Source organism: Kribbella pittospori (assembly GCF_004331465.1).
Lineage (GTDB): Bacteria > Actinomycetota > Actinomycetes > Propionibacteriales > Kribbellaceae > Kribbella > Kribbella pittospori.
On sequence record NZ_SJKB01000011.1, the window covers coordinates 227,277 to 268,456 of the forward strand.

The following is a 41,180-nucleotide window of genomic DNA, read 5'->3' on the forward strand; positions in this document are numbered from 1 at the left end:
ACCGGCTGCTCGTTGAAGACCAGGTTCTTCTTGTAGTGCGCGTACGCCTGGACGTCCCAGTAGTAGATGTCGAACGGCTTCTTCGCGGCGTACTGCAACTGCACCTTCTGCCAGTACTGGTCGTACGGCAGGAAGTTGATCTTCGCGGTGTACTTGCCGGTGAACTCCTTGTTGAACAGCGCGACCCGCTTGCGGAAGTTCGCGTCGATCGTCGGGCCGTTCGTCCAGGCGTAGATCTCCAGATTGGTCTTGCCGACCAGTTCGGTCCCGGTGGGTGCCGGCGCAGCGGCCGGACCGCCGCTGCCGTTGCCGGAGCAGCCGACCAGGCCTGCCGCTCCGGCGGCGGTCAGACCGCCGAGCAGGATCCGGCGGCTCACTGTGTTGTTCGACATGGATCGTCTCCTTCGACGTGACGGTCGGGCTACTTGTTCACGCCGCTGACGGCGATGCCCCGGATGAAGTAGCGCTGGGCCAGCAGGAAGACCAGGATCGACGGGAGCGCGGCGATGGTGGTCGCGGCCATGGTGAGGTGCATCTGCGGCCCGATCCGGGGCGAACCGCTGAAGTACGACAGGGCGACGGCGATGGTGTACTTCGACTCGTCGGACAGGTAGATCACCGGACCGAAGAAGTCGTTGTAGGTGGCAATGAAGGTGAAGACGGTGACGGTGGCGATCACCGGCCAGCTGAGCGGCAGGAAGATCGTCCACCAGATCCGCAGGTAGCCGGCGCCGTCGATCCGGGCCGCCTCCTCCAGCTCGCGGGGGATGCCCATGAAGAACTGCCGGAACAGGAAGATGAAGAACGCCGAGCCGAAGAAGGCCGGCAGGATCAGCGGCTTGAAGGTGTTCAGCCAGCCGATGTTGTTGAACACGATGTACGTCGGCACCAGGGTGACCGTGGTCGGCAGCATCAGAGTCGCCATCAGCGCCAGGAAGATCGTGTTCCGGCCGGGGGCCCGGAGCCGGGCGAACCCGTAGGCGCTGAACGAGCAGCTGAGCAGTGTGCCCAGTACGACGAACCCGACAATCGTCGCGGTGTTCAGGATGTACCGCTGGAACGGCACCAGCTGGAACACCTCGACATAGTTGTGCCACTGCGGGGTGAACTTCCAGATCGGCGGCGTCACGAACACCTGGGTCGGCGCCTTGAGCGAGGTGAGCACCATCCAGACCACCGGCATCAGCACCGCGAAACAGCCGACGGACAAGACGATCAGCCGGATCCAGGTCCTGAGCGGCAGGCCCTTGCGCGTCATCGGTCGTCCTCCGTCTCGGTGTGGACCCACATCGGCATCGAGCGGAAGACCAGGAGGGTGAGCACCATGATGATCGCGAAGGCAACCCAGGCGATCGCCGAGGCGTAGCCCATCTTCAGGTACTGGAACGCGTTCTGGTACAGGTACACCGACAGCAGCAGGGTCGAGTTGTTCGGCCCGCCCTGGGTCAGCACGAAGGGTTCGGCGAACACCTGCAGGCTGTTGATGATGCCCATGATCAGGTTGAAGAACGTGACCGACGACAGCATCGGCACGGTCACGTGCAGGTGCTGGCGGAACGTCGTGGCGCCGTCGACCTTCGCTGCTTCGTACAGCTCCTTCGGCACGCCCTGGAGGCCGGCCAGGTAGATCAGCATGGTGCCGCCGAATCCCCACAGGCTCATGAAGATCAGTGCGCGCAACGCCCACTGCTCGTCGGTCAGCCAGGACGGACCGTCGATGCCGATCTTGGCGAGCCCGGCGTTGATCAGGCCGTACTCGCCGTTGAACATCCACTTCCACACCATCGCGACGGCGACACCGCTGATCACGCTGGGCAGGTAGTAGGCGGAGCGGAAGAACTTCAGCGCGGGCAGCTTGCTGTTCAGCAGGATCGCCAGCACGAGCGCGAGGATCATCGTGACCGGAACACTCACCACGCCGTAGATCAGCATCACGCTCAGGGACTTGCGGAAGACCGGGTCGGCGAACAGGGCGCTGTAGTTGTCCCCACCCGTCCACACCGGGTTCGTCAGCATGTCGTACGACGTGAAGCTCAAGCCCAGCGACGCGAGCATCGGCCCGATCGAGAACAGCAGCAGGCCGAGGACGGCGGGTGCGATGAAGACGTAGCACCACAACGCCTGGCGCCGGGTCATGGTCAGGCCGCGGCGGGGCGGCGTACTCGCCACCGGTTCCTCGGCCGCCGGGCGGACTGCAAGACGTTGTGCCATAACTCCCTCGTTCCAATTATCGGAACGCTGTTCCTATCAGCGGGACCTCTTGGCATAGTAGGAGCAAAGATGAGGGTGGCGTCAACCGTTTGGACGAAAGCAGGGGGCTGATGGAAACAGATGGGAAGCGTCCTGTAGAGGCAAGCGCCCTGACCGGTTCGGCACGCGTGCTCGCGGTGCTGCGCCACCTGGCAGAGCACCCTGCCGGGACACGAGTGGGCGAAGTGGCAGCGGCTCTCGACGCGCCGAAGTCCAGCGCCCATCGTGCTCTCGGTTCGCTGGTCCAAGCCGGATTCGCCCGGCAGGACGCCCAGGGTGTCTACCACCTCGGCTTCGACCTGCTCCGGCTCGTCTTCGGGTACCACGAGGCGCGGGCGCCGAGTCTCACCGTCGGCCCGCTACTGCGCCGGCTCGCGGACGAGACCGGCGAGACGACCCACTACGGAGTCCTTGTCGACGGCAACATCGTCTACCAGGCGAAGGTTTCGCCCAGCCGGCAGACGTTCCAGATGAGCTCGGTGATCGGTGGCTCGAATCCGGCGTACCGGACGGGTCTGGGCAAGGCGCTGCTGATGCACGAGCTCACCGACCGGACAGAGGTCGATCAGTACGTCGCCGAGTACGGACCGCTCGAGGCCCGGACACCGCACACGCTGCGTACGCCGGAAGCTTTGCACGACGCCCTCGCGGAAGGCCGCAGCAACGGCTACATGCTCGACATGCAGGAGAACGACCTCGGCATCATCTGTGTCGCGCTGCCGCTGTTCCTGGACTCGCCGACCCGCCCGACCGGCGCGATCAGCATCAGTGCGGTGGTCAGCCGGACGACACCGCAAGACCTCGTCAGCTGGCTGCCGCGGATCCGCGAGATCGTCACCGAGGAACTCGGCGACGCGGTCCTGCACGTTCCCGAGCCCGTCACCGGAGGCTGAATGTCCACCACAGCAACGAATCTGACCATCACCGACGTCGAGGCCGTCCACCTCCGGTTGTCCGCGGTCGACGCGGACCGCTGCGACGGGACGCAGGACACCCTGCTGATTTTCGTCACCGCCAGCGACGGCACCGTGGGGGTCGGCGAGGTCGATTCGGCTCCGCTGGTCGCGAAGGCAGTCGTCGAGGCCGAGCCGTCGCACCTGATCGCCCGAGGTCTTCGCTCGATCCTGCTCGGTCGCAACCCGCTCGACATCGAGGTCGCCTGGCACGCAATGGTGGAGGGCAGTCGCTACTTCTCCGGTGGCGCGACGATGCATGCGATCAGCGGCGTCGACATCGCGCTGTGGGACCTGGCCGGCAAGGTCCTCGGAGTGCCGGTGGCGCGGTTGCTCGGGGGACCACGCAGTGACCGGCTCACGGCGTACGCGAGTCTGCTCATGCCGGACACGCCTCTGCTGGCCGCGAAGGCGGCGGCGGACCACGCCGAGCAGGGATATCGGGCGATGAAGTTCGGGTGGGGGCCGATCGGGCAGGACCGGGACTTCAACGAGGAACTGGTCAAGGAGATCCGGCGGGCCGTGGGTGACGACATCGACGTGATGATCGACGCCGGCCAGGTCTGGGACACCAAGACCGCGTTGCGGATGGCCGCGATGTACGAGGACTACGGCATCGCCTGGCTCGAGGAACCCGTTGCCCCCGACAACATCACCGGCTACCGCGAACTCTCCCGCCGTACGTCGCTCACGATCGCGGGAGGTGAGCAGGAGAGCAGCTATGCCGCCTTCGAGACCCTGATCGACGAGGGTGAGCTCGATCTGATCCAGCCGGACCTGGCCCGCTGCGGTGGCCTGACCGCCGGGCGTCGCCTGGCGTGGCTGGCGCACACCCGGCATCGGCGGCTGGTTCCGCACGCCTTCAAGAGTGGCGTGCTGGTGGCGGCCTCGACCCACTTCGCGGCCTCGATCCCGAACGGCGGGTTGATCGAGCACACCGTGTCGACCTCGCCGATCGCGCGCGACCTGGTCCGGCGCGAGATCGCGTTCGCCGACGGCACGGTCAAGGTCCCCCTCGACCAACCGGGGCTCGGAGTTGAGGTGGATGCCGACGTGATGGAGCAGCTTCGTGTCGACTAGCCCACGCCTGTCGACCGAATGGTCGCTGGCTGGTCAGCAAGCGGTGATCCTCGAGAACGCGGAGACCCGGATCGTCGTGCTCCCCGGACTCGGCGGCAAGGTCATGAGCATCGTCGACAAGCGCGTCGACTCCGAACTGCTCTGGCGCAACGACCGTGTCCCGATCCGGCCCGCCGCTTTCGGGTCCGGGTACGACGACCAGTTCCTCGGCGGCTGGGACGAGTTGTACCCGAACGACGAGCCCGAGGACTTGGCGGGCGAACCGGTCCCTGACCACGGCGAACTCTGGGCAGTGCCGTGGCACTGGAGCACTGGCTCGGACCCCGGTCAGGTGTGGCTCGAGCTGAGCGTCCGTGGTGCCGTGACGGGGACCGAGGTGACGAAGCGGCTCACGCTTGGCGCGGGTCCGGATCTGATTGTCGACTATCGGATTGCGAACACCGGCCGGATCGACCAGCCGTTCCTGTGGAAGTCCCATGTGGCCGTCGGGCTGCGTCCGGACACGGCGATCGATCTCGCGGCCGGCGACGTACTGATGCACGAGTTCGGTGATCCGCGGGTCCGCCCGGACGGTAGCAGCTTCACCTGGCCGTGGGCTTCGGGCCACGATCTCCGCACCCTTCCCGACACCACCGCCCGCGGCGTCTCGGAGTTCCTCATCGCCACCACGCTCGAACGCGGCGAGTGCGGCGTACGGCATCCCTCCGCCGGCACCGGCCTCCAGCTGTCGTGGGACCGCGCCGACCTACCGTCCTGCTGGCTGTTCGCCTCGTACGGCGGACGCTGGCGCGGCCTCGACGTCCTCGTCCTGGAGCCCTGCACCGGCTACCCCCTCTCCGTCAACGACGGCGTCGCGGCCGGCACCCATCAGATCCTCCCGGCAGGCACCACCAAGTCCTGGCAACTCACGGCCCACCTGATCCGCTGACTCAGAGGTCGTGCGCGAACTGGCGCAGGGCCGGGGCCAGCACCGGCGGCTCGGCGTTGTGGTTCTCGCCGGTGACCGGGAGCAGGCGCGCGGTCGGCAGCCGCTTGGCGACAGCCTCGGCGCCGGCGATCAGCCACGGCGCGGTGGCGTCGCCGTGCATGACCAGGACCGGGACGTCGACGGCGGCCCAGCGCTCGGCCGGCAGCGGGTTGCCCGACATGGTCATGCCCATGATGCGTCCGTCGTACGCGATCGTGTGCGCGATGTCCTCGACCGGAGCCCAGTACGGGCTCTGCCGGATGCCGGCGACGAACTCGGGCGGCATGTTGGCGGCGGCGGTCATGAACAACTCAGCCGCAGCGCCGCGATCCCCGGCCGCGACGTACGCCTCGAGCTGCTCGACATAGTCGGACGGCAGCGGCGGGCGCGCGTCGTCGATCACCACGGGCGGCTCGAAGAGCGCCAAAGCCGTGATCGGGAGTCCGGCGGCCGCAGCGTCAAGCGCCAGCAGTGAGCCGGACGACCAGCCGAACACGATCGCCGGCCGCCCGGCGTCCTCGATCAGCGCGGCGAGATCCTCGATCTCCCGCTGGATCGCGTACGGCTTGGTGTCGGTGCTCTCGCCGCGCCCGCGCCGGTCGTAGGCGTAGACCCGGAACTCGTCGCTCAGCAGCTTCGCGACCTCGGCGTTCGACGGGTTGACCGCGCGGTGCGCGGTGGCGCCGTCGATCATGATCAGCGGCTGCCCGGATCCCCAGGCCTCGAAGGCGATCGTCGTCCCGTCGGCGGACCTCACTGTGCTCATCGTCGTACTCCTTCTGGTGTCGTTTCTGGTGTCGTTGGGAACTAGACCGTACAGTACTCAGAGAAGAACTGGACTGTCTAGTATGATTTTCGGGAACACTTGAGGAGGAACCGCGTGGAGTACCGACAACGCGCTGGTGTCTGGCAGCCCGGACAGCCCGTCGAGATCGAGGGCGAGGGCCGTACGCCGCGGAAACGCCGGGCGATCCTGGCCGCGGCGACCGAGGTCTTCCTGCAGCACGGCTACCTCGGCGCGAGTATGGACGAGGTCGCCGCGAAGGCGGGCGTGTCCAAACAGACCGTCTACAAGCAGTTCGAGAACAAGGAACGCCTGTTCGCCGAGATCGTCCTCGGCACCAGCGATCAGCTGATGGACGGCCTGGCCCATGCGTACGCCGACACGCTCGAAGGAGCCACTGACGCCCGCGAAGCGCTTCGGGCGTTGGCCCGCCGGCTCCTGGACAGCCTCACCGCCGGGAGCGTCCTCCAGCTACGCCGGCTCGTCATCGCCGAGGCGGACCGGTTCCCGGAGGTCTGCGGGGCCTGGTTCAACACCGGTTTCGAGAAGTCCCTGGAGGCGCTGGGTGAGGCGCTCACCGGGTTGACCGAGCGCGGTCTGCTGCGTGAGCTCGAGGACCCGACGTTGGCGGCGTACCAATTCGCCGGACTGGTCATGTACAAGCCGATGAACCGGGCGATGTTCGCCGGCACCCATGCGGGACCGGTCGCCGGTGAGCTCGACCAGCTCGCCGATCAGGCGGTCGACGTCTTCCTCGCCGCGTACGGCGCCTAGCCGCTACTCGTCGTCCGCGGTGGCAGGGGGCTCGGACGCCTTGTTCTTCGACGGACGGGTGATGTGCAGGTGGATCCGCCAGCCCGTCCACGCCAGCAGGCCCACCGGGATCGGCAGCCAGAAGGAGATGAGCCGATACAGGAGCGTCCCGATGAGTGCGGTGTCGGCACTGATGCCGATCACGACCAGCAGCGCGGTGAGACCGGCGTCGACGAAGCCGAGGCCACCCGGTGTGATCGGGATCAGGGTGAGGGCCTGAGCAACGACGTACGCGAGGAGCACCTCGGAAGGGCGGGCGTGTGCGTTGAGCGCGGCCAGCGCGACCACGAGTGCGGCGTAGTCGAACATGCGGTTCGCCGCCGCCGCGATGACCGCCTTCCACCAGTGACCCTCGAAGGCAGCGGCAACCCGGTCTCGCTGCGCTACCAGTGTCGCGGAGCAGGTGTCCGCGGTCGTGCTGCGCTTGACGAGGTGGATGACGCGACCGGCCGCGCGACCGATCAGCACCACGAACCGGGTCCAGGTCAGCGCGGTGACCCCGAGACCGACGATGACTATCGCCAGGATCAGCGAGACCAGGAGGCCGAGCTCCAGTTGCTTCGCCGGCGGTGGACCGACCAGCAGAGCGGGCACCGTGAGGATGGGCAGCAGCAACAGGACGCCGGTCGTGATCAGGCCGATCGCGGTCAGCGCCGAGGCGACGACCGCCGCCGGCTGCCCGGTTTGGATCAAGAGCCTGGCCTGGAGGACCCCGCCGGCGGCCGGGCCGCCGGGGACGACCTTGCTGGCAGCGTTCCCGGCCAGTTGCGCCGTCGCGATCGTGCCCCAGCCCGATTGGACGGGTGGTGGCTCCCCGTCCCCCGCGCGCTGGGCCAGGGCCAGTCTGGCGAGCCACCACAGTGCGGCGAAGCTGAAGGTCTCCAGTACGACGAGCGCCGGGAACCACCAGGGTTCTATGTCCGCCAGGCGTGGCCAGCTTCCGAAGAGGGACAGCATGCTCGGCGCCACGATGTACAGACCGACACCGGTGACGGCCAAGCCGACAGCGCGGCCGCCCCAACGCCGCACCAAAGCCCCGCCGGCGACGCGCATGTCTCACCCCGCTCACTGGACGAGTCGCCTCGCCACGATAGCGCGACCAGCGGTGTCGATCGGTGGAGCGAGCCTCAGAGGGTGCCGCGGGTCGAGGTCCGGACGACGAGCTCCGGGGTGAACGTGACCCGCTGGTGCTCGTGGTCCGGGTTCGACGACTCGTCCAGCAGCAGCTCGGCGGCGGTCCGGCCGAGGAGTTGCCGCGGCTGACGCACCGACGTCAGCGGTACGGCAGCCGCCTCGGCGAACTCGATGTCGTCGTACCCGACGATGGCTAGGTCCTCGGGCACGCGCAGGCCGAGACTCACGCACTGTTGCAGCAGGCCCAGCGCCAGCAGGTCGTTCGCGCAGAACGCGGCGGTCGGCCGGCGGGCTGCCGGGAGGCCGGCGAGTCGTTGCCCCGCGCCCCTTCCCTCGGCGACGGTGAGGGCACCGGTGGTGAGCTCGATCAGGTTCTCCGGGGGTTTCCCGGCCTTGCGCAGCGCGCGCCGGGCGCCGTCGCGCCGGTCGACGACCTGGCCGATCGTGTTCGGGCCGCCGACGTACGCGATCCGCTCGTGGCCGAGTTCGAGCAGGTGGGCGATGGCGAGTTCGCCGCCGAGGATGTCGTTGACCGCGACCGAGCAGTGTTCGCCGTCGTCGATGTTGCGGTCCACCACGACGACCGGCGTACCGCGGGACGGGAGCTTGCGCAGACGGGAGGAGTTCTGGTCGATCGGGGTGATCAGCACGCCCTGGACGCGTTGCTGCTCGAGCAGGTCGAGGTAGTCGGCCTCGCGGTCCGCGTCCTCGTTGCTGTTGCACAGGAAGACCGAGAGGCCGGCCGCCTGGGCCGCCTCCTCGACACCCTTGGCCACGTCGGTGAAGAACGGGTTGCCGGCGTCGAGCATCAGGTAGGCGAGGATCCGGCTGCTGCCCGCGCGCAGTTGCCGCGCCGACTCGTTGCGCACGAACCCCAGCGAGACCATCGCCGCCTCGACCTTGGCCCGGGTCAGCGGGCTGACCACCTCCGGCCGGTTCAGCACATTCGACACGGTCCCCAGAGACACTCCGGCTGCCGCCGCAACCGCCTTCACCCCAGCGGTATGGCGCTTGGCGGCCTTCCGCCGCTTCCCGCCTCCTGAAGGCAAGGTTTCGGGCGCGCTCTCCGACACGCGCGACCTCCCTGCGTCGTGGTCCTGGGATGGACCGGTTTGAAACGTCTTAGCGGATGGAGCGTACCTGTTCGGGCCGCAGGATCCGCAGCATTCGTCCGGGTCCGGCCGCCGGAGGGCGGCCGAAAGGCGGGCGAGGTCTTGACGCCTCCAGCCGTGCACGCTTACGTTCATGCAATCGTCTTGAAACCTTTCAGCAACTCCACTGCGCCGAGTTGGAGGTGACCATGCCCGACGGCCGCCCGCTGCTCAGCGTGCGCGAGGTGTCGAAGTCCTTCGGCGCGGTCGCCGGCCTCTGGCTCGTTTCGAAACCATTCAACCTGTGAGAGCCGCCTCATGAATCGGTACTGCTTCTGTCTCCAGGTTCGGCCCGACCGGCTGGACGACTACGTCGAGCGCCACCGCAACGTCTGGCCGGACATGCAGGCCGCGCTGCGGGACTCCGGCTGGCACAACTACTCGCTCTTCCTCCGCGACGACGGCCTGCTGATCGGGTACGTCGAGTCCGAGGACCTGGAGGCGGCGCAGAAGGCGATGGCGGTGACCGAGGTGAACACCCGCTGGCAGGCCCAGATGACCGAATTCTTTACCGGCATAGACGGCCGGCCGCCGGACGAGTCGTTCGTGCTGCTGCCCGAGATCTTCCATCTACAAGAGGACTGACACCATGACGACCGACGCTGTGAAGACCGCCCTCAGCCGCCAGGAGATCGAGCTGCCCTCATGGGCGTTCGGGAACTCCGGGACGCGGTTCAAGGTGTTCAGCCAGCCCGGTGTGCCGCGCTCGCCGGAGGAGAAGATCGCCGACGCCGCCGTGGTGCACAAGTACACCGGCGTCGCGCCGAGCGTCGCCCTGCACATCCCCTGGGACAAGGTCGACGACTACGCCGCACTGGCGGCGTACGCGAAGGGGCAGGGCGTCCGGCTGGGTGCGATCAACAGCAACGTGTTCCAGGACGACGACTACAAGCTCGGCAGCGTCACCAACCCGGACCCGCGGGTACGGCGGAAGGCGACCGACCACCTGCTCGAGTGCGTCGACATCATGGACGCGACCGGGTCCCAGGACCTGAAGCTGTGGTTCTCCGACGGCACCAACTACCCGGGCCAGGACGACATCCAGGACCGGCAGGACCGGCTCGCGGCCGCGCTGAAGGAGGTGTACGACCGGCTCGGTGACGACCAGCGGATGCTGCTGGAGTACAAGCTGTTCGAACCGGCCTTCTACACCACCGACGTGCCGGACTGGGGTACGTCGTACGCGCACTGCCTGGAACTGGGACCGAAAGCAACGGTCTGCATCGACACCGGGCACCACGCGCCGGGGACCAACATCGAGTTCATCGTCGCGTTCCTGCTCCGGACCAAGAAGCTCGGCGCGTTCGACTTCAACAGCCGGTTCTACGCCGACGACGACCTGATGGTCGGCGCGGCCGACCCGTTCCAGCTGTTCCGGATCATGAACGAGATCGTCCGCGGCGACGCGCTCGACCCGGACCGCGGGATCGCCTTCATGCTCGACCAGTGCCACAACATCGAGGTGAAGATCCCGGCCATCATCCGGTCGGTGATGAACGTCCAGGAGGCGACCGCGAAGGCGCTGCTGGTCGACCGGGACGCGCTCCGCGCGGCCCAGGCCTCAGGTGACGTGCTGGAGGCGAACGCAGCGCTGATGGATGCCTACAACACCGACGTCCGGCCGATGCTCGCCGAACTGCGCGAGTCGCAGGGCCTGGACCCGAACCCGGTCGCGGCGTACCAGCGCAGCGGCTACTTCGAACAGATCGTGAAAGACCGAGCCGACGGCCAGCAGGCCGGATGGGGAGCCTGAGTACAGATGAGCAGTTCCAATTCCTCCCCCACCCCACCGCCCCGGTCAGGGACATCAGCCGAGCTCGTTGCGCGTAGCAACCGGCTGGGTGCCGATCCGCGCAACACCAACTACGCCGGCGGGAACACGTCGGCGAAGGGTACGGCGACCGACCCGGTCACGCAGCAGCCCGTCGACCTGCTCTGGGTGAAGGGGTCCGGCGGCGACCTCGGCACGCTGACCCAGGCCGGCCTCGCCGTACTGCGGCTCGACCGGTTGAACTCGCTCGTCGACGTGTACCCGGGTGTCGACCGCGAGGACGAGATGGTCGCGGCGTTCGACTACTGCCTGCACGGCAAAGGTGGCGCTGCGCCGTCGATCGACACGGCGATGCACGGCCTGGTGGATTCGCCGCATGTCGACCATCTGCACCCGGACTCCGGGATCGCGCTGGCGACCGCGGCCGACGGCGAGAAGCTGACCGCGGAATGCTTCGGCGATCGGGTGGTGTGGGTGCCGTGGCGGCGGCCCGGGTTCCAGCTCGGTCTCGACATCGCGGCCGTCAAGCGGGAGAACCCGGAGGCGATCGGCTGCGTCCTCGGCGGCCACGGCATCACCGCGTGGGGGAACACCTCGGCCGAGTGCGAGGCCAACTCCCTGGAGATCATCCGTACAGCGGAGCGCTTCCTGGCCGAGCGTGGTGTGGACGAACCCTTCGGTGCAGTGGTGCCCGGCTTCGAGGCGTTGCCTTCCGAGGAACGACGGTTGCGGGCAGCTGCCCTGGCGCCGGTGATCCGTGGCCTCGCGTCGACCGACAAGCCGCAGGTCGGGCACTTCACCGACTCCGAGGTGGTGCTCGAGTTCCTGTCCCGGGAGAAGCTGGCTCCGCTGGCGGCGCTCGGCACCTCGTGCCCCGACCACTTCCTCCGGACCAAGGTGCGCCCGTTGGTGCTGGACCTGCCTGCGTCGGCCTCGGTGGAAGAGGCAGTCGCGCGGCTGCAGGAACTGCATGTCGCCTATCGCGAGGAGTACGCCGCGTACTACAACCGGCATGCCGAGCCGGACAGCCCGGCGATGCGGGGTGCGGATCCGGCGATCGTGCTGGTCCCGGGGGTCGGCATGTTCAGCTTCGGCAAGGACAAGCAGACCGCTCGGGTCGCCGGCGAGTTCTACGTGAACGCGATCAACGTGATGCGTGGCGCCGAGGCGGTGTCGACGTACGCGCCGATCGACGAGCGGGAGAAGTTCCGGATCGAGTACTGGGCGCTGGAGGAGGCCAAGCTGCAGCGGATGCCCAAGCCGAAGCCGCTGGCGACTCGAGTCGCCTTCGTCACCGGTGGTGGTTCCGGGATCGGCAAGGCGATCGCGCAGCGGCTGGCTGCGGAGGGCGCGTGTGTGGTGGTGGCCGACCTGGATCTGGCCGCGGCCGAAGCCGTGGCCAAGGAGATCGGGTCGTCCGACGTCGCGGTTGCCGTCGGCGCTGACGTGTCGTCGGCCGAGGCGGTCGAGGAGGCGCTGCGTGCGGCCGTGCTGGCCTTCGGCGGCGTCGATCTGATTGTCAACAATGCCGGATTGTCCATCTCCAAGTCGTTGCTGGAGACGACGGAGAAGGACTGGGACCTGCAGCACGACGTGATGGCGAAGGGATCGTTCCTGGTCTCGCGCGCCGCGGCGAAGGTCCTGATCGACCAGGGTCTCGGCGGCGACATCGTCTACATCTCCAGCAAGAACGCGGTCTTCGCCGGACCGAACAACGTCGCGTACGGCGCGGCCAAGGCCGACCAGGCCCACCAGGTCCGGCTGCTCGCCGCGGAGCTCGGTGAGTACGGCATCCGCGTCAACGGTGTGAACCCGGACGGCGTCGTCCGTGGATCCGGCATCTTCGCCAAGGGCTGGGGTGCACAGCGGGCCGCGGTGTACGGCGTACCCGAGTCGGAGCTGGGCGCGTACTACGCGCAGCGGACGCTGCTGAAGCGCGAGGTGCTGCCGGAGAACGTCGCGGCTGCGGTCTTCGCGCTGACCGGTGGGGACCTGACCCACACGACCGGTCTGCATGTTCCTGTCGATGCCGGCGTCGCTGCGGCGTTCCTACGTTAGTTCGGGGAGATTGCTATGTGGACCACTGACCCGAGCCGGTCTGTCGACGGCAACGGAGTACTGCCGTGGGTCGAGCCGCGCAAGACCCGGATCGGACTGGTGGCCGGTGGGCTCGGCGCCTACTGGCCGCAGTTCCCCAACCTGCTGCCGCAGTTGCAGGCGTCCGCGCGGCGGGTGTCCGAGCGGTTCTCGGAGCTGGACTGCGAGGTGATCGATGTCGGGTTCATCTCCGACGCGCAGGAGGGCGCTGCGGCGGCCGAGAAGCTGCGGCTGGCGGACTGCGATCTGATTGTCGGCTTTCTGACGACGTACATGACCGCGTCGATGCTGGTCCCGGTCGCACAGCGGAGCGGGGCGCCGGTGCTGCTGCTGAACCTGCAGCCGACCGAGGCGATGGACCACGCGACGTTCGACACCGGGGCGTGGCTCGCGTACTGCGGTGCGTGTCCGCTGCCGGAGATGGCGAACGCGTTCGAGCGGTGTGGGGTCGACTTCCGGTCGGTGTCCGGGTACCTGGAGGACGAGCGTGCGTGGGCTCGGATCAACAGGTGGATCCTGGCAGCCGGCGTACGCGCAGCCTTCCGGCACGGACGGCACGGCCTGCTTGGGCACCTGTACCCGGGGATGATGGACGTGATCACCGACCCGACGCTGGTGTCCGCGCAGCTCGGCGGGCATGTCGAGATCCTGGAGATCGACGATCTGCGCGTCCGGGTCGAGAAGGTCAGTGCCGCGGAGACCGAGGAGCGGATGAAGGTCGCGCGGGAGATCTTCACGCTGGACGATTCGGTGGACGAGGACGACTTCCGGTGGGGTGCGACCGTCTCGGTCGCCCTCGATCGGCTGGTCGAGGACTTCTCCCTGACCTCGCTGGCCTATTACCACCGTGGACTCGACGGCGAGATGCACGAGCGGGTCGCGGCCGGGATGATCCTGGGTGCCTCGTTGCTGACGGCAAGAGGTGTGCCGGCGGCCGGTGAGTACGAGCTGCGTACGTCGCTGGCGATGCTGGTGATGGACAAGCTCGGTGCTGGTGGGTCGTTCACGGAACTGCAGGCGTTGAACTTCAAGGACAATGTGGTCGAGATGGGCCACGACGGGCCGGCTCACTTGGCAATCTCTGCGCGGAAGCCGTTGCTGCGGGGCCTTGGGGTGTACCACGGCAAGCGGGGATGGGGCGTGTCGGTCGAGTTCGACGTGAAGCATGGGCCGGTGACTGCTTGTGGGCTGGGGCAGCGGCGGGACGGTACGTTCAAGTTGATCGCGTCCGAGGGGACCGTCGTACCTGGGCCGTTGCTGCAGATCGGGAACACGACGTCGCGGGTCGACTTCGGATGCGACCCGGGTGAGTGGACCGACGCATGGTCGGCGTCCGGGGTCGCACACCACTGGGCGCTCGGGACCGGTCACAAGGCGAAGGACCTGGCCGCGGTCGCCGACCTCCTTCACCTCGACCTGACCGTCGTTTCCCCATGAAGCGAGTCGCAGCGGTGGATCTGGGCGCGTCCAGCGGCCGCGTTATGCTCGGCGTGGTCGGCTCCTCGCAGCTGGAGCTGACCGAGATCAACCGCTTCTGGAACGGCCCGGTCGGCGTCGGCGGCACCCTGTACTGGGACGTCCTCCACCTCTACCGCTCCATGCTCGACGGCCTCCGCGCGGCCGGTCCCGTCGACGGCATAGGCATAGACTCCTGGGCCGTCGACTACGGCCTGCTCGACTCCTCAGGCCGCCTGCTCAGTAACCCGGTGCACTACCGAGACGCCCGCACAGACGGCGTAATCGACCAGGTCCTAGCTCGCGTCTCCGCCACCGAGCTGTACGAAATCACAGGCCTCCAGCAACTACCGTTCAACACCATCTACCAACTCGCCGCCGAGTCCGGCGGGGTCGGCTCGGCCGGGGTCTCCCCTTCCCTGCCCGCGCGCGCCGTAGGCGCGGGCGGGTTGCTGGGGCAGGCGGCGACTCTGCTGATGATTCCGGACTTGTTGGGCTATTGGTTGACGGGGAGCATCGGGGCTGAGCGGACGAACGCCTCGACTACGCAGTTGTACGACGTACGGGCTCGGGCGTGGAGTGAAGTGTTGGCGGCGCGGGTTGGGGTGCCGTTGGGGTTGCTTCCGGAGTTGCGGGAGCCTGGGGATCTTGTTGGGACTGTGTGGCCCGAGACCGGGCTGGCAGCGGGTACGCCGGTTGTTGCGGTGGGGTCTCATGACACTGCTTCTTCGGTGGTGGCTGTGCCGGCGGGGGATGAGCGGTTCGCGTACATCTCGTCGGGGACCTGGTCGTTGGTGGGGCTCGAGTTGGAGGAGCCGGTGCTGACGGACGAGGCGCGCGCGGCGAACTTCACCAACGAGGGTGGGGTCGACGGGCGGATCCGGTTCCTGCGCAACGTGATGGGGCTGTGGATCCTGCAGGAGTGCCAGCGGGTTTGGGAAGACGACGACCTCGAGGGACTGCTGCGGGATGCGGCCGGCGCACCGGCGTTCGCCGTACTGATCGATCCGGACGCTCCGGAGTTCCTTGCTCCAGGCAACATGCCGGCCCGGATCGACGAACACTGCCGGGCGACCGGGCAGGAGCCGCCGCGTTCGCGCGCCGCCGCGGTCCGGTGTGTGCTGGAGAGTCTCGCGCTCGCCTACCGCCGTACGTTGCGGGAAGCGCAGACGATCGCGGACCGGCCGGTCGACGTACTGCACGTCATCGGCGGCGGCTCGCAGAACGAGTTGCTCTGTCAGCTGACCGCTGACGCTTGTGGGTTGCCTGTGCTCGCCGGGCCGGTCGAGGCGTCGGCGCTGGGCAACGTTCTGGTTCAGGCTCGCGCACTGGGCGAGCCGTTGCCGGACCTGGGTGCGATGCGCGCCCTGGTCCGTTCCACCCATCGTCTGCGGCGCTACGAGCCGCAGGGAAAACCGGCCGACTGGGACGCCGCCGAGTCCCGGCTATTCGGAGCTAGGTGATCCGTATGACCGTCCTCCCTCAGGAACTCCGCCCTCTCACTCGCCGCGTGCCACCGCGCGAGATCAGTCACGACGACCTGCAACTCCTTCGCCTGCTCGCCACCGGCCTCCCGGTCGACTCCGTGGCGCGCCGGCTCGATCTGTCCGAACGAACGGTCCGCCGCCGTACTCGAACCGTCTGCGACCGGCTCGGCTTCGGCACCGCGATCGAGGCGATCGTCTGGGCCGCTCGCCGCGGTCTGGTCTGAGCTCGACCCGGACCTGTGCCACTCACCAAGCACGCACGTTCTGCCCGCCTGACGCTCGGCTGCCCTCCCGGGTCGAGCGTTCGCGGCGCTTGGTGAGTGGCGCAGGTCCGTCGCACGTTAGGCGCGGGAAGGTCGGGGTACCGGGGGTCCGAATATCGAGCCGAGGAGGAGCGATGGACGGAATGACCATTGTCTGGATCGTCGTCGCGCTGGCCGCTCTGGTCATCGTCGTCGCCGTGATCGCCGGAGCAACCCGAACCTCGTCGAAGCGCCGGGCCGAGCGGCGACAGCAGGAAGCCTACGAGCACGAGAAGCAGGCCAGAACGTCGGCCGCCCACGCGGAACGCCAGCAAGCAGCCGCCGACGAGGTCGAAGCCCGCGCCCGCAAAGCCCAAGCCATAGCCGACGAAAAGTCAGCCGAAGCCCGCCGCCTCTCCGCCGGCGCCACCGAACGCCGCGAAGCAGCCCAAGAGGCGCGCACCGAATCCACCCACCACCAGTCCCAAGCCCAAAACCTCTGGCCAGAACCCGACCGAGGCGAGTCGCCCGACCAGAATCACTGGGCGGACGGCACCCACCCCCACGACCCCCGAAACCCCAACCACACAAAGCACTAGCCCCAAGGGCCCGGCCAAACGCCGGGCCCACCCCACTCCTGCCGCCCGATTCCCGACTACGCCAGTCGCCAGGCGCCCGGCCCGCACGCTAGCCGGCCGCCTCAGCCACCGGTCCCGGTCAACCGCCAACCTGATCCCCAACTGCTGACGTTTGGTGCTTCTCACCCGTGAGACAACGGATGAGAAGCCACAACCCGCACAAGGGTGAGAAGGACCAAACGGCAGCTACCCGCACCTACCCACCAACGCAGCGGCAGCACATCAACCGCACGGCGAACGGTCGTACGGCGTCCACAGCCGGCGGACCAGTACGCCGGTCAACGGTTGTCCCGAGTGACCACGAGCTGGCGACCCCGCATCAGGTAGTCGGTCCGCGGGCGATCGCCCGCCTTTAAGACGAGGCAGATGCCTGGGTTGCCGCAGTTTGTACGGCGTGCGCAGTCGGCGGATCGGCACGCCGGTCGAGGACGGCTCAGGTGACCACGAGCCCGCGACTCCACATCAGGTAGTCGGTCCGGGCGATAGCCCCGCCTTCAAGGCTGGGCGGGTGGGAGCGTCCGCGAGCACGCGACGCAGGAGCGCGCTTAGCGGATGCGTGGGTACGACTCAGATCAAATACCGGAACTCCGGTGAGTTCGGGTTGATGCGTTCGATCTCGAGTGGGGCGGCATCCATCCGCGCCAGCAACCCGTCGAGGTCCGTCGGGCGGCTGATTTCGATGCCTACCAACGCCACACCCGTCTCGCGGTTGTTGCGCTTCACGTATTCGAAGAGCGTGATGTCATCATCAGCCCCCAACGCCTCATCCAGGAACTGACGCAAAGCACCCGGCTCCTGTGGAAACGTCACCAGGAAGTAGTGCTTCAACCCATCATGCACCAACGACCGCTCAAGAATCTCCCCATACCGGCTGACGTCGTTGTTCCCACCCGACAGCAAACAAACAACCGTCTCACCCGGCCGGACGGAAAGACCGTTGCCCAAGGCACCCGTCGACAGCGCCCCAGCAGGCTCCGCGATCAACCCGTCGGTCTGATACAGCTCGAGCATCTCCGAGCACACAAGACCTTCCGGGACCGACATCATCTCGACCCCAGCAGCCGCGACCAACGGCAGCGTCACGTCCCCCACTCGACGTACGGCGGCCCCGTCCACAAAGCTGTCCAGATGCGGCAACGTCACCGGCTCACCAGCCGCAAGCGCCGCCGCCATACTCGCCGCCCCAGCCGGCTCCACACCAACGATCCGTACGCCGGGATGCCGCTCGGTCAGCCAGGTCGCAACCCCAGCAACCAACCCACCACCACCGACTGGCACAACCAACACGTCAGGCGCCTGACCGAGCTGCTCGATCAGCTCGACAGCCACAGTCCCCTGCCCCGCAACGGTTCGCGGATCATCGAACGCCGGGACCATAGTCGCCCCAGTAGCCTCGCCCTCAGCAAGCGCCGCAGCGGCAGCATCGTCGTATGTGTCACCAGTGATGATCACCTGGATCTGCTTGCCGCCGAGCGCCGCGATCCGGTCCCGCTTCTGGCGCGGCGTCGTACGCGGAACATAGACCTTGCCCTGCACACCGAGCGTGTGGCACGTATACGCCAAGCCCTGTCCATGGTTGCCCGCACTGGCGCAGACCACACCCGCCGACTTGGCCTCGTCGTCGAGCTGGGCGACCAGGTTGTACGCACCGCGGAGCTTGTACGACCGGCCGATCTGCAGATCCTCCCGCTTCAGCCAGACCTGCGCGCCGGTGCGTTCGGAGAGCCGGAGATTGCGCTGCAACGGCGTACGCACCGCGACACCGTCGATTCGCCGTACGGCGGCCTCGATCGTTGCCGCGTCAACGGCCCCACCGGCGTTCGATCGAGCGACTGAACTACTGCCCTGCATGACGTTCCTTCCCGTGCATTTGCACGATCTTCGCCGATTCGCTCGCTGCACAAGACAATTGGCGTCCACAGTACGGACGACTGGGACACCATTGGGGAACAGACCCTTGCCCCAGGCGTGAAACGGCTCTTCACTGGGCAGTCTAGTTTTCATACGCTCACTCGGTGTAACGGCCAGGGTCCTGGACGGGATGAGCCGAGTAAAGCCGGTCAAGTGGACTGGAGGGCACGGATGGAACTGATTCCGTTCAGTCTGTGGGGAGACGCCCTGTGGTGTGGTCAGGAGGTCGTGCGGGAGGCTCCGCACGAGCAGGCGATCCGAAGCCTGTTTCCCGACCCCATCCCAGCGCGTGGCGCAGACTTGGACACCGACGCGGACCTGGTCCCGGAACCGCACAACCGTTTCGACCCCCGATCGATCGCCGTACGGGTGCAGGGGAAGGTTGTCGGCTACCTGCCGAGGGACGATGCGCACCGGTACCACCCGGTGTTGTCAGAACTGGTGGCGCAAGGCCTGCAACCGCAGGTGCCGTGCCACCTGTGGGTCAGTGAGTGGGAACCGGCGGACTGGGACGGCAAGGGCGACCAGGGCACCGAGTTCCATGCCAGTGTGGCGGTGGCCCTCGGCCAGCCGCACATGCTGGTTCCGGTGAATCTGCCTCCGCCGGGCAGCTTTCACCTGTTGCCGCCCGGCAGCGGCATCGTCGTACCGGGCAGTGAGGTGCATCCCGACGTACTCGCACCGTTCTTCCGTGCGGAAGGCGAGTGCTGGGCGTACGGCACCATGCACGCGATCGAGGAGGAGGACAGCTTCAACGACCGGCACCGGATCGTGGTCGAGGTGCGGCTGGACGACGAACCGGTCGGACGGCTGAGCCCACGGCTGAGCGCGGAGTTCCTGCCGGCCATCCACTACCTCACCGACATGCGTGCCGAGACAGCTGCCCGTGTCGCCGTCCGCGGCGACCGCATCGCATCGGAGGTGATCCTGTACGCGGCGCGGAGTCACGACCTCCCGGCAACCTGGCCGGACGGCCTGACCCGCTCCCCAGCCGCGTCCCCAGAGTGGCACTACTGGGCTACCAAGGAAGCCAACTAGGCGGCTGCGCAGTACTCACCACGCCCCTGGGTGGGTACTGCGGAGCTACTTGATCGCCGCCGCGCTCGGACGGCACCAGTTCAGCGGTTGAGGGTGGTTTCTTCTTCGAGGTGGGACAACTTCTGCGGGTTGCGGACCACGTAGAGGCCGGAGATGAGGCCGTCGTCGAGGCGTACGGCGACGATCTGCTCGATCTCGCCGTCCTGACGGAGGAGTAGGGCCGGGGAGCCGTTGACCTGGATCGGCTCGACAGTGAAATCGCCGACGACCTTGGGCAGGCCGGCCGCCAGCAACCGCGCCACGCGATCGGCTCCGACAATCGGACGCAGGAGGGCCTGCTTGACGCCACCACCGTCACCGAGGAGTACGACGTCCGGCGCCAGCATGTCGACCAGCCGTTGCAGATCGCCGGTTTCCACCGCCCAACGGAAGGCCTCGAGGGCGCCGCGGGACTCGGCCGGGGACACGGACCCGCGCGGTCGGCGCTCTGCGACGTGAGCCCGGGCCCGATGTGCGATCTGGCGGACCGCGGCCGGGGTCTTGTCCACGGCTTCCGCGATCTCGTCGTACTCGAGGGCGAAGACCTCACGCAGTACGAACACCGCCCGCTCGGTCGGCTTGAGCGTCTCCAGCACGAGCAGCATCGCCATCGAGACGTTGTCGGCGAGCTCGACGTCGTCGGCCACGTCGGGCGCGGTGAGCAGCGGTTCGGGCAGCCACGGGCCGACGTACGACTCCTTGCGCCGACCGAGCGTCCGCAGCCGGCTCAGCGCCTGCCGACTGGCGATCCGGACCAGGTAGGCCCGCTGGTCCCGCACCGAGTCGAGGTCCACGCCCACCCAGCGCAACCAGGTCTCCTGCAGCACGTCCTCCGCGTCCGCTGCCGAGCCCAGCAGCTCGTAGGCGACGGTGAACAGCAGGTTGCGGTGGGCAACGAACGCCTCGGTGGCTGGATCCGGGCCGGCCATGGGTGGCTCCTCTGCGCAGGCAACGGTGTTTTCCATCAGACACCGGAGCCGGCCGTTCTGTGACAGTTCTGGTGGGGTGGCCTGCGTCACTTCACCGTGCTGTCACGCGGATCGGCCCGTCGGCATCTTGTGTTCGTCACGACCACAACATCAGACCGAAGGACGACACTATGAACGCCCGATTCAACATGATGGAGAACGAGTGGGCCGCCAAGCTCGGCAAGCGCTTCGCCGGCCTGGCGCTGCTGCTCGAGCAGTCGACGCTGCCGAAGACCGTCCAGTTCCTGGTCCAGATCCGGGCCAGCCAGATCAACGGTTGCGGCTTCTGCATCGACATGCACACCAAGGACGCCACCGCGGCCGGTGAGACCCCGACGCGGCTCAACCTGATCGCCGCGTGGCGTGAGTCCACGGTCTTCACCGAGGCCGAGCGCGTCGCGCTCGCGTTCACCGAGGAGGGCACCCGGATGGCCGACACCCACCAGGGCGTCTCCGACGAGACCTGGGCGCACGCCCGCAAGCACTACGACGACGACCAGCTCGCCGCGCTGATCTCCCTGGTCGCCATCATCAACGCGGCCAACCGGATGAACGTCATCCCGCGCACCCCCGGCGGCTCCTACGAGCCCGGCATGTTCGCCGATTTCATCAAGAACTGAGTAGCAAGCAGAGCCCGGCTCCGGACCACCTGATCCGGAGCCGGGCCTGTGCAACCGGCGACTACCCCTATCGCCGATCCGAACCCGCCGACGGCGGGATGTTCTGGTTGAGCCGGAACAGGTTGGTCGGGTCGTAGGCGTCCTTCACCGCGACGAGCCGCTCGTACGTCGCCGGCGGGTACGACGCCCGGACGATGTCCGCGTTCGTCTCACCGGTGAAGTTCACGTACGACGCCGCGTCCGGTCCGAGTGCGGCGCCCGCGGCGCGGGCCCACTGAACCGCGGTGTCGAAGCCATCGGCGTCCGGAGTCCGCGCGACCACATTGAGGATGTACTCGTGGTCCCGCGTACCGAACGCGGTGGCATCCGCCGGAACCCGGCCCATCGCCCCACCGAGATGGTGAACGTGGAGCTCGGACACGCCGTTCGGCACCTGACTGTGCGATGAGACCAGCGCGTCGACGGTCGCCGGCCCGAGGTCGTGGAAGAACGCCGACCGGAAGTAGTTCCGCATACCGCGCGGGAACAGCGGATCGAGCAGCGTCTGCATCGCGTTGTACGGCATCGGACCGAACAGATCGGCCACCACAGGCGCGAGCTCGCGGAACGGCCGGGTCGCTGCGTCACCATCCTCCGCCTGCCCGGACCACATGCCGAGTACGGCGACGATCGGCTTCCCGTGCACCTCCTCGGGCAGGAACGGCAACGGCGGTGCGGTGGTGAGGTTGATTGCCAGCGACAACTCGTCCGGTGCCGAGGCCGCTGCCGCGCCGAATCCCCGCAGTACGTCGGCCGCCTTGTCGCCGGGGTAGAAGACGAGACCGGCGAAGACCGTCGGACCGACCTCGTACGCCTTGAACTCGAACGACGTGACGACGCCGAAGTTGCCGCCACCGCCACGCAACGCCCAGAGCAGCTCCGGGTTCTCGTCCTCGCTCGTGTGCAGGTACCGGCCGTCCGCCGTGACGATGTCGGCCCCGACCAGGTTGTCGCAGGCCAGACCGGCCCGGCGCACCAGCCAGCCGATCCCGCCGCCGAGCGTGAACCCGGCGACACCGGTCGTGGACACCAAACCCCCTGTTACAGCCAGGCCGAACGCCTGTGCCTCGGCGTCCACATCTCCCCAGGTGCATCCGCCCTGCGCCACGATGCGGCGCCGGTCAGGGTCGATCCGTACTGCGTTCATCGGGGACAGGTCGATCACCAGTCCACCGTCCGTGGTCGAGAAGCCGGGGATGCTGTGGCCGCCGCCCCGGACGGCCAGTGTGAGCCCCTCGCTCCGGGCGAACTCGACGGCCCGGATGACGTCGGCCACCCCGCGGCACCGCACGATGAGTGCGGGTCTCTTGTCGTGCGCGGCGTTCCAGATCGACCGTGCCTCGTCGTACGTAGGGTCGGTCGGGCGGACCAGCTCGCCACGAAGTCCCTCGGCGAGCTCGCCGAGCGTGGCCTCCCCGAGCGTGTCCTGCCGCGCTTGCGTCGTTGTCATCGCTACTCCTGATTCGTCCTGCCCAGGAGGTTTTCCTGGACAACACGACGCTAGGAAGACGGCCTTCGCAGTGGCTTAGCGTGCCTTAGCGCGCCGTGAGCGGACGCAGCGGGAGGGCGGCCGCACGCGCCGTACCGATGTGGCAGCCCAGCCGGGCGAACAGTTCGGACGCTGCCCGGCCGTGTCTGGCCAGTGTCTCGGTGTCACCGTCCTCTTGGGCGAGTTCGGCGGCGAGGAGCCGTATCCACGCCTCGAGGCGCAGATACCCCTGCGGATGGAAGGCCTCGATCACCTGTTCCGCGACAAGCCGGGCGGCGTTCCGTTCGCCGGCGAAGAGTTCGACGATGACGAGGTTCAGCAGCGCGCCGGCCGCGCCGGATACGTCGTCGACGGCCTCGCCGCGATCGACGGCGATGCGGGTGAGACGTCGTCCGGCTGAGGCGTCACCGGCCGCTGCGGACAGCAGCCCGAGGTTGGCCAGACTGAGGTTCTCCGCGCGGCGATCTCCCAGTTGCTCGCGGATCCGCAGCGCTTCGCGGAGATGCTCCTCGGCCGGTTCGAACAGTCCCTGGTCGCGCTCGATGCACCCCAGATGGTTGAGAGCGTGGCCGAGCCCGGCCGCGTCGTCGATGCCGGCGAACGTGTCGACCGACCGTCGTACGGCGTCCAGCGCGGCGTCCAGGTCGCCTGCCAGCCGATGGGCGTCAGCGAAGGCGGACAGAGCGTAGCCGCGGCCCTGTACGGCGCCGACCCGTCGGCCGAGCAGGAAGGTCTCCTCGAACACCGGCACCAGCGATCCGTCGACGGGCGCGAGCGGCATACACATCGTGACGGCGGGGAAGAACGGGACAGCGGTCACGTCGATGAGACTCAGCCGCCGCAGACACTCGGCAAACCGTTCCTGCGCGGGTACGACGTCCTCCCGGAACAACGCGGCCATCGCGGCCAGCCCGCGGGCGGCAGCGGCCACGGGTGCCGCCGCCAGGAAGTCGGCCCGGACCAGCCCGTTTGCGGCGATCTGCTCGATTTCATTGAGGTCTCCGCTACCGAGCAGCAGAGTGCCGCGCAGTACCTGGGCGGACACGACGGCGGCAGGGTCGTCGGACTGCGCGGCGACCGCGACCGCCTCGTCTCCGAGACCGGGGAGTCGGTCGCTCAGACCTCTCCGGGCATCGAGGGTCGCCAGCGCGAAGTACGCCCGCTCCCGCTCCGGGGACGGTGGGGCGGGCGCCTCGAGAATGCGCTCGAGCCAGCCGGCTCCTTCGGCGAAGTGACCGCGTGCCAGCCAGTACTGCGACAGGCTCACTCCGAGCAGCAGGGCTCGTTCGTGATCGTGGTGGAGGGCCCAGGCGAGTGCGGCGCGAAGGTTGTCGTGGTCGGCGTCCAGCAACTGCGGGCGTTCGACGACAACACCGGCTCGTTCGGGGTCCTGGTCGGATGCCAGTTCCAGGAAGTGCCGGCAGTGAGCGGCCTCCAGCGGTCCGATCTCCCGGGCGGCGACGAGCCGCTCCCGCGCGAACTGCCGGATGGTGTCCAGCAGGCGGTAGCGGGAGCGAGGGCCGTCGTGGTCGACCACCAGCAGGGACTTGTCGACCAGGCGGCCGAGGTAGTCCAGCACCGTCGGACCGGGGATCCGCTCGTCCGCGCACACCTGCTCGGCGGACGGGAGGGAGAAGCTGCCTGCGAACACCGCGAGCCGGCGGAACAGCACCTGCTCGTCGTCCGACAGCAAGGCGTGGCTCCATTCGAGCGCCGCACGCAACGTCGCATGGCGGGTGATCTCGCCGTGCCGGCTCAGCAGGGGGAGCGCTTCACCGAGGCGCTCTGCGATCTCCGCCGGCTCGAGGTGCGAGGCGCGCGCGGCGGCGAGCTCGAGTGCGAGCGGGATGCCGTCGAGACAGCGGCAGATCTCGACGACGGCGCTGGCGTTGTCCGCGTCGAGGACGAAGCCGGGCCGGACGTCCTGGGCGCGCTCGACGAAGAGGCGTACGGATGCCAGGGTCCCGAGTCGGTCGAGATCATCGGTATCCGCTGGCTCCGGGAGCTCGAGTGAAGGGACGCGGAAGGTCACCTCGCCTGGAGCGTGCAGTGGCTCTCGGCTCGTTGCGAGGACGGTGACGCCGGGGCAACCTCGCAGTACTGCGCTGACGAGTCCGGCGCAGGCGGGGAGCAGGTGCTCGCAGTTGTCGAGCACGAGGAGGAGGTTCCGGGGAGCCAGGCGGGTGATCAGTGTGCGCAGGGAATCCGAGCCTGCTGCGGGGTCCAGCCCGAGTGCGGCCGCGACGGTGTCCGCGACGAGGTGCGGATCCGCCACTGGTACGAGGTCGGCGATCCAGACTCCGTCGGCGTACTCATGCAGTCGGCGAGCGGCCTCCTCGGCGAGCCTGGTCTTGCCGGCACCGCCCACGCCGGTGAGCGTGACCAGCCGGCCTCGCTCCAGCAGGCGGTGTACGTCGGCGATCTCGCGCTCGCGGCCGACGAAGCTCGTCAACGCCGGCGCGAGGTTGTGCCGGACCGTCGTCGGTGGGTCGTCGACTGTGACGCTGCCGGTCAGCAGGTCGCGGTACACCCGCTGCGTCTCAGGGTCCGGATCGGTGCCGTACGTCGTACGCAGTTCGCCACGCAACCGCTCGTACTGTGCGAGCGCCTCGGACAGCCGGCCCATCGTCGTATGGCGTCGCATCAGGCTGCGGACGGCGCGTTCGTGCAGCGGGTCGATGGCGAGCGCGCGCTGCAGGGCATCGAGAGCCTCCACGTCCTCTCCGGCCTCGGCAGCCGCGTCCGCTAGGTCGACGAGGAGGTCGCAGTAGGTTGCCCGGAGTTCCTCGCGCGGCCGCGCGGCCCAGTCCTCGAAGCGATCCTCGGGGAGGAGGTCGCCGCCGTACGCCGCGACCGCGGCGCGCAGGTCAGCGAGAGCGCCGCTCTCACGAGAGAGCGCCGCTAACTTTTCGAACGTCCGGACGTCGACCTCGACGGTGCGGTTGGCCCGCAGTACTACGAAGTCGTCGCGCAGCTCGAGCAGGCCGTCGCTCGACCCGTCGCCGGCGAGCACCCGGCGGGCGACGTACAACGCCTGATGGAGATTGTTGACCGCGGACGTCGGCGCTCGATCCGGCCACAAGGCCTCGAGCAGCACGTCCCGGTGCAGCCGCTGATCCCGCGTCAGCGCCAGCATCTTGACCAGCGTCCGCGCCTTCCGCAGACGCCAAGCCCGGCCATCGACGGGCAACTGCCCGCGATCGACCCCAAAGCCCCCAAGCAGCCGGATCCGCACCTCACCCTCCCCGAAAGAGCGTAAACACGAAACTGCCCCCGAGCACCTGTGGTTTTCTGGGCGACGTGACTGACGAGGCTCATTTCACCGCGAAGTTCCCGACCAAACGGATGGCGGCCGACTGCCTGTTCACGGACCAGGCAGGGCGGTTGCTGGTGCTCGATCCGCCGTACAAGCCGACCTGGGACCTGCCTGGTGGTGCGGTCGAACAGGACGAGTCGCCACGGCGGGCTGCCCAGCGCGAGGTGGAGGAGGAGATCGGGCTCGTGGTGGAACCTGGGGCGCTGCTCGCTGTGGATTGGGTGCCGCAGTTCGGGGACTTCACTGAGGTGGTCGCGTTCATCTTCGATGGCGGCGTACTCACGCCGTCCGAGATTGACCGCATCGCTCTCGACCCCACCGAAGCGAGTGCGATTCGTTTCGTGCAGTTGGCTGAGGCCGAGCAACTGCTCGACTCCAACCAGTACGCCCGGGTCGCAGCCGCGCTGGATTCCCTTGCCTTGTCTACGACCGCCTACCTGGAGAACGGGTCGGCGCCTCTGTGAGTTCGGGAGAATGGTCGTGTGTCGGCTGCGTGGTGGTCTGTGGTGGCGGGTGTTGTTGGTGGCGTGCTGCTGCTCTGGCTCGCGCTGATCGCCGCGCTGTGGATCGGCCGGCCGGACGAACTGCGCGTCCGTGAAGCTCTGCGTCTGCTGCCCGATCTGGTCCGGCTCCTGCGTCGCCTCGCCGCTGATCCGACGCTGCCTCGTGGGGTGCGGGTCCGGCTTTGGCTCTTGCTCGCGTACCTCGCGCTGCCGTTCGACCTGGTGCCCGACTTCATCCCGGTGATCGGGTACGCCGACGACGCGGTGATCGTCGCGTTCGCCCTCCGCTCAGTCACCCGCCGGGCAGGCACCGAGGCCCTCGACCGCCACTGGCCCGGATCCCCCAACGCCCTAGCCGCCATCCGCCGCCTCGCCCGACTCCCCTGACGTCCGTCCGCCGCCTCGCCGGGATCCTCTGAGGCGTGGCCGCCATCCGCCACCTCGCCCCGATCCTCCGACGGCGTGGCCGCTGTCCGAGGCCTCGCCAGGTTCCGACTGTCGGTGGTGGCGGTTAGTGTGCCGGGTCGTGATGGATGCTTCGTTTGCTGCCGCCCTGCGGGACTCGTACGACGCTCTTGCTTCCGAGCACGCCGACGTCGTGGCGTCCGATCTGGATGACAGGCCCCTCGACCGTGCGCTGTTCGCCGCCTTCGCGGAGCTGGTACGGGCCGGCGGCAACGATCTTGTCGCCGATGTTGGCTGTGGACCGGGCCGGGTGACGATCCTGCTGTCGGAGTTGGGGCTGGATGCGTTCGGCATCGACGTGTCGCCCGGGATGCTGGCGTTGGCTCGTCGTACCCACCCGCACCTCCGGTTCGAGGAGGGTTCGATGCTGGCGATGGACCTTCCGGATGCAGCCCTCGGCGGACTGCTCGCCTACTACTCGATCATCCACATCCCGTGGGACCAGCGCCCACAACTCTTCGCCGAATTCCACCGAGTCCTCGCACCAGGCGGCGTACTCATGCTCGCCTTCCAGATCGGCACCGAACACAACCACCGCACCGAATTCTTAAGCACCCCCATCTCCATCACCTGGTACCGCCAACAACCCACCGACCTGGCCACCCTCCTACAAGCCGCCGGCTTCACCCCCTGGACCACCACAATCCGCGAACCCCAGGACACGGAGACCACACCCCACGGCTACCTCATCGCCCGCAAACCCATTTAGTCGGGCTGCTTGATCAAATCGGTGTGTGTCGGGACGGGGTGTTGCCGGATGATGCTGTCGTGAGCGAGGACCAGGGTCGGGTAGTCCCGGAGCAGCGGCTGTTTGATGCGGTCGCGCGGTGGAACACGAAAACCGGCTTCGGCACGGACGATCTGATCGACACCGCATGTGCCGCTCTCGCGGATGGACTCGACTCGCCTGCACTGCGTGAACTCGCGGGAGCCTCGCCGCGAGACCGCTTGGGTGACCTTCAGACGCTGGTCGACACCACGTTCGAAGAGCTCGGTATTCCCCTGCCGGGAACTCTCCGGGTGGGCCAGGCCGTTGCTGCCGGAGGTGGGACCGTACGTCGCCCCGGCGTCGACGCGATCCGGTTCGAGGTGGCCGACGTACCCGATGAGTCCGGCGGTGGATTCCAGGTGCTTGTCTACGTCAACGATGTCGAGATGACGGCGGTCGGGGCCGGGCTCGGGATGGATCCGTACGACGTACTCGTCCCCGACAACCGTCTCGTCGCCACCGCGGAGGCGCATACGATCCCGATCGCGCGGTGCGAGTGCGGCGTGTACGGCTGCGGTTCGACCGACGTCACGATCGTGAGGGATGACGATCTCGTCCATTGGGACTGGCTGTACGAAGTCCCCATCAATCGCGGAGTCACCTTCGCTGCGGCGGAGTACGACGTTCAGGTCGATCGCCTGGCGACCAACTACGACTGGGAAACGTCCGACCGGACCGCGGGGCGACTCATCCTGCGCGACCTCGACCAGCAGGCACTTCTCACCCACGGCTTGAAGCCGAGTTGGGTCGCCAACGACTACCGAAACTCAGCCGTGTTCCGGGTAGCACTCCAGCTCAGCAACACCTATCAGATCTTCGTCGACTTCCCGTGGACAAACCACACCCCGGCCGAGCTCGCACACACTGTGTGCCAGACCCTCACGCAGCACCCCCAAACCTGGGACGCAACCTGGCACGCAATCCAGCCCTCGCTAACCCACCCACCCAACATCGCAGGCCGCACGTGGCACCACGCCAACCTCTGAAACACTGCTGAGCATGAGGTCAGTCCAGGTCTTCCCGAACATGGAGCTGCCTCAGCTGACGTCCCTCCTCGACAGCTTCGGCGAACGCGCAGGATCAGAATGGTTCGAAGCCGAACACCGGCTCGAGGTCACCCTGACCCGCCACGAATCAGCCCAAGACCTGATCCAAGCGCTGGAGGACGAGGGCTCATTCTCTGCACCCGAGCTGGATGCCCTGCGGCAGGTGAGTGATGAACTCGCGGGCGCTTGGGTCGAGGTTCGTGTTTCCGGTCGCGGGGACTACCAAGCCGAAATGCGTGACCTTGTCGAGCGTCTCCTGGCCGAGGGCGGGTACGCATTCGACGACTGCTCGGACAACCTTTGGTCACTCGACCAGATCCGGCATGGCGGCTCGAACGGCCAGCGCTTCCGGGCCTGATCGAACTGGCTGACAGACGCACTACCCGCCGGCGCTCAGATGGCCCATGTTGTTGACTTAGGCAACGGAAGCCTCATACTGCAGATGAGATCTCCGCCCATGGTTTGACCGCGTTGTCAGACAGGGGGACGGGCATGGTCATGCAACGGGTTGGTGCGCGGCTCGCGGGAGCGGCTGTCGCAGCTGGAGCGTTGACGGTTCTGATCGGGGCGGGGGTGCTGATCTCCAGGCCCACCGATGCTTCCTGGCCGGCCGGTGCCGCGTTGGCCGCTCCGCCGGGGAACAACGGCACGATCAAGATCGACGGCGTGGACATCGACGGCGGTCCGCCCGACAACAATCCGCATCAGGGTTGCACGTTCGCGATCGAGTTCTACAACTACGACGAGGGTCCGTACTCCGCGCAGGTGATCTTCCAGGACCAGGCTCCCACCGCGGACGGCGGACTGCAGGTGGTGTCGGGCAACCTGGACCCGTTCATCGGCGGGGACCCGGCCGGCGGCGGTACGGACCTGGACGCCAGGGAGATCTACACGCTGGCGTTCACCGGGCAACCGCAACCGCAGCAGGGCTACCACGTGAAGGTCACCGTGACCGCACCTGGGTCGCAAGGCAACGACAGCAAATCAAAGGTCTTCTGGGTCGAGGGCTGCGACGCCCCACCAACCACGCCGCCCACCACACCTCCCACCACGCCACCGACGACGCCACCGACCACGCCGCCCACGACGCCGCCGACCACTCCTCCCACGACGCCTCCGACCACACCTCCCACCACGCCTCCGACCACGCCGCCCACGACATCTCCGACCACGCCGCCCACGACACCTCCGACCACGCCGCCCACGACACCTCCGACGACGCCGCCAACGACGCCTCCGACGACGCCGCCAACGACGCCTCCGACCACTCCTCCCACCACGCCACCGACCACACCTCCTGGCTCGACGCCGCCCACTACACCTCCGACGACGCCTCCGACGACGCCCCCAACCACGCCGCCGACGACACCGCCGACCACGCCTCCGAGCAGTCCGTCTTCAGGGACGTCGTCCAGTGCCCCTTCGGGCAGTTCGTCGGGTGCGCCATCGGGCACACCGCCGGCGACCCACCACACTGAACGTCCGCACTCGCCGGGTGTGCCGACGGCGGTGAATGCTGGACTCGCCGGTCCGCCGACCCGGTCCGCGGCCACGGCGGCGACCGACGACCACTCCGATGAAGCAGGCGGAATCCTGATGACGATCGGCGGCATGCTGCTCGCCGGCGGCTCGATCACCGCGCTCCGCCGTACCGGCCGTCACTCCGGCTGACGGCTCGACGACGACGTACCGGTGGCCCTTGTCATCGGCAACGTTCCGGCGACGCGCCGGTGAACACGAGGTTCGCCGGCGCGGGCCGAGATGCAGTTGTACACAGGGGCTGTGGACAACTTCCTTCACTGCGTGGCCAATCGTTACCGAACCACCTTGACTGCTGTGATGGGACCGAAATACTTCTCCTGGACCATTCCCTGCACCGTTCGAGGACAGACATGACCCCCGTGGGTACCCGTTCCCGTGCCGCGAGCATCTTCGCCGCCGCCGGCGCGTTGTCACTGCTGCTCGGCGGGGCAGCTCTCCTGGTAGCGCCGTCGGCCAACGCCGACCAGTCGGCTGCCGCCAACGGCCATGGCAACCCGCCAGGCAACAACGGCACGGTCAAGATCGAGGACGACGAGCTCCAGAGCGACCAACCGGACAACAACCCCCACCAGGGCTGCACGTTCGTGGTCGAGTTCTACAACTACGACAAGGACGCGTCGTTCAACGCCACGGTGACCTTCGAGGACCAGGCGCCGACCGCGGATGCCGGCCTCCAGGTGGTGTCCGGCAATCTGCACCCGTTCATCGGTGAGGATGCGGCCGGTGGCGGTACCGACCTCGACGCCAGGGAGACGTACACGCTGAAGTTCACCGGTCAGCCGCATCCCCAGCAGGGCTACCACGTGAAGCTCACCGTCAACGCCCCCGGCTCGAAGGGCCACGACGTCAAGCACAAGGTCTTCTGGGTCGAGGGCTGCAACACCACCACCCCGCCCACCAGCCCGCCGACGACGCCTCCGACCACGCCGCCCACCACGCCGGAGACGACTCCGCCGACCACGCCTCCGACGACGCCTGAGACGACCCCACCGACGACGCCTCCGACCACACCGGAGACGACCCCGTCGGAGTCTCCGTCGACCCCGCCGTCGGAGTCCCCGTCGACTCCGCCCACCGCGACCTCGTCGACTCCGGCCTCCGACGTACCGGGTGGCTCGGAATCGCCCACTCCCGGTGTGCCGACCGAGGTCGACGCCGGTCTCGGTGGCGGCTCGACCGGTTCGCTTGCCGGTAGCAACAGCCCGTTCAGCCTGGCAGGTGGTCTTCTGCTCGCGGCCGGTGGCCTGATGCTTGCCGGTGGAGTGGTTGTCGGTCTCCGGCGACGCGGAAGGCACAGCGCCTGATATGAGTTCTGCCCGCCGTCGCGGCCGTCGCGCCCCACTCCGGTGGAGCGGGGCGGTCGCGATTGTCGGCGCGGGCGTGCTCGCGGCTGGTGCGTACCTGCAGTTCAATGACGACGACGCTGGTACGTCGCCGTCACCGACGGGCTCTGCTTCGCCGGCAGCAGCGGTTGCGGGACGCTCGAACGAGGCGGTCGCGGAACCACCCCGGGCAGTTTCGTCCGCTGCTGCCACGACCTCATCGACCGGCCGTGTCCCGGCGGCTCGCGCTGGACGGCCGACCAGCCTCACCATTGCGCAACTCGACGTCAAAGCTCCAGTCGTCGCCATCAAGGCCGCACACGGTGCGCTGACACCGCCATCAGATCCGTCGACGGTCGGTTGGTGGTCAGGAGGCGCACAGCCCGGCGGCGCGCGTGGTTCCGCGGTCATCACCGGGCACACGGTGCACAACGGCGGTGGGGCCTTCGACAAGCTCGACCGGCTGGTCCCCGGGTCCGTCGTCGTCGTGTCGACGGCACGTGGTCAGTTGCGTTACCGGGTCGCGACGGTGACGACGTACCGGAAAGCCGCACTCGCGAAGCGGGCGACGCAACTGTTCGACCAAAGTGTTCGTGCTCGGCTGGTGCTCGTGACTTGTGAGGACTGGAACGGCAAGGTCTACCTCAGCAACGTCGTCGTGCTCGCGCTGCCGATCACGTAGCTCCTCGGTCGTGACGGCCCATGGGTTGAGCGGTCTGTTCGGCGCCGATGTGGATCGGGCGGTTTCGTAGGTAAAGGTCGCGGAGCAGGCAGATTTCGGCGCCGTGGTGGAAGACTTCCAGGCTCGTGTACAGGACGAGCCTTGCTATTGGTGCGTCTGCGAATTCGGGTGGGGCTGTCGGGCCTTGCGGTTGGGCGAGGCCTGCTGCGCCGAGGCTCCGGACGCCCTTGACCCACAGGTCGTGGGCGTCATCGAGTTGACGGAGCGCTTCTTTGGCTGTGCCCGCATAGTTGAAGGTCGCGATGTACGTCGGCGGGCCGTCAAAGTGGGTCCCGTTCATCTCCGCGAATCCAACGATCAGGTGGGCGAGACGCCAGGCGATGGTGGTCACCGGCTCCGGGTCTTGCGGCTCACCGTAATCCCAGGTGAAGTCTCCCGCGCCGAATGACATCGCGGCCGAGCTCGCTCCTCGGCGGCTGATCGTCCAGCAGTCGGGAACCGGCTGCCAGTAGTACTCGTCATCGGTCAGGCCGTCGAGTCGGGGCCGCAGCCGATGTCGCCAATGCGACTCGAGCTGATCGACCAACTCGCCGTTCCAGTCGACATCCATCGCCGGATCGTAGCCGCAGTACCCGGCGCCGCTCCGCTCATCGGCCGACGACTGCGTTCAACCCGGAAACACGACTCGGGTGCGCCGAACCGGTCGCCGTGCAGCGGGCCGCGGCCGCCACTGCGCTCTCACTCAGCGCTGGGATCGCCGAGTGTGGCGCCGTCGGGCCAGGCGCGGTTGCCGGCGCGGTTGCCGACACGTCGACGTGCATGGCATGTCGCAACGGGCGAGCGCAGAGATCGCCCGCGCGAAGTCGAGACGCCGTTGCTGCAGCCGCCAGATGCCGCGGGTCAACCGCACGGTCAGGCAGCCATCGGCGATCGTCAGCAGCGTCCCGAGTCCTCGAGGCCCGGGACCTGCGCGACCGCCGCCGCAACCTGGGCCGCCGCACCGAGCGACGCGACGCGGAACACCGCCGTCGGTCCGCCGTGCAGTACGACCCAGTCGTCCACACCCTCCGCGGCAGGGAACTGCCGCCACCCCTGCTCGCTCATCTCAGCCTCCGTCAGGGCTGGAACAGCTTCCACTGGCCCTCGGAGACGACGTCGACGGCGCCGTCGACCACCTTGATCGCGGTGTCGTCGTCGATCGCGTACGTCGGCGCAGGGATCCTTGCCGCCCACTTCTCGGCGTTGGCCACGGATGCGTCGAGGTGCCACGGGTGCTCGAAGTGGGGGATGATCCCGAAGTCGACGAGTCCCGCTCCTTGTCCCGTGACCAGGATCCTGTCGAGGTCACCCTCGGGCGTGGCGAAGACGATGTTCTCCGTCTTCAGCGGTCCGTCGCTCGAGCGGGGCGGGTCGACGAAGGTCTCGATGAAGGTGGAGGTAGCGGCGATGCTCCCGGCGCTCACGCCCACGTAGACCGCCTCGGAGCGCAGCGTCGGCAGGAGATCGGTCAGACCGGAGCGCCGCATCCAGCCGGCGAGAAACAGGGGGTCGCCGCCCCCGAACAGCAGTGCGTCGGCGTCGCGGACCCCCGGCATCCAAGTGTCCTTCTCGATGCTTGGCAGCGCCGACAGTTCCAGGATCCCGAGCGATTTCCAGCCCAGACCGCACAACAACGACGAACGCTTGCCGGCGATCGTTTCCCACGCCATGCCAGGGCCGCCGGGAAACGGGAGGAGGGCGGTGGGGATGAACAGGGCGTTGGACTCGGCGATCGGTTTGCCCAGCAGGTCAACCAGCGCGTCGCGGATGCTGTCGTTCTTGATCCCGCTCGACGTAAGGAGAGCTCTCATGTTCTACCTTCCTGAGTTGCCGGCGCGTAGTACGGCGACAGTCAACGACATCCGCGACGCCACCGCCAGTAGAGCTGCCACACCAGGTCAGTGAAGTGGCCGCATCATCCAGTGCACGCACTGTGCGGGGGCATAGCCGAGCTGCTCATTGACGTGGCGGCGGCTAGTTGTTGCGGCGGGCGATGACTCGGGTGAGGCCGAGGGTGCGGCCGGCGTCGGTGTGAAGCATCTGCGCTTCTTCCTGTCCCGGCGTACCGCTGTCGTGGTCGCAGGCCTCGTTCCACTGCAACCAGTCTCGCCACCCGTCGGGCAGGCGATCGGCGACCTCGACGGTGACCAGGCCGGTCTTCTCCCAGTGCCGGCGCCACCAGGCGGGGCTGTGCCACGCGCAGAAGTCCCATTTCCAGTACGGCGCAAGGTGTGGTGGGGGAAGCGTCTCGTACTCCTGGGCGAGACCGGGCTGAACGATGCCGATCCGGCCGCCGCGTTTCACGAAGCGTGAGAAGTAGCCGAGGTAGAGATCGTCGGTGCCGAAGTAGTGGTAGGCGCCGATGCTGACGAGCGCATCGAAGAAGTCCTCGGCGAACGGCAGGGCATGGGCCTCGGCATAGACGGGGTGAACCTGGTCTTCCACCTGAGCCTCGGCCGCGCGGCGCAGGTTCTCGCCGGGCGTGATCCACAGGTCAGTCGCCCACACCTCAACGCCGAATTCCTTCGCCAGGAAGATCGAGCTCAAAAGCGGTGCCACATCCCAGGTCGAGCACCCGCATGCCGGGCTCGAGCGGCATGAGATCGGTCAATGCCTCCGCCTGCCACACAGGGTTCGGCCCCATCGCCCCGTCAATCATCCACCGAGCCGAGTACCCAGCAGACCGCGGATACCGCTCGTTCTTCAACAGCCCTTCAAGCTCCCCATCATCCACGCGACCGGAGTCTCAAGGAGCACCACCAACCAGGCAACCAGTTATCCACGGCCGGTTGGCGTTGGCTTGGCGAGGCGACCGGACTATTATCTGATTAGATAAGGGATCTAGGAGTGTCAAAGATGGACAAGGACAGTCAGGCGGTGAGCGAACTGCTGAACCACGCCCTCGCCGAGAGCGGGCTGTCCCAGGCTGCGTTCGCCACTGCGCTCCGCACTTCTGCTCCCCGCCTCTCCACCTATCGTTCTGGCAAGACCAAGCCCACGGCGCAGTTCGTCCTGCGGGCTGGGCGGATTGCTCACGCCCTACACAGGGCGCGTGAGTATCGGATTATGACTGCCCCGGCTACAGCGACAGCCATTCGCGAGGCGAGTGATGAGGAATGGGCGTGGCGGATGTTGCTCCAGGGCCGCGACCACCTGCGCTTGCTGCTTCGCCGTCACGATGGTTCCGAAGCAGCTTGGGAGGCAGCGCCGGGAACGACTGGTCAGGCGGGCTTCGATACGCTGCTCGCCGTCCTGACTGCCCACGAATTCGAGGCAGCGGGCGAGGATCCACCCGAATGGACCAAGGTCGAGGTGCTCTCGGATCCATGGGTCCCCGAGCATCCGTTCCTGGACCGCGACGAGATCATCGAGCAAACTCCGGACTACCTGGCGCGGGCCAACATCTTTGTCCCTGCTCGTGACCTGGTGACTGCGTGAGCGACACGCGCAACGAATTCACAGCCGGCGAAATCGTCGACCTCCTGTCTGAGCTCGACAAGCGACTCAAGACGCGTGGCACCTCTGCATCGGTCTTTGTCGTCGGAGACGCCGCGATTGCCGTCACCTCGAATGACAACCTCGCCGTACGGAGGACATCGACGCCATCATGCGCGACGAGGTCGTGGTCGACGAAGCTCGCGCAATGGCAAGCCAACGCAAGCTCCCCGAAGACTGGCTGAACACCCGAGCCACTCCGTGGATGCCGCCACTGCCAGAAGGCGCTTTGCAACGCGGTGATGGGCCTGGTCTACACATCACGTACGCCGCCGACGAGTTTCTGCTGGCCACCAAGTTGGTTGCCCAGCGCCGCAAAGATGCTTCCGACATCGTCGCTCTCGCTGGGCGTCTGCACATGGAGAATGCGTCGGCTGACGAACTTGAACAGGTGATCTACCGCTAGTACACCGACGAGGACTCGCTCGAGTTCATTCTCGACGGCGAGGACATCGAGCGTGAGATACAGCTTCTGGCAGTCAGGGCCGAACGACTGTTGGCAAATCATCGGTCCGTCTCGACACGCGCGATGCCAACTGATGGGACTGGTTCTCCAGCCGTACGTCGTCAGGACCGCACGACTTCTCGCGAGCGAAGCCAATCGGACTGAGGAGGGCCATGGATGCGGCGGTCGTTAGCGTTCAGCTGCCACGGCGAGGGCTGTTTCGTATTCGATGGCTGTGATGCGAACGACGCCGGTGTCGAAGTCGGCCTTTGCCTTCTCGGACGGGGGGATTCGCGGCAGCACTGTTTGCATCGGCACGGGTGGGTCCCATTCCTCGACGTGAGCCAGCAGCACTCCGCGAGTGGAATCGCCTGGATACCCCTGCGCCTCGGACGGTGTCCAATCATGGACAGCCGAGGCAAGCTCTGCGCGGCCGATGAACACCCGCTCGGGTGCGCCTAGATAGATGAGAACCTGATCGCCGGGCGCAAGCGCATCGGCGTGCGCCTCGTCGGCATCGACGCCCCACATACTGGCTCGCAGGAACCCAGCGGCCAGCTCGCGCACGGCTTGGCCGTCGGCCTTGACGAGGTTGAACAGGTACTGCGCCACCCTCGGGATCGTACCTCTGCGGATGGCCCCAGGACCCCAGAGATCCGACCCCGTAAATTCTTTTGGTGTCGGTTGTCGGATCGACCGGAGGCCGTTCGTAGCGTTGGTGGAGGCGGACATGGGGTCCGCTGGAGCCGGAGGAGCAGACATGCCCGAGTACCTCATCTACTTCAACCAGCAGTGGGTGGGCGACCACACCGAGGAGTGGTTCCGTGGGCGCGGCCCGCTCGCCATGGCGGTCGTCAACGAAATGAAGGCCGCCGGCGTGTACGTCTTTGCCGGGGGACTGGAAGAGGAGGACGGCCCGGTCTACAACGCCGACCCCACCAGTGGCGAGGTGTTGATCACCGACGGGCCGTACGTCGAGACCAAGGAGTTTCTGGGCGGGTTCGCCCTGGTGGACGTGCCCGATGACGAGACCGCCAAGATGTGGGCCGGCAAGATCGCGGAGGGCTGCGGCTGGCCTCACGAAGTACGCCGCTTCAAGCCACAACCCAAGACCGACTAACCCCACCGCCATGGTCCTCACCACCGGTGAGGACCATGGCGCCCCCGAGCAACAGATCCGAGTAGGTCACGCGTGGCCGGGCAACCATGGGACACACTGACGGCGTGGACATCTCAAAGGGTTGGGAGTTCCGGGCGATAGTGGTCGAGGGCGACCCAGTTGATATCGCCGGCACCAACCCGTGGAAGCTTGAGTGGGAGCCTGTACCGGTGGGGGGCGTAGTGGTTGCCCACCCGACCTACCCCGCCCAGCGGCACACCATGAGCGGCTACACGCTCTCAGGAGTTGAGCCCGCTGCCTTGTTCGCAGCTGGTGAGTTCTCTAATGGTGTCTGGGGCTTCTACGAGCCCACGCAATCGATGCGGGACTTCTTGTTGTCCCGCATCCAGTGAGCCATCGCTCCGCGACGTCGTCGGACATCGACTTCGCGAGTCGGTGATGCCCGCTCATCGGGAGTCCGTACGTCGCGTGTCTCGTGGTTGATGTGTCGGGGCGGGCCGTTAGCGTCGCGGGGGTGCCGCATAACCCGCCGCCGGCCAGACCTCTTGGCCCAGACGCTGAGGGCCAGTGGGTCCGCCGCTGGACGTCGCCGGAGTGGACGCAGACAGCAGATGCTTGGGTTGGTCGCCGCCTCGCCGAGCGGGGTCGTCGGATCAGCGGTACGCCGGTCACCTATCGGGCCCGTTTCTGGTCTGTGGTGCGCTGCTATCCGTCCGTCGAGGGGCTGGTGTGGCTTAAGGAGAACAATCCTGGCCATCGATTCGAGGCCGGTTTGGTCGCCGCGTTGGCCCGGCTCGCGCCGGATGACCTGATCGCGCCGATCGCAGTCGATCGTGAACGCAGTTGGCTGCTCACGGACGATCAGGGTACGACGCTCACGCATCCTGACGTCCGTCATCAGCCGACGCGCCGCATCGTCGTACGCGCGCTTGCCCATCTTCAGTGCGCCCTCCTCGGCCGTCTCAACGTGGCCGACCACCCCGGGATCATCGGGCTTGCACCGAGCGCGGCAGGCGACCGAGTGCGGGCCGTGGCCCAGGAATGGGCGTCGTTGCAGCCCGGACATCCGCTGCGGCCCGAGCCAGACATGCTGAAACGAGCTGAGCTTGCCGCTGAGGTGTTGGATCGACGTACGGCGTACCTCAGCGACATCGTTCCGCTCGACCTGGAGCTCAACGATGTGTACCCCGCGAACATCTTCGCCGACCGCTCGACCGGCGTACTCCGGCCGCGGTTCTTCGACGTCGGCAACGCGATCTGGGGCCATCCGTTCGTCTCGCTGCACGGCTTCCTCGACTCAGTGGTCGAATGGACCCGAGCGCCCTTGTCTCGTACGGACCACGACGAACTGCTCGACGTCTATCTCGCGGCATGGCGTGATCACCTCGACGCCGACCCACGGTTGCTGCGAGACGACATCACCGCCACCGAGGCGCTGGTCGGTGTGCACCGGCTCGTGTCGTGGTTACGCCTGGTCCCGTACGCCGATCCGATCGAGCTCCGAACCCGGGCCGAGATACCACGGCAGTATCTGGCCAGGGTCGCCGAGCTGGCCGGCTAGTACTGCGCCTCGGCCAGGGAAACGAGTTCGGCGTCAATTGGCTCGTCGGGGCAGAATCGTCGTGTGAAGAAGCCAGACGCGGAACCCGTGGTCGCACGCAACCGCAAGGCTGCCCATGACTACCACCTGGGCGAATCCTGGGAGGCAGGGATCGTGCTGCAGGGGCCGGAGGTGAAGGCCCTTCGTGCCGGGCGCGCGTCCCTGGTCGGTGGCTTCGCCCAGGTCGAGGACCGGGAGCTCTGGCTGCACGGCGTACACATCCCGCAGTACTCCCAGGCCCGCTGGTTCAACGGTGGCTCCCGCCGCAAGCGGAAGCTGCTGCTCCACCGTGCCCAGATCGACAAGATCGAGCGCAAGATCAACGAGGGCAGCCTGACGATCGTCCCGCTGACCCTCTACTTCAAGGACGGTCGCGCCAAGGTGGAGATCGCCCTCGCCCGCGGCAAGAAGACCTGGGACAAGCGCCACGCCCTAGCCGAACGCGAGGCAACCCGAGAGGTGGAACGCGCAGTAAACCGCCGCCTAAAGGGCCGCTCCGACTGACGTTGGGTTACCTGATGTGGTGCTCGAGCCATTCCTGCGAACTCACCTGTTTGCCGTCCACTGTCGGTTGCAGGGCGTGGAATGCCGCCCGGTAGCCGGTCAGGGACGTGGCACTCGCCACCCAAAGTTCTCCCGGCCGGATGTTGAACACGTCGGACGGCCAATCGTGACGGTTGACCCCCCAGAAGTCGGTGAATGGACCGGCTTCTGGGGTTTGTACCAGGAAGAGTTCGACCATGATTCCCTCGGTCTCGAAAGCCCGCTTGTGCGGAAATCCTTGATCCATAAGAGACCGATCCGGCCGAAGGGGCAGTCACTGGTTTGTCCTCGATCGGGTGATGTGTGACGGATGTCCGCCAGGTGATCTGCGACAGTGCGAAGACGCGGGTCGCGGCGTGGCCGGATTGGTCTCGCGGCGTCCTAGTCTCCTGTCATGGGTACGAGCAGGGTCGAGTTCCGTGGGCAGTCGTTCTGGACTCGTGATTCGGCGGTGAGTGTCGTCCTTGCGCTGCTCGTGGCCGAGCTTGACCCGCTGACCACGAGCGAACCTGAACTCGATGCCTTGCTGGACCGATGGGCGCTGAACGCTGCGCTCTGTATCACGGGCGCGGTGGATGCAGCGCTGGACGACTATGTGACAAACGATCACCTCGTCGAACTCATCCGCGCCGCGATTCCGCCGATCGATGGCCGCCTCGCCAGCGATGATGCCCTTGTCGAGGTGACAGATCCCGCCTTCGTACGTCGTGCCGCCGCTCTCGGTGTGGACCCGCCGATCGACGCACCTGCGGCGCTTGCTCCGTGGGCTCATGAGGGTCTGGCTGTGCTGGACCAGTTGCTCGCCGGCCAGCTTCCCGAGGTACGGGGCGGCTATTGGTGGGTAGACGACAATGGCCTCCGCTCGACTCGCGGGCGCGACTAGTGAGCGTGTGACAGACGGTCGTCTGGCGTCATCCGAAGTGCTCGATGGACATCCCCAACGTCGCGGACGGCTTGGACATCCTCAGGATGCAAGCATTCCGAGTGCTGCGAGGAGTGCCCGGGCTGCGTCCTCGACGAAGACGTCGCGTCGACGCAGGATCTCCTCGATGCGCTCGACAGGGTCAACGGCCAAGCCAGACTCGAGCGCCCAGTCACGGAGCAAGGCAGCGGCGACTGTCGCCGTTGAGCTGTGGTCCCGGAGCATCCCGCACACTCGGCCGAACTCGAGTTCCGACTCCTTCTCGAGCTCCTCGAGCGCCGCCCCCTCGAGCATGTTTGCCCGCGTCGTCGAACGGGGCGTACCCCGGGAAGATAGATGAGGCGTATGGGCCTGACCCGTTTTGACGGACATCCGAGATCAGGAGCTTGTGCTCCGGAAGGATGTTCATCATGGAGCCCATGGGCAAGAAGAAGCCGCGGCCTCG

At 67.4% G+C, this 41,180-nt stretch carries 45 protein-coding genes (1 of these 45 only partly in view); 28 read left to right on the forward strand and 17 right to left on the reverse strand.

Features of this window, described 5'->3' with window-relative positions; genetic code table 11:
- The 3 genes in view from E0H73_RS31930 to E0H73_RS31940 are tightly spaced (at most 29 nt apart) and all read right to left on the reverse strand, a layout consistent with a single transcriptional unit that may run on beyond the window.
- On the reverse strand, positions 1-392 hold the start of the coding sequence (locus E0H73_RS31930; protein WP_131362578.1) for an ABC transporter substrate-binding protein. The gene continues 943 nt to the left of window position 1, outside the view; 392 of the gene's 1,335 nt are visible here — the first part of the coding sequence; it begins with the start codon at positions 390-392; the stop codon falls past the left edge of the window.
- A gap of 29 nt (positions 393-421) precedes the next feature.
- Positions 422-1,258: a carbohydrate ABC transporter permease gene (locus E0H73_RS31935; protein WP_131362580.1), complete on the reverse strand. Its 837-nt coding sequence runs from the start codon at positions 1,256-1,258 to the stop codon at positions 422-424.
- Positions 1,255-2,211 carry a carbohydrate ABC transporter permease gene (locus E0H73_RS31940; protein ID WP_202867652.1) on the reverse strand — a complete coding sequence of 319 codons (957 nt, stop codon included), beginning with the start codon at positions 2,209-2,211 and terminating at the stop codon, positions 1,255-1,257. Before E0H73_RS31940 ends, E0H73_RS31935 begins: the two co-directional genes overlap by 4 nt.
- A 110-nt stretch (positions 2,212-2,321) precedes the next feature.
- Here E0H73_RS31940 and E0H73_RS31945 point away from each other — a divergent pair, with 110 nt between their 5' ends.
- Genes E0H73_RS31945 through E0H73_RS31955 form a run of 3 tightly spaced genes read left to right on the forward strand, consistent with a single transcriptional unit; the run spans position 2,322 to position 5,211 of the window.
- On the forward strand, positions 2,322-3,143 hold the full coding sequence (locus E0H73_RS31945; protein WP_131362582.1) for an IclR family transcriptional regulator: 822 nt from the start codon (positions 2,322-2,324) through the stop codon (positions 3,141-3,143).
- On the forward strand, positions 3,144-4,283 hold the full coding sequence (locus E0H73_RS31950; protein ID WP_202867653.1) for a mandelate racemase/muconate lactonizing enzyme family protein: 1,140 nt from the start codon (positions 3,144-3,146) through the stop codon (positions 4,281-4,283).
- A complete protein-coding gene (locus E0H73_RS31955; RefSeq protein ID WP_131362584.1) occupies positions 4,273-5,211 on the forward strand; it encodes an aldose epimerase family protein in 939 nt (312 codons plus the stop codon). The genes E0H73_RS31950 and E0H73_RS31955 overlap by 11 nt, the downstream gene beginning before the upstream one ends.
- A 1-nt stretch (position 5,212) precedes the next feature.
- Here the strand turns inward: E0H73_RS31955 and E0H73_RS31960 are convergent, their stop codons facing one another.
- Complete coding sequence (locus E0H73_RS31960; RefSeq protein ID WP_131362586.1) at positions 5,213-6,016, reverse strand: alpha/beta fold hydrolase; 804 nt, start codon at positions 6,014-6,016, stop codon at positions 5,213-5,215.
- 114 nt (positions 6,017-6,130) lie between these two features.
- On the opposite strand from E0H73_RS31960, the gene E0H73_RS31965 reads away from it, so the two are divergent.
- A complete protein-coding gene (locus tag E0H73_RS31965; RefSeq protein WP_202867654.1) occupies positions 6,131-6,808 on the forward strand; it encodes a TetR/AcrR family transcriptional regulator in 678 nt (225 codons plus the stop codon).
- 3 nt (positions 6,809-6,811) lie between these two features.
- Here the strand turns inward: E0H73_RS31965 and E0H73_RS31970 are convergent, their stop codons facing one another.
- Positions 6,812-7,900, reverse strand: a complete 1,089-nt coding sequence (locus E0H73_RS31970) for a lysylphosphatidylglycerol synthase transmembrane domain-containing protein (RefSeq protein ID WP_131362588.1) — start codon at positions 7,898-7,900, stop codon at positions 6,812-6,814.
- A gap of 74 nt (positions 7,901-7,974) precedes the next feature.
- Positions 7,975-9,054 (reverse strand): LacI family DNA-binding transcriptional regulator, encoded by a 1,080-nt coding sequence (locus E0H73_RS31975; RefSeq protein ID WP_238164404.1) that lies wholly within the window; start codon positions 9,052-9,054, stop codon positions 7,975-7,977.
- 336 nt (positions 9,055-9,390) lie between these two features.
- On the opposite strand from E0H73_RS31975, the gene E0H73_RS31980 reads away from it, so the two are divergent.
- From E0H73_RS31980 to E0H73_RS32010, 7 genes are all read left to right on the forward strand, one after another.
- Entirely contained in the window at positions 9,391-9,717 is a 327-nt protein-coding gene (locus E0H73_RS31980) for an L-rhamnose mutarotase (RefSeq protein WP_131362590.1), read from the forward strand.
- Between the two features lie 4 nt (positions 9,718-9,721).
- Positions 9,722-10,885: an L-rhamnose isomerase gene (gene rhaI, locus E0H73_RS31985; protein ID WP_131362592.1), complete on the forward strand. Its 1,164-nt coding sequence runs from the start codon at positions 9,722-9,724 to the stop codon at positions 10,883-10,885.
- Between the two features lie 6 nt (positions 10,886-10,891).
- Positions 10,892-12,961, forward strand: a complete 2,070-nt coding sequence (locus E0H73_RS31990) for a bifunctional aldolase/short-chain dehydrogenase (protein ID WP_131362594.1) — start codon at positions 10,892-10,894, stop codon at positions 12,959-12,961.
- 15 nt (positions 12,962-12,976) lie between these two features.
- On the forward strand, positions 12,977-14,437 hold the full coding sequence (locus E0H73_RS31995) for an L-fucose/L-arabinose isomerase family protein (RefSeq protein ID WP_131362596.1): 1,461 nt from the start codon (positions 12,977-12,979) through the stop codon (positions 14,435-14,437).
- Positions 14,434-15,918, forward strand: coding sequence for a rhamnulokinase (locus tag E0H73_RS32000; RefSeq protein ID WP_131362598.1), 1,485 nt, complete (start codon positions 14,434-14,436; stop codon positions 15,916-15,918). The genes E0H73_RS31995 and E0H73_RS32000 overlap by 4 nt, the downstream gene beginning before the upstream one ends.
- Positions 15,919-15,923: 5 nt before the next feature.
- On the forward strand, positions 15,924-16,166 hold the full coding sequence (locus tag E0H73_RS32005) for a LuxR C-terminal-related transcriptional regulator (RefSeq protein WP_131362600.1): 243 nt from the start codon (positions 15,924-15,926) through the stop codon (positions 16,164-16,166).
- A 173-nt stretch (positions 16,167-16,339) separates the two neighbouring features.
- Positions 16,340-16,783 (forward strand): hypothetical protein, encoded by a 444-nt coding sequence (locus tag E0H73_RS32010; RefSeq protein ID WP_131362602.1) that lies wholly within the window; start codon positions 16,340-16,342, stop codon positions 16,781-16,783.
- A 606-nt stretch (positions 16,784-17,389) separates the two neighbouring features.
- Here the strand turns inward: E0H73_RS32010 and ilvA are convergent.
- Positions 17,390-18,673: a threonine ammonia-lyase IlvA gene (ilvA, locus tag E0H73_RS32015; RefSeq protein ID WP_131362604.1), complete on the reverse strand. Its 1,284-nt coding sequence runs from the start codon at positions 18,671-18,673 to the stop codon at positions 17,390-17,392.
- 231 nt (positions 18,674-18,904) lie between these two features.
- On the opposite strand from ilvA, the gene E0H73_RS32020 reads away from it, so the two are divergent.
- Positions 18,905-19,771, forward strand: coding sequence for an HIRAN domain-containing protein (locus E0H73_RS32020; RefSeq protein ID WP_131362606.1), 867 nt, complete (start codon positions 18,905-18,907; stop codon positions 19,769-19,771).
- 80 nt (positions 19,772-19,851) lie between these two features.
- Here the strand turns inward: E0H73_RS32020 and E0H73_RS32025 are convergent, their stop codons facing one another.
- Entirely contained in the window at positions 19,852-20,739 is an 888-nt protein-coding gene (locus E0H73_RS32025; RefSeq protein WP_202867655.1) for an RNA polymerase sigma-70 factor, read from the reverse strand.
- Positions 20,740-20,909: 170 nt separating this feature from the next.
- Here E0H73_RS32025 and E0H73_RS32030 point away from each other — a divergent pair, with 170 nt between their 5' ends.
- Entirely contained in the window at positions 20,910-21,398 is a 489-nt protein-coding gene (locus tag E0H73_RS32030) for a carboxymuconolactone decarboxylase family protein (protein WP_131362610.1), read from the forward strand.
- A gap of 67 nt (positions 21,399-21,465) precedes the next feature.
- On the opposite strand, the gene E0H73_RS32035 is transcribed toward E0H73_RS32030, so the two are convergent.
- Both E0H73_RS32035 and E0H73_RS32040 read right to left on the reverse strand, forming a co-directional pair.
- Entirely contained in the window at positions 21,466-22,887 is a 1,422-nt protein-coding gene (locus E0H73_RS32035; protein WP_131362612.1) for an FAD-binding oxidoreductase, read from the reverse strand.
- An 85-nt stretch (positions 22,888-22,972) separates the two neighbouring features.
- Positions 22,973-26,161 (reverse strand): ATP-binding protein, encoded by a 3,189-nt coding sequence (locus E0H73_RS32040; RefSeq protein ID WP_131362614.1) that lies wholly within the window; start codon positions 26,159-26,161, stop codon positions 22,973-22,975.
- Between the two features lie 65 nt (positions 26,162-26,226).
- Between E0H73_RS32040 and E0H73_RS32045 the strand changes: the two genes are divergently transcribed.
- The 8 genes from E0H73_RS32045 to E0H73_RS32080 all read left to right on the forward strand — a co-directional run bounded on the left by E0H73_RS32045 (position 26,227) and on the right by E0H73_RS32080 (position 32,571).
- Positions 26,227-26,706 carry an NUDIX domain-containing protein gene (locus E0H73_RS32045; RefSeq protein ID WP_202867656.1) on the forward strand — a complete coding sequence of 160 codons (480 nt, stop codon included), beginning with the start codon at positions 26,227-26,229 and terminating at the stop codon, positions 26,704-26,706.
- Between the two features lie 42 nt (positions 26,707-26,748).
- Positions 26,749-27,132 carry a YkvA family protein gene (locus E0H73_RS32050; protein ID WP_238164405.1) on the forward strand — a complete coding sequence of 128 codons (384 nt, stop codon included), beginning with the start codon at positions 26,749-26,751 and terminating at the stop codon, positions 27,130-27,132.
- 142 nt (positions 27,133-27,274) lie between these two features.
- Positions 27,275-27,919: a class I SAM-dependent methyltransferase gene (locus E0H73_RS32055; protein ID WP_131362692.1), complete on the forward strand. Its 645-nt coding sequence runs from the start codon at positions 27,275-27,277 to the stop codon at positions 27,917-27,919.
- A gap of 59 nt (positions 27,920-27,978) precedes the next feature.
- Positions 27,979-28,965: a hypothetical protein gene (locus tag E0H73_RS32060; protein ID WP_131362618.1), complete on the forward strand. Its 987-nt coding sequence runs from the start codon at positions 27,979-27,981 to the stop codon at positions 28,963-28,965.
- Between the two features lie 13 nt (positions 28,966-28,978).
- On the forward strand, positions 28,979-29,383 hold the full coding sequence (locus tag E0H73_RS32065) for a hypothetical protein (protein ID WP_131362620.1): 405 nt from the start codon (positions 28,979-28,981) through the stop codon (positions 29,381-29,383).
- A gap of 134 nt (positions 29,384-29,517) precedes the next feature.
- A complete protein-coding gene (locus E0H73_RS46660; protein WP_202867657.1) occupies positions 29,518-30,696 on the forward strand; it encodes a hypothetical protein in 1,179 nt (392 codons plus the stop codon).
- 221 nt (positions 30,697-30,917) lie between these two features.
- On the forward strand, positions 30,918-31,871 hold the full coding sequence (locus E0H73_RS32075) for a hypothetical protein (RefSeq protein WP_131362622.1): 954 nt from the start codon (positions 30,918-30,920) through the stop codon (positions 31,869-31,871).
- A 1-nt stretch (position 31,872) separates the two neighbouring features.
- Complete coding sequence (locus tag E0H73_RS32080; RefSeq protein WP_131362624.1) at positions 31,873-32,571, forward strand: class F sortase; 699 nt, start codon at positions 31,873-31,875, stop codon at positions 32,569-32,571.
- Here the strand turns inward: E0H73_RS32080 and E0H73_RS32085 are convergent.
- The 4 genes from E0H73_RS32085 to E0H73_RS32095 form a co-directional block, all read right to left on the reverse strand.
- Entirely contained in the window at positions 32,564-33,181 is a 618-nt protein-coding gene (locus E0H73_RS32085) for a DinB family protein (protein ID WP_131362626.1), read from the reverse strand. The two genes, E0H73_RS32080 and E0H73_RS32085, sit on opposite strands and share 8 nt — an antisense overlap.
- Positions 33,182-33,504: 323 nt before the next feature.
- Positions 33,505-33,675, reverse strand: coding sequence for a hypothetical protein (locus E0H73_RS46105; RefSeq protein ID WP_165555904.1), 171 nt, complete (start codon positions 33,673-33,675; stop codon positions 33,505-33,507).
- 11 nt (positions 33,676-33,686) lie between these two features.
- A complete protein-coding gene (locus E0H73_RS32090; RefSeq protein ID WP_131362628.1) occupies positions 33,687-34,421 on the reverse strand; it encodes a Type 1 glutamine amidotransferase-like domain-containing protein in 735 nt (244 codons plus the stop codon).
- 163 nt (positions 34,422-34,584) lie between these two features.
- Positions 34,585-35,157 (reverse strand): SAM-dependent methyltransferase, encoded by a 573-nt coding sequence (locus tag E0H73_RS32095; RefSeq protein ID WP_238164406.1) that lies wholly within the window; start codon positions 35,155-35,157, stop codon positions 34,585-34,587.
- A gap of 309 nt (positions 35,158-35,466) precedes the next feature.
- Between E0H73_RS32095 and E0H73_RS32100 the strand changes: the two genes are divergently transcribed.
- Both E0H73_RS32100 and E0H73_RS32105 read left to right on the forward strand, forming a co-directional pair.
- Positions 35,467-36,048 (forward strand): helix-turn-helix domain-containing protein, encoded by a 582-nt coding sequence (locus E0H73_RS32100; RefSeq protein ID WP_131362630.1) that lies wholly within the window; start codon positions 35,467-35,469, stop codon positions 36,046-36,048.
- 169 nt (positions 36,049-36,217) lie between these two features.
- A complete protein-coding gene (locus tag E0H73_RS32105; RefSeq protein WP_131362632.1) occupies positions 36,218-36,511 on the forward strand; it encodes a hypothetical protein in 294 nt (97 codons plus the stop codon).
- Positions 36,512-36,739: 228 nt separating this feature from the next.
- On the opposite strand, the gene E0H73_RS32110 is transcribed toward E0H73_RS32105, so the two are convergent.
- Positions 36,740-37,162, reverse strand: a complete 423-nt coding sequence (locus E0H73_RS32110) for a hypothetical protein (RefSeq protein WP_131362634.1) — start codon at positions 37,160-37,162, stop codon at positions 36,740-36,742.
- Positions 37,163-37,310: 148 nt separating this feature from the next.
- Here E0H73_RS32110 and E0H73_RS32115 point away from each other — a divergent pair, with 148 nt between their 5' ends.
- The 4 genes from E0H73_RS32115 to smpB all read left to right on the forward strand — a co-directional run bounded on the left by E0H73_RS32115 (position 37,311) and on the right by smpB (position 39,774).
- Complete coding sequence (locus E0H73_RS32115; RefSeq protein ID WP_131362636.1) at positions 37,311-37,670, forward strand: YciI family protein; 360 nt, start codon at positions 37,311-37,313, stop codon at positions 37,668-37,670.
- Between the two features lie 104 nt (positions 37,671-37,774).
- Positions 37,775-38,062 carry a hypothetical protein gene (locus tag E0H73_RS32120; protein ID WP_131362638.1) on the forward strand — a complete coding sequence of 96 codons (288 nt, stop codon included), beginning with the start codon at positions 37,775-37,777 and terminating at the stop codon, positions 38,060-38,062.
- Positions 38,063-38,184: 122 nt separating this feature from the next.
- Complete coding sequence (locus tag E0H73_RS32125; RefSeq protein ID WP_131362640.1) at positions 38,185-39,231, forward strand: hypothetical protein; 1,047 nt, start codon at positions 38,185-38,187, stop codon at positions 39,229-39,231.
- A gap of 63 nt (positions 39,232-39,294) precedes the next feature.
- Complete coding sequence (gene smpB / locus E0H73_RS32130; protein ID WP_131362642.1) at positions 39,295-39,774, forward strand: SsrA-binding protein SmpB; 480 nt, start codon at positions 39,295-39,297, stop codon at positions 39,772-39,774.
- 7 nt (positions 39,775-39,781) lie between these two features.
- On the opposite strand, the gene E0H73_RS32135 is transcribed toward smpB, so the two are convergent.
- Complete coding sequence (locus tag E0H73_RS32135; protein WP_131362644.1) at positions 39,782-40,012, reverse strand: hypothetical protein; 231 nt, start codon at positions 40,010-40,012, stop codon at positions 39,782-39,784.
- Between the two features lie 195 nt (positions 40,013-40,207).
- Between E0H73_RS32135 and E0H73_RS32140 the strand changes: the two genes are divergently transcribed.
- Positions 40,208-40,696, forward strand: coding sequence for a hypothetical protein (locus tag E0H73_RS32140; protein WP_131362646.1), 489 nt, complete (start codon positions 40,208-40,210; stop codon positions 40,694-40,696).
- Positions 40,697-40,777: 81 nt separating this feature from the next.
- Here the strand turns inward: E0H73_RS32140 and E0H73_RS32145 are convergent, their stop codons facing one another.
- Positions 40,778-41,029 carry a hypothetical protein gene (locus E0H73_RS32145; RefSeq protein ID WP_131362648.1) on the reverse strand — a complete coding sequence of 84 codons (252 nt, stop codon included), beginning with the start codon at positions 41,027-41,029 and terminating at the stop codon, positions 40,778-40,780.
- Positions 41,030-41,180 lie beyond the last annotated feature (151 nt).

Coding starts and splice junctions, on each gene's coding strand:
- E0H73_RS31935 (WP_131362580.1), bottom strand. CDS start 1,258: ATGACGCGCAAGGGCCTGCCGCTCAGGACCTGGATCCGGCTGATCGTC.
- E0H73_RS31940 (WP_202867652.1), bottom strand. CDS start 2,211: ATGGCACAACGTCTTGCAGTCCGCCCGGCGGCCGAGGAACCGGTGGCG.
- E0H73_RS31945 (WP_131362582.1), top strand. CDS start 2,322: ATGGAAACAGATGGGAAGCGTCCTGTAGAGGCAAGCGCCCTGACCGGT.
- E0H73_RS31950 (WP_202867653.1), top strand. CDS start 3,144: ATGTCCACCACAGCAACGAATCTGACCATCACCGACGTCGAGGCCGTC.
- E0H73_RS31960 (WP_131362586.1), bottom strand. CDS start 6,016: ATGAGCACAGTGAGGTCCGCCGACGGGACGACGATCGCCTTCGAGGCC.
- E0H73_RS31970 (WP_131362588.1), bottom strand. CDS start 7,900: ATGCGCGTCGCCGGCGGGGCTTTGGTGCGGCGTTGGGGCGGCCGCGCT.
- E0H73_RS31980 (WP_131362590.1), top strand. CDS start 9,391: ATGAATCGGTACTGCTTCTGTCTCCAGGTTCGGCCCGACCGGCTGGAC.
- rhaI (WP_131362592.1), top strand. CDS start 9,722: ATGACGACCGACGCTGTGAAGACCGCCCTCAGCCGCCAGGAGATCGAG.
- E0H73_RS31990 (WP_131362594.1), top strand. CDS start 10,892: ATGAGCAGTTCCAATTCCTCCCCCACCCCACCGCCCCGGTCAGGGACA.
- E0H73_RS31995 (WP_131362596.1), top strand. CDS start 12,977: ATGTGGACCACTGACCCGAGCCGGTCTGTCGACGGCAACGGAGTACTG.
- E0H73_RS32000 (WP_131362598.1), top strand. CDS start 14,434: ATGAAGCGAGTCGCAGCGGTGGATCTGGGCGCGTCCAGCGGCCGCGTT.
- E0H73_RS32005 (WP_131362600.1), top strand. CDS start 15,924: ATGACCGTCCTCCCTCAGGAACTCCGCCCTCTCACTCGCCGCGTGCCA.
- E0H73_RS32010 (WP_131362602.1), top strand. CDS start 16,340: ATGGACGGAATGACCATTGTCTGGATCGTCGTCGCGCTGGCCGCTCTG.
- ilvA (WP_131362604.1), bottom strand. CDS start 18,673: ATGCAGGGCAGTAGTTCAGTCGCTCGATCGAACGCCGGTGGGGCCGTT.
- E0H73_RS32020 (WP_131362606.1), top strand. CDS start 18,905: ATGGAACTGATTCCGTTCAGTCTGTGGGGAGACGCCCTGTGGTGTGGT.
- E0H73_RS32025 (WP_202867655.1), bottom strand. CDS start 20,739: ATGGCCGGCCCGGATCCAGCCACCGAGGCGTTCGTTGCCCACCGCAAC.
- E0H73_RS32030 (WP_131362610.1), top strand. CDS start 20,910: ATGAACGCCCGATTCAACATGATGGAGAACGAGTGGGCCGCCAAGCTC.
- E0H73_RS32035 (WP_131362612.1), bottom strand. CDS start 22,887: ATGACAACGACGCAAGCGCGGCAGGACACGCTCGGGGAGGCCACGCTC.
- E0H73_RS32055 (WP_131362692.1), top strand. CDS start 27,275: ATGGATGCTTCGTTTGCTGCCGCCCTGCGGGACTCGTACGACGCTCTT.
- E0H73_RS32065 (WP_131362620.1), top strand. CDS start 28,979: ATGAGGTCAGTCCAGGTCTTCCCGAACATGGAGCTGCCTCAGCTGACG.
- E0H73_RS46660 (WP_202867657.1), top strand. CDS start 29,518: ATGGTCATGCAACGGGTTGGTGCGCGGCTCGCGGGAGCGGCTGTCGCA.
- E0H73_RS32075 (WP_131362622.1), top strand. CDS start 30,918: ATGACCCCCGTGGGTACCCGTTCCCGTGCCGCGAGCATCTTCGCCGCC.
- E0H73_RS32080 (WP_131362624.1), top strand. CDS start 31,873: ATGAGTTCTGCCCGCCGTCGCGGCCGTCGCGCCCCACTCCGGTGGAGC.
- E0H73_RS32085 (WP_131362626.1), bottom strand. CDS start 33,181: ATGGATGTCGACTGGAACGGCGAGTTGGTCGATCAGCTCGAGTCGCAT.
- E0H73_RS46105 (WP_165555904.1), bottom strand. CDS start 33,675: ATGAGCGAGCAGGGGTGGCGGCAGTTCCCTGCCGCGGAGGGTGTGGAC.
- E0H73_RS32090 (WP_131362628.1), bottom strand. CDS start 34,421: ATGAGAGCTCTCCTTACGTCGAGCGGGATCAAGAACGACAGCATCCGC.
- E0H73_RS32100 (WP_131362630.1), top strand. CDS start 35,467: ATGGACAAGGACAGTCAGGCGGTGAGCGAACTGCTGAACCACGCCCTC.
- E0H73_RS32105 (WP_131362632.1), top strand. CDS start 36,218: ATGCGCGACGAGGTCGTGGTCGACGAAGCTCGCGCAATGGCAAGCCAA.
- E0H73_RS32115 (WP_131362636.1), top strand. CDS start 37,311: ATGCCCGAGTACCTCATCTACTTCAACCAGCAGTGGGTGGGCGACCAC.
- E0H73_RS32135 (WP_131362644.1), bottom strand. CDS start 40,012: ATGGTCGAACTCTTCCTGGTACAAACCCCAGAAGCCGGTCCATTCACC.
- E0H73_RS32140 (WP_131362646.1), top strand. CDS start 40,208: ATGGGTACGAGCAGGGTCGAGTTCCGTGGGCAGTCGTTCTGGACTCGT.
- E0H73_RS32145 (WP_131362648.1), bottom strand. CDS start 41,029: ATGCTCGAGGGGGCGGCGCTCGAGGAGCTCGAGAAGGAGTCGGAACTC.